The organism is Streptomyces sp. HUAS CB01, from assembly GCF_030406905.1.
In the GTDB taxonomy this organism is placed as follows: domain Bacteria; phylum Actinomycetota; class Actinomycetes; order Streptomycetales; family Streptomycetaceae; genus Streptomyces; species Streptomyces chengbuensis.
The window spans coordinates 3,740,001-3,797,671 of sequence record NZ_CP129137.1; the positions used below are offsets into that span (position 1 = coordinate 3,740,001).

At 72.7% G+C, this 57,671-nt stretch carries 42 protein-coding genes, 6 tRNA genes, 1 pseudogene and 1 riboswitch (2 of these 50 cut by a window edge); of the genes and pseudogenes, 18 read left to right on the top strand and 31 right to left on the bottom strand.

The genetic code is table 11. The features are described 5' to 3' along the window. Window positions 1–113, bottom strand: the 5' portion of a protein-coding gene (locus QRN89_RS16565) for a MarR family winged helix-turn-helix transcriptional regulator (RefSeq protein WP_290353735.1). The gene continues 391 nt to the left of window position 1, outside the view; the window shows 113 of its 504 coding nt (coding positions 1–113); the start codon lies at window positions 111–113; its stop codon lies beyond the left edge, outside the window. A 357-nt stretch (window positions 114–470) separates the two neighbouring features. Here QRN89_RS16565 and QRN89_RS16570 point away from each other — a divergent pair, with 357 nt between their 5' ends. Next, entirely contained in the window at window positions 471–1,760 is a 1,290-nt protein-coding gene (locus QRN89_RS16570) for an MFS transporter (RefSeq protein WP_290353736.1), read from the top strand. A gap of 31 nt (window positions 1,761–1,791) precedes the next feature. Here QRN89_RS16570 and QRN89_RS16575 read toward each other — a convergent pair whose 3' ends face one another. Then, the gene (locus QRN89_RS16575; protein ID WP_290350219.1) at window positions 1,792–3,495 is read right to left on the bottom strand and encodes an ATP-binding SpoIIE family protein phosphatase; all 1,704 of its coding nucleotides are present in this window, start codon (window positions 3,493–3,495) and stop codon (window positions 1,792–1,794) included. A 240-nt stretch (window positions 3,496–3,735) separates the two neighbouring features. Next, window positions 3,736–5,289, bottom strand: a complete 1,554-nt coding sequence (locus tag QRN89_RS16580) for an NAD(P)/FAD-dependent oxidoreductase (protein ID WP_290350220.1) — start codon at window positions 5,287–5,289, stop codon at window positions 3,736–3,738. Window positions 5,290–5,627: 338 nt separating this feature from the next. Here QRN89_RS16580 and QRN89_RS16585 point away from each other — a divergent pair, with 338 nt between their 5' ends. Together QRN89_RS16585 and QRN89_RS16590 are read left to right on the top strand one after the other, a co-directional pair. After that, window positions 5,628–6,392 carry a TetR/AcrR family transcriptional regulator gene (locus QRN89_RS16585; protein ID WP_290350221.1) on the top strand — a complete coding sequence of 255 codons (765 nt, stop codon included), beginning with the start codon at window positions 5,628–5,630 and terminating at the stop codon, window positions 6,390–6,392. 505 nt (window positions 6,393–6,897) lie between these two features. Further along, a complete protein-coding gene (locus QRN89_RS16590) occupies window positions 6,898–8,868 on the top strand; it encodes a sigma-70 family RNA polymerase sigma factor (RefSeq protein WP_290350222.1) in 1,971 nt (656 codons plus the stop codon). A gap of 284 nt (window positions 8,869–9,152) precedes the next feature. On the opposite strand, the gene QRN89_RS16595 is transcribed toward QRN89_RS16590, so the two are convergent. Continuing rightward, window positions 9,153–11,288: an asparagine synthase-related protein gene (locus QRN89_RS16595; RefSeq protein ID WP_290350223.1), complete on the bottom strand. Its 2,136-nt coding sequence runs from the start codon at window positions 11,286–11,288 to the stop codon at window positions 9,153–9,155. Between the two features lie 711 nt (window positions 11,289–11,999). On the opposite strand from QRN89_RS16595, the gene QRN89_RS16600 reads away from it, so the two are divergent. The 4 genes from QRN89_RS16600 to QRN89_RS16615 all read left to right on the top strand — a co-directional run bounded on the left by QRN89_RS16600 (window position 12,000) and on the right by QRN89_RS16615 (window position 17,177). Further along, entirely contained in the window at window positions 12,000–13,445 is a 1,446-nt protein-coding gene (locus QRN89_RS16600) for an NsdA family TPR-like regulatory protein (RefSeq protein ID WP_290350224.1), read from the top strand. A gap of 114 nt (window positions 13,446–13,559) precedes the next feature. Beyond that, on the top strand, window positions 13,560–14,777 hold the full coding sequence (gene lhgO / locus QRN89_RS16605; protein WP_290350225.1) for an L-2-hydroxyglutarate oxidase: 1,218 nt from the start codon (window positions 13,560–13,562) through the stop codon (window positions 14,775–14,777). 190 nt (window positions 14,778–14,967) lie between these two features. Further along, window positions 14,968–15,774, top strand: coding sequence for a tRNA (guanosine(46)-N7)-methyltransferase TrmB (gene trmB / locus QRN89_RS16610; RefSeq protein ID WP_290350226.1), 807 nt, complete (start codon window positions 14,968–14,970; stop codon window positions 15,772–15,774). 74 nt (window positions 15,775–15,848) lie between these two features. Further along, window positions 15,849–17,177, top strand: a complete 1,329-nt coding sequence (locus tag QRN89_RS16615; RefSeq protein WP_290350227.1) for a PrsW family intramembrane metalloprotease — start codon at window positions 15,849–15,851, stop codon at window positions 17,175–17,177. A gap of 296 nt (window positions 17,178–17,473) precedes the next feature. Here the strand turns inward: QRN89_RS16615 and QRN89_RS16620 are convergent, their stop codons facing one another. From QRN89_RS16620 to QRN89_RS16680, 13 genes are all read right to left on the bottom strand, one after another. Next, window positions 17,474–18,508 (bottom strand): M23 family metallopeptidase, encoded by a 1,035-nt coding sequence (locus QRN89_RS16620; RefSeq protein WP_290350228.1) that lies wholly within the window; start codon window positions 18,506–18,508, stop codon window positions 17,474–17,476. A gap of 11 nt (window positions 18,509–18,519) precedes the next feature. After that, window positions 18,520–18,655: riboswitch (cyclic di-AMP (ydaO/yuaA leader) on the bottom strand. A 286-nt stretch (window positions 18,656–18,941) separates the two neighbouring features. Then, complete coding sequence (locus QRN89_RS16625; protein WP_290350229.1) at window positions 18,942–20,081, bottom strand: PP2C family protein-serine/threonine phosphatase; 1,140 nt, start codon at window positions 20,079–20,081, stop codon at window positions 18,942–18,944. Window positions 20,082–20,341: 260 nt separating this feature from the next. Continuing rightward, window positions 20,342–21,094, bottom strand: coding sequence for a MerR family transcriptional regulator (locus tag QRN89_RS16630; RefSeq protein WP_290350230.1), 753 nt, complete (start codon window positions 21,092–21,094; stop codon window positions 20,342–20,344). A 188-nt stretch (window positions 21,095–21,282) separates the two neighbouring features. Continuing rightward, window positions 21,283–21,356: transfer RNA gene (locus QRN89_RS16635), tRNA-Met, on the bottom strand. 152 nt (window positions 21,357–21,508) lie between these two features. Further along, window positions 21,509–21,709, bottom strand: a complete 201-nt coding sequence (locus QRN89_RS16640) for a DUF5988 family protein (RefSeq protein ID WP_290350231.1) — start codon at window positions 21,707–21,709, stop codon at window positions 21,509–21,511. A 334-nt stretch (window positions 21,710–22,043) separates the two neighbouring features. Then, a tRNA-Lys gene (locus QRN89_RS16645) sits at window positions 22,044–22,116 on the bottom strand. Between the two features lie 273 nt (window positions 22,117–22,389). Continuing rightward, window positions 22,390–24,567, bottom strand: a complete 2,178-nt coding sequence (locus tag QRN89_RS16650; protein WP_290350232.1) for an FG-GAP-like repeat-containing protein — start codon at window positions 24,565–24,567, stop codon at window positions 22,390–22,392. A 366-nt stretch (window positions 24,568–24,933) separates the two neighbouring features. Then, the gene (locus tag QRN89_RS16655; protein ID WP_290350233.1) at window positions 24,934–27,996 is read right to left on the bottom strand and encodes an FG-GAP-like repeat-containing protein; all 3,063 of its coding nucleotides are present in this window, start codon (window positions 27,994–27,996) and stop codon (window positions 24,934–24,936) included. Between the two features lie 226 nt (window positions 27,997–28,222). Further along, a complete protein-coding gene (locus tag QRN89_RS16660; protein WP_290350234.1) occupies window positions 28,223–30,391 on the bottom strand; it encodes a DEAD/DEAH box helicase in 2,169 nt (722 codons plus the stop codon). 396 nt (window positions 30,392–30,787) lie between these two features. Then, window positions 30,788–31,375, bottom strand: a complete 588-nt coding sequence (locus QRN89_RS16665; protein ID WP_290350235.1) for a hypothetical protein — start codon at window positions 31,373–31,375, stop codon at window positions 30,788–30,790. Window positions 31,376–31,469: 94 nt separating this feature from the next. Next, a complete protein-coding gene (gene crcB, locus QRN89_RS16670; protein WP_290350236.1) occupies window positions 31,470–31,832 on the bottom strand; it encodes a fluoride efflux transporter CrcB in 363 nt (120 codons plus the stop codon). Next, window positions 31,829–32,323 carry a fluoride efflux transporter FluC gene (locus tag QRN89_RS16675; protein WP_290350237.1) on the bottom strand — a complete coding sequence of 165 codons (495 nt, stop codon included), beginning with the start codon at window positions 32,321–32,323 and terminating at the stop codon, window positions 31,829–31,831. Before QRN89_RS16675 ends, crcB begins: the two co-directional genes overlap by 4 nt. A gap of 202 nt (window positions 32,324–32,525) precedes the next feature. Beyond that, window positions 32,526–32,876, bottom strand: a complete 351-nt coding sequence (locus QRN89_RS16680) for a metallopeptidase family protein (protein ID WP_199800681.1) — start codon at window positions 32,874–32,876, stop codon at window positions 32,526–32,528. 71 nt (window positions 32,877–32,947) lie between these two features. Here QRN89_RS16680 and QRN89_RS16685 point away from each other — a divergent pair, with 71 nt between their 5' ends. The 4 genes from QRN89_RS16685 to QRN89_RS16700 all read left to right on the top strand — a co-directional run bounded on the left by QRN89_RS16685 (window position 32,948) and on the right by QRN89_RS16700 (window position 34,873). Further along, window positions 32,948–34,504, top strand: a complete 1,557-nt coding sequence (locus tag QRN89_RS16685) for a metallophosphoesterase family protein (protein WP_290350238.1) — start codon at window positions 32,948–32,950, stop codon at window positions 34,502–34,504. A gap of 80 nt (window positions 34,505–34,584) precedes the next feature. Then, window positions 34,585–34,657 (top strand) — tRNA-Glu (locus tag QRN89_RS16690). Between the two features lie 46 nt (window positions 34,658–34,703). Next, window positions 34,704–34,778, top strand: a tRNA-Asp gene (locus tag QRN89_RS16695). Between the two features lie 21 nt (window positions 34,779–34,799). Beyond that, window positions 34,800–34,873, top strand: a tRNA-Phe gene (locus QRN89_RS16700). 315 nt (window positions 34,874–35,188) lie between these two features. Here the strand turns inward: QRN89_RS16700 and QRN89_RS16705 are convergent. Further along, window positions 35,189–36,148 carry a D-2-hydroxyacid dehydrogenase family protein gene (locus QRN89_RS16705; protein WP_290350239.1) on the bottom strand — a complete coding sequence of 320 codons (960 nt, stop codon included), beginning with the start codon at window positions 36,146–36,148 and terminating at the stop codon, window positions 35,189–35,191. A 498-nt stretch (window positions 36,149–36,646) separates the two neighbouring features. Between QRN89_RS16705 and QRN89_RS16710 the strand changes: the two genes are divergently transcribed. Next, window positions 36,647–37,120, top strand: coding sequence for a DUF4186 domain-containing protein (locus QRN89_RS16710; RefSeq protein WP_290350240.1), 474 nt, complete (start codon window positions 36,647–36,649; stop codon window positions 37,118–37,120). Between the two features lie 69 nt (window positions 37,121–37,189). Here the strand turns inward: QRN89_RS16710 and QRN89_RS16715 are convergent, their stop codons facing one another. The 3 genes from QRN89_RS16715 to QRN89_RS16725 form a co-directional block, all read right to left on the bottom strand. After that, the gene (locus QRN89_RS16715) at window positions 37,190–38,029 is read right to left on the bottom strand and encodes a cytochrome c biogenesis CcdA family protein (protein WP_290350241.1); all 840 of its coding nucleotides are present in this window, start codon (window positions 38,027–38,029) and stop codon (window positions 37,190–37,192) included. Window positions 38,030–38,036: 7 nt separating this feature from the next. Beyond that, on the bottom strand, window positions 38,037–38,876 hold the full coding sequence (locus QRN89_RS16720) for a DsbA family protein (protein WP_290353737.1): 840 nt from the start codon (window positions 38,874–38,876) through the stop codon (window positions 38,037–38,039). A 61-nt stretch (window positions 38,877–38,937) separates the two neighbouring features. Further along, the gene (locus tag QRN89_RS16725; protein WP_290350242.1) at window positions 38,938–39,369 is read right to left on the bottom strand and encodes a hypothetical protein; all 432 of its coding nucleotides are present in this window, start codon (window positions 39,367–39,369) and stop codon (window positions 38,938–38,940) included. A 329-nt stretch (window positions 39,370–39,698) separates the two neighbouring features. Here QRN89_RS16725 and hrpA point away from each other — a divergent pair, with 329 nt between their 5' ends. The 3 genes from hrpA (at window position 39,699) to QRN89_RS16740 (ending at window position 44,356) form a co-directional block, all read left to right on the top strand. Then, window positions 39,699–43,682, top strand: coding sequence for an ATP-dependent RNA helicase HrpA (gene hrpA / locus QRN89_RS16730; RefSeq protein ID WP_290350243.1), 3,984 nt, complete (start codon window positions 39,699–39,701; stop codon window positions 43,680–43,682). Between the two features lie 91 nt (window positions 43,683–43,773). Beyond that, window positions 43,774–43,848: transfer RNA gene (locus QRN89_RS16735), tRNA-Asp, on the top strand. A 121-nt stretch (window positions 43,849–43,969) separates the two neighbouring features. Then, complete coding sequence (locus QRN89_RS16740) at window positions 43,970–44,356, top strand: DUF6274 family protein (protein WP_290350244.1); 387 nt, start codon at window positions 43,970–43,972, stop codon at window positions 44,354–44,356. Window positions 44,357–44,770: 414 nt separating this feature from the next. Here QRN89_RS16740 and bldC read toward each other — a convergent pair whose 3' ends face one another. Continuing rightward, window positions 44,771–44,977, bottom strand: a complete 207-nt coding sequence (gene bldC, locus QRN89_RS16745) for a developmental transcriptional regulator BldC (protein ID WP_003949541.1) — start codon at window positions 44,975–44,977, stop codon at window positions 44,771–44,773. A gap of 489 nt (window positions 44,978–45,466) precedes the next feature. After that, window positions 45,467–46,312, bottom strand: coding sequence for a DUF8083 family protein (locus QRN89_RS16750; protein WP_290350245.1), 846 nt, complete (start codon window positions 46,310–46,312; stop codon window positions 45,467–45,469). Window positions 46,313–46,467: 155 nt separating this feature from the next. On the opposite strand from QRN89_RS16750, the gene QRN89_RS16755 reads away from it, so the two are divergent. Then, complete coding sequence (locus tag QRN89_RS16755) at window positions 46,468–47,550, top strand: Leu/Phe/Val dehydrogenase (RefSeq protein ID WP_290350246.1); 1,083 nt, start codon at window positions 46,468–46,470, stop codon at window positions 47,548–47,550. Between the two features lie 279 nt (window positions 47,551–47,829). Beyond that, the gene (locus QRN89_RS16760; protein WP_290350247.1) at window positions 47,830–48,081 is read left to right on the top strand and encodes a DUF3073 domain-containing protein; all 252 of its coding nucleotides are present in this window, start codon (window positions 47,830–47,832) and stop codon (window positions 48,079–48,081) included. Window positions 48,082–48,144: 63 nt separating this feature from the next. Here the strand turns inward: QRN89_RS16760 and purM are convergent, their stop codons facing one another. From purM to QRN89_RS16780, 4 genes are all read right to left on the bottom strand, one after another. Beyond that, window positions 48,145–49,209, bottom strand: a complete 1,065-nt coding sequence (gene purM / locus QRN89_RS16765; protein WP_290350248.1) for a phosphoribosylformylglycinamidine cyclo-ligase — start codon at window positions 49,207–49,209, stop codon at window positions 48,145–48,147. 36 nt (window positions 49,210–49,245) lie between these two features. Further along, on the bottom strand, window positions 49,246–50,763 hold the full coding sequence (gene purF, locus QRN89_RS16770; RefSeq protein WP_093655682.1) for an amidophosphoribosyltransferase: 1,518 nt from the start codon (window positions 50,761–50,763) through the stop codon (window positions 49,246–49,248). A 263-nt stretch (window positions 50,764–51,026) separates the two neighbouring features. After that, complete coding sequence (locus QRN89_RS16775; RefSeq protein ID WP_290350249.1) at window positions 51,027–51,869, bottom strand: META domain-containing protein; 843 nt, start codon at window positions 51,867–51,869, stop codon at window positions 51,027–51,029. A gap of 44 nt (window positions 51,870–51,913) precedes the next feature. Continuing rightward, a complete protein-coding gene (locus tag QRN89_RS16780; RefSeq protein ID WP_290350250.1) occupies window positions 51,914–52,708 on the bottom strand; it encodes a maleylpyruvate isomerase family mycothiol-dependent enzyme in 795 nt (264 codons plus the stop codon). A 126-nt stretch (window positions 52,709–52,834) separates the two neighbouring features. Between QRN89_RS16780 and QRN89_RS16785 the strand changes: the two genes are divergently transcribed. Then, complete coding sequence (locus QRN89_RS16785) at window positions 52,835–53,239, top strand: nuclear transport factor 2 family protein (RefSeq protein ID WP_290350251.1); 405 nt, start codon at window positions 52,835–52,837, stop codon at window positions 53,237–53,239. Here the strand turns inward: QRN89_RS16785 and QRN89_RS16790 are convergent. The 4 genes and pseudogenes from QRN89_RS16790 to purQ all read right to left on the bottom strand — a co-directional run. After that, window positions 53,194–54,038, bottom strand: a pseudogene (locus QRN89_RS16790) (M23 family metallopeptidase). The gene QRN89_RS16785 and the pseudogene QRN89_RS16790 sit on opposite strands and share 46 nt — an antisense overlap. Before the next feature lie 17 nt (window positions 54,039–54,055). Continuing rightward, the gene (locus tag QRN89_RS16795) at window positions 54,056–54,559 is read right to left on the bottom strand and encodes an ArsR/SmtB family transcription factor (protein ID WP_290350252.1); all 504 of its coding nucleotides are present in this window, start codon (window positions 54,557–54,559) and stop codon (window positions 54,056–54,058) included. Window positions 54,560–54,669: 110 nt separating this feature from the next. Continuing rightward, window positions 54,670–56,919, bottom strand: coding sequence for a phosphoribosylformylglycinamidine synthase subunit PurL (gene purL / locus QRN89_RS16800; protein ID WP_290350253.1), 2,250 nt, complete (start codon window positions 56,917–56,919; stop codon window positions 54,670–54,672). Between the two features lie 85 nt (window positions 56,920–57,004). After that, window positions 57,005–57,671, bottom strand: partial view of a phosphoribosylformylglycinamidine synthase subunit PurQ gene (purQ, locus tag QRN89_RS16805; RefSeq protein ID WP_290350254.1) — the 3' portion only. The gene runs 14 nt beyond the window's last position; 667 of the gene's 681 nt are visible here — the last part of the coding sequence; its start codon lies beyond the right edge, outside the window; the stop codon is at window positions 57,005–57,007.

Consider the following 57,671-nt stretch of genomic DNA (forward strand, 5'->3'; position numbering starts at 1 on the left):
GCGACCTGACGGCCGTACGCCACGTTCATCCGGCGGTTGAGCCGGCCCAGGGCCGAGACGACCTTCTCCACCTGAGGGTCCAGGTCGCGGAATTCGCGCTGGTAGGCCGCGATCTGCTCGTCGAGGCCCGGCTCCTGCGACGTCCCGGGGTTCGGGGAGGCCCCCGAGGCGGCGGACGAGGAAGGAGAGGGGCGAGAGGACGAGAAAGGGGCGGCCGCGGAGTCCTGCCCCGGCTTGCCGGCCTCTTCGTCGGATGCGCCGATCGGTGCGGTCGCGGATGCCGGCGCGGTCCGCGCCGCGCGACCGGGCCTCTGCTCGGGGGTGTCGGACATGCGCCTCACTATCCCATGCCGCTGGTTTGGTTCTAAGTCCTTCGGTGTGTACTGTTGAGGTTCTAACTTTAGTTTCTAAGTCTTCAAACTTCAGTCCTCCGGACTGGCCGACCGAGGCAGGTGAGTGTGACCAAGGCGATGGGCGCAGCGATGCGCCGGATCCAGGCAGGGAACGTGCTGAGCGCGTTCGGGCTCGGGTTCACCGTTCCGTACCTCTATGTGTATGTGGCGCAGGTGCGGGAGCTGGGGGCGAGCACGGCGGGTGTCGTGCTCGCGGTCTTCGCCATGGCCGCGCTCGTGGTGCTCCCCTTCACCGGGCGGACCATCGACCGGCGCGGCCCGCTGCCCGTGCTCGTCGTGGCCGCGCTGCTGGCCTCCGGCGGTTCGCTGGCCATGGGCCTGGCCGACAGCGTGCCCGCCGCAGTGCTGTCCGCGGCGCTGCTGGGCGCCGGCACGGCCGTGATGCAGCCGGCGCTCGCGACGATGATCGTCTGGTGCTCCACCCCGGCCACCCGGACGAGGGCGTTCGCCACGCAGTTCTTCCTGCAGAACCTGGGCCTGGGCATCGGTGGTCTGGTCGGCGGACAGCTCGTCGACAAGAGCCGGCCGGGCAGCTTCACCCTGCTGTTCTCGATCGAGGCGGCGATGTTCGTCGTCCTGGCCGTGATCGCGGCGACCGTACGGATGCCGAAGGCACCCTCGATCCCCGACGCGATGCCGGAGAACACCGAGGCCAGGGCCAGGGGCGGGATCCGGGCGCTGCTCGGGCACCGCGCCATGGTGCAGCTGTGCGTGCTCGGCTTCGTGCTCTTCTTCGCCTGCTACGGCCAGTTCGAGTCGGGGCTCGCGGCCTACGGCACCGAGGCCGCGGGGATCGACCCGGCGGCACTCGGCTACGCCCTGGCCGCCAACACCGCGGTGATCGTGCTCGCCCAGTTCGTCGTCCTGCGGTTCGTGGAGCGCCGCCGTCGCTCGCGTGTGATCGCCGCCGTCGGCCTGATCTGGGCCGTCGCCTGGCTCGTCGCGGGATACGCGGGGCTCGGGCACGGCAGCCAGGCGATGGCGACCGCCGCGTTCATCGCGACGTACGCGCTGTTCGGGCTCGGGGAGGCGATGCTGTCGCCGACCGTGGCCCCGCTGGTCGCCGATCTCGCGCCGGAGTCGATGGTCGGGCAGTACAACTCGGCGTTCGCGCTGGTCAAGCAGCTGGCGCTGGCCGTCGGTCCGGCGGTGGGCGGACCCATGGGGGCCGCGCTGCACGGTCCTTACATCGTGACGTTCGTCCTCTTCTCGCTGGGCATCAGCGTGCTGGCCGTGCGGCTGGGGCGGAACCTCACGGCCGTACAGAACCAGCCCTCGCTCGCGTCCACCTCGCGGATCGTCGCCCGGCACTCGCCCGAACAGGGCAGGGTCCAGACCGCCGCCTGACGGTGAGGGCCCGGCGCCGGCCGCCCGGCCGCTAACCGGGCGGTTCGGGCAGGGCGAACTCGCACCACACCGCTTTGCCGCCGCCCGGAGTGCGGCGGCTCCCCCAGGACGAGGCGATCGTCGCGACGATGGAGATCCCGCGACCCGCCTCGTCCTCCGTTTCCGCCCGGCGGCGGCGCGGCAGATGGTCGTCGCCGTCCGTGACCTCGATGATCAGCCGGCGGTCGGTGCGCCGCAGCCGCAGCCGCATGGGGGGCGTGCCGTGCTGGAGCGAGTTCGCGACCAGCTCGCTCGCGGCGAGCACGCCGAGGTCGCGCAGCTCCACCGGGAACCGCCACGAGGCCAGCACCCCCGACGCGAACGCGCGCGCACGGGGCGCCGCCTCCACACCGCCGAGCAGCTCCAGCGCGGCGTTGTGGAAGAGCTCCGCGTCGCCGCCCGAGCGGGTCGGGTGCTGGAGCACGAGGACCGCGACATCATCGTCATGGTCCGCGGTGACCCCCAGGGAGCGGATCAGCCGGTCGCACACGACCTGGGGCGTGCCGGTCGCTCCGGCCAGTGCCCGCTCCAGCGCGGCGACGCCCTCGTCGATGTCCTCGCCCCGCCGCTCGACCAGTCCGTCCGTGTAGAGCACGGCGGTGGAGCCCGGCTGCAGCGGGATCGTGCCGGAGGAGTGCAGCCAGCCGCCGGTGCCGAGCGGCGGGCCGGTCGGCTCCTCGGCCCGGTGGATGGTGCCGTCGGCATCGCGCACGAGGATCGGCAGATGGCCGGCGGACGCGTACACGAGCCGTCCCTCGTTCGGGTCGTGCACCGCGTACACGCAGGTGGCGATCTGGCTGGGGTCGATCTCGGAGGCCAGGCCGTCGAGGAGCTGGAGCACTTCGTGCGGGGGCAGGTCGAGGCGGGCGTACGCGCGGACGGCGGTGCGCAGCTGGCCCATGACGGCGGCCGCCCGCACGCCCCGGCCCATGACGTCGCCGATGACGAGCGCGGTGCGGCCGGCGCCGAGCGTGATCACGTCGTACCAGTCGCCGCCGACCGCGGCGTCCGTGCCGCCCGGGCGGTAGTCGGCGGCGATCCGCAGGTCGTCGGGCTGTTCGAGCTCCTGCGGGAGGAGTGAGCGCTGCAGCGTGACGGCGGCCTCGCGGTGACGGCTCTCGCTGGCGCGCAGCCGCTCGGCGGCCTCGGCGTGGGCCGTGACGTCGGCGGCGAAGACGAGCACGCCCTTGACGAGTTCGCCTTCCCGGTGCGGGTCGGGAGCCTCGGCGGGCAGGCACGTGACCGTGTACGAACCGCCGCCCCGGACCCGACGGGACTTCACCGTGCGCGGCTTGCCGCTGCGCAGCACCTGGTCCAGCAGCGGGAGCAGGCCCAGCTCGGCGAGTTCGGGGCAGGCCGCTGCGGCCGCGGCACCCGTGGAGCGGGGGCCGAACGCCGACTCGTACGCCTCGTTGACGTACGAGACGCGGTGCTCGGGGCCGTGGACGAGGGCGACGAGCGCGGGCAGCCCGTCGAGCAGCCCGCGGACGGGGAAGTGCTCAAGCGCCGGAAGGCCGGATTCCGCCGGCGGTTCCTGGGCGCCGGGCGGGTCGGTGACGACGTCGGTGGCGTCGGGCTGCCGGTCCGGCCGCCGGGCGTACTCACCGCGGGCCGCGGGGACGGAACCGCGGTCCGTCCGTGCTGCGGCGCGACGCTGCGTACCGGGGAGCCGGGCGCTCCAACGCGTGAAGTTCACGGATTTTCAAGCCTCGTGGTGTCGTTGCTGTGGTCGTGCGCGGTTGCGCCCGTGTCTCTGACCGTGCCCGGGGCGGGTCCGGTTCCGGTTCGGGGGCCGCTCCTCACGGAGCGGCCAAGTCTGCTGGTCTCGGGGGCGATGGGACGGAGCGGGCGGCCGGGCGCCCGACATCACTCTGCGCTGGCCGTACGTCCACCTATCGTCACACGCCCAGTGTGGCCCACCGCGCCGACAGCGGGGTCAGCCCTCCTCGGTTCCGGGTGCCGGAGCGTCCGGGCCCTTTCTCTCCCGGTCCTCGGGCGCGGCCCCGGACGGTGCCCCGGACGCGCCGGGAGGACGGGCACCGGGAGCCTGGCCCCGCCTTCTCTCCCGGGCGCTCATGGGCGGGTCCTCATGACGTCGGGCGAGCGGCCTGGACGGGACGCCGCCCGCGGCGAGTTCGAACTCGGCACGCGGGTGCTCCAGCGACCCGAGGGAGACGATCTCACGCTTGAACAGCCCGGACAGGGTCCACTCGGCGAGGATGCGGGCCTTCCGGTTGAACGTGGGCATGCGGCTGAGATGGTACGCGCGGTGCATCAGCCAGGCGGGATAGCCCTTCAGCTTGCGGCCGTACACATGCGCCACGCCCTTGTGCAGCCCCAGCGACGCCACGGATCCGACGTACTTGTGGGCGTAGGTCTGCAGGGGCTGCCCGCGCAGGGAGGCGACGAGGTTCTCGGCGAGCACCTTCGTCTGGCGTACCGCGTGCTGGGCGTTCGGCGCGCACTCCGTGCCGGGCTCCTCGGCGGTGACGTCGGGGACGGCGGCGGCGTCGCCGGCCGACCAGGCGTGCTCGGTCCCCTCGACGGTGAGTTCCGCGGTGCACTTGAGGCGGCCGCGCTCGTTCAGCGGCAGGTCCGTGGCCGCCAGGACGGGCGCGGGCTTCACACCCGCGGTCCACACGACCGTGCGGGTCGGCAGCCTGGAGCCGTCGCTGAGAACGGCGACACGGTTCTCGCAGGAGTCGAGGCGGGTGTCGAGCCGGACGTCGATGTTGCGGGCCCGCAACTCCCGGATGGCGTACTTCCCCATCTCCTCGCCGACCTCCGGGAGGATCCGGTTGCTCGCCTCGACGAGGACCCACTTCAGGTCCTCCGGCTTGATGTTGTGGTAGTAGCGCGTGGCGTAGCGGGCCATGTCCTCGAGCTCGGCGAGCGCTTCGACGCCCGCGTAGCCGCCGCCGACGACGACGAAGGTGAGCGCCGCGTCGCGCAGTGCGGGCTCACGGGTGGAGGAGGCGATGTCCATCTGCTCGATGACGTGGTTGCGCAGGCCGATGGCCTCCTCGACGGTCTTGAAGCCGATGGCGTACTCGGCGAGTCCGGGTACGGGCAGCGTGCGCGAGACGGAGCCGGGGGCGAGTACGAGTTCGTCGTACCCGATCTGGATCGCGCCGGCGCCCTCCTCCTCGGTGGCGAGGGTGGTGAAGGTCGCGGTGCGCTTGGCGTGGTCCACGGACCGGATCTCACCGCTGACGACCTTGCATCTGTACAGGACCCGGCGGAGCGGTACGACCACGTGGCGGGGCGAGATGGAGCCAGCGGCCGCCTCGGGGAGGAAGGGCTGGTAGGTCATGTAGGGCTCGGCCGACACGACCACGATCTCGACGTCGCCGCGCTCCAGCTCTCTCTTCAGCTTCTGCTGGAGACGGATCGCGGTGTACATCCCCACGTATCCCCCGCCGGCGACGAGAATGCGCGTGCGCGGCGAGGTGCCGGGGGTCGTGTCCCGGGAGTATGCAGCCTTCACCATCCCATGACGCAACGCTCCTCGGAGTTTGTCCACAGCCCCGGCAAATTGTGTGACCGGAGGTTTTGGCCACGCTTCGGCGGGGCGGTCGCCCCCAACGGGGGAAGGTACGCAGGTCAGCGGGGAGGAAGGGGGTCCGGGGCGGGGGTGGAATCAGGAAGGTTCCGGCCCTTGCTCCGATCGGGGGGCGCACCGGACGGAACTGCCCCTTCTGAATTGACCCCGACTCAACTATGTTCGTACCTCGTCGGGGTGTTCTGGCCGGTGACTCGTCTGATTCACCCCGGCGTCACGGCGGGGAGTCTCCGGGGGGAGACGACATCATTTCCGGGGGAACATTCATGCACATTCAGGATTCGCATTGGCCGGGCGCTGTCGCCACGGAGGCCGGTGGCAACGGGCGCGTGGGAGCGGCTGCGACCAGCCGTTCGGCGCCGCTGCGCGTGGACGCGCAGCGCAATCTGGAGCACGTGCTGAGGGCCGCGCGCGAGGTGTTCGGCGAGCTCGGCTACGGCGCACCGATGGAGGACGTGGCACGTCGGGCGCGGGTGGGCGTGGGCACGGTCTACCGCCGCTTCCCGAGCAAGGACGTGCTGGTACGGCGGATAGCCGAGGAGGAGACGTCCCGGCTGACGGAGCAGGCACGTACCGCGCTCGGCCAGGAGGAGGAGCCCTGGTCCGCGCTCTCCCGCTTCCTCCGCACGTCGGTCGCCTCGGGTGCGGGCCGGCTGCTGCCGCCGCATGTCCTGCGGGTGGGAGTGGCCGACGACTCGACGGTCGTCGAGGACGCGGTCCGGGAGGAGACGCGGGTGCCGCAGCAGCGGATGGGCCTCGCGGGTCAGCCCGAACTGCGGGTGGTCGCACCGCGTCCGGTGCCCGCGGCCGAGCAGGACGACACGGGCGCGGGCGAGCTGCTCGACGTCGTGGGACAGCTGGTCGACCGGGCACGGGAAGCCGGTGAACTGCGCGGCGACGTCACGGTGGCGGACGTGCTGCTGGTGATAGCCACCGCCGCGCCGTCCCTTCCGGACGCGGCGCAGCAGGCGGCCGCCTCGGCCCGGCTGCTGGACATCCTGCTGGAGGGTCTGCGGTCGCGGCCCGTGTGACGTGCGCTCCGGCCGTCGGCTCCTGCGACCGGCCGGAGGTACGCGGTCGCTGACACGCGGGGCTCCCGCGCGTGGTCACGGATGGGCCGGCTCCCGTGCACAGATCGCTGGACCGGCTCCTGTGCCCGGCGTCGCCATGCCGGCGTCGCCATGTCGGCTCCCGTGCGCCGGTCCCTCACGCGCGGGCTCCGGTGCGCGGTCGCCGGTGCGCGGTCGCCGGTGCGCCGTCCCCGTGGCGCCGTCCCCGTGCCGGGCGAAGGCGGGCGGACTCGCGGGCGCGCTCCTCCGGAGGGCTTCGGAAGGTGCGTGGAGTCGCGGGCACGAGGTGCGTGGAGTCGCGGGCGCGGCGGAGGATCCGCGGCCTCTCGTGCAGGCGATGAGTCGTGCTTGGATTCGGATGGTCTCCCGGACGAGTGGTTGCCGTGAAGGGGAGGCTTGACGACCCAACCCCTGTGGCACTCTTGGCCGGTGTTCGGTCACTGGGTGGGTACTGGGGGCTTCCGCGATGAGCGGTGACGGTCGCAACGAGCCGCACGCCGGGGGGACCGGCGAGGAGACCGGCGGGCGGGTTCCGTCGCAGCGCGAGGGCGGCTCGTCGGGGCCCACCGCTGACGCCTCCCCCTCCCTTTCGGCGCCCTCGGACGCCGACCTGGTCGTGCGCATGCGCGGGGGCGACGACAGCGCGTACGAGGAACTCTTCCGGAGGCACGCGGAGGCCGTGCGCCGCTACGCACGCACCTGCTGCCGGGACGCCCACACCGCGGACGACCTGACGGCCGAGGTGTTCGCCAGGACGCTGCAGGCGGTGCGCGGAGGCGCCGGACCGGAGCAGGCGGTACGGGCCTATCTGCTCACCACCGTGCGCCGCGTCGCCGCCTCCTGGACGAGGTCCGCCCGCCGGGAGCAACTGGTCGAGGACTTCGCGGTCTTCGCCGACCAGGCGGCCCGCGCCACCGAGGTGCCGCGCGAGGACACGCTCGAACTCGGTGCGGACGTGCGCGCCATGCACGAGGCCGAGCGGTCCATGGCTCTGCAGGCCTTCCGCTCGCTGCCCGAACGCTGGCAGGCGGTGCTGTGGCACACCACCGTCGAGGAGGAGCCGCCGAGCGCGGTGGCACCGCTGTTCGGACTCACCGCCAACGCCACGGCTGTCCTGGCCAGCCGGGCGCGGGAAGGGCTCAAGCAGGCCTATCTGCAGGCACATGTGAGTTCCGCGCTCACCTCGGGCGGCGACTGCTCCCGCTACGCCGACCGGCTCGGCGCTTACGCCCGGGGCGGGCTCCGGATGCGGGCCGAGCGCGGACTGCGCAAGCATCTGGAGGCGTGCGTCCGGTGCCGGCTGGCCGCTGGCGAGCTGGAACAGGTCAACTCCGGTATCCCCGCGCTGCTGCCGGTCGCCGTCATCGGCTGGTTCGCGGCGGGGTACTCCCTCAAGGCCGCCGGGATCGTGGCGGGCGGTGCGGCGGGAGCGGGCGCCGCCGCGGCCGCGGCCGGGTCCGGTGCGGCGGGCGGTGCGGCGGGATCCTCCGCGGGTGGCGCGGGCGCCGCGGCCGGGTCCGGGTCGGCCTCCGGCGCCTCGGGCGTCTCGGGGGGCGCGGCCGTGGCGGAAGGGCTCGCCGCTCCCGTGAAGGCCGGGATCGCCGCTGCGGTGGCGGCCGCCGTGGGCGTGGGGCTGGTGTGGGCGCTCTCGGCGGACCCGAGCCCGGCGTCGCGGCCCCATGTTCGGCCGCCCGTGGCTCAGCCCGTCGTTCCGGCGCCTCCGGCCACGCCGGCGCCGACACCGGAGCGGCCGGACTCCCCCGCGCCCGTCGCGCCATCCGCGCCGGCGCCGCGTGGACCGGCACCCGCAGCGCCGCCGACGGTCCCGGCTCCCGCTCCGGCCCTTCCGGCGCCCGCGCCGTCGAAGCCGCCGGTACCGGTGCCCGTGCCGCCCCGGCCGCCCGGGGAGACGCCTGCGCCCTCGCCGACACCTCCCCCGCCCACGACCGTCCACCAGCTCAACCAGCTCCAGTACGGGGTGGCCGGCGACCACACGAACCCCGAGGTACGGCTCGGCGCGAGCAGTTGGATCTGGAAGCGCCACGGCATGTCCATCGGCGGAACCCGGTACGAGCACGGGGTCTCCGTCCACGCCCGGTCGTCCGTGACGATCGACCTGAACCGCGAGTGCATCGCGTACGACGCGCTCGTCGGCGTCGACGACATGACGCTGGGGCTGGGATCGGTGCGCTTCTCCGTGTACGCGGACGGGGCGCGGCAGTGGAGGTCCCCGGTGCTGCGGGGCGGTGATCCGGCGGCACCCGTGTCCGTGGACCTCACCGGCCTCGGGACGCTCCGCCTGGTCGTCGAACCGCACGGCCCACGGCCGCTCGCCGCGACGGCGATCGCCGACTGGGCGCGGTCGCGGATCACCTGCGTACAGCTCCCCCCAGGGCGCGGCGCTCCCCGACACGCGCCACGTCACGCGCCGCGCTGACACGCGCACGCGAGGACGCGTGGACGCGTGGACGCGTGGACGCGTGGACGCGCGAATGAGCCACGTGCGGCGCCGTACCACGCAGCACGACGCCGCACGACGCGCGGCACCACACTGCACGCACCGCACGCACCGCACGCACCAAGCCCACCTCGCGCACCCCGCGCACAGCCCCGCCCACGCAAGCCGGGCCACCGACCTCCCACCCACGGACACCGGCCACCCGCCCGGCCACAAGCACCCAGGGCCGCCCGCGGCGCCGCCCGCGCGGCGATCACGCGGTGCTACGCCTGGAGCGTGGGGCGGCGAGGGACGCCCGAGGCGACAGCTCGGCGGCGGGGTGCCTCCGTGCCCGTCCAGCATGTGCCGCGGCGTGCCAGCAGCCGCCGGAGCCAGAGCTCCGTGGCGACCAGGTCCGCGAGCCCGTCCAGCGGGACCGGCTCGCCCTCGGACGCCGCCCGGAGGGCCTTGCGGACGACCCGCGCCTCCACGATGCCCGCGTCGGCGAGCAACGGCGTGTCGAAGAGGTCCAGCAGGTGCGGCAGCGACAGCCGCATGCCCGCCCGTGTCGCCGCGGTCGAAGCGGTCTGGGACGGTGCGCCCCAGCCGGGCGGCAGATCGTGGACACCCGCGCCGGAGAGGACCGTGCGCAGGACGGCGGTGCGGGCGCCGGGCTGGACCCGCAGCGCCTCGGGCAGGTCCCGCGCGGCCCGTACGACCTGGTTGTCCAGGAAGGGTGCGTGCAGCCGCTGACTGCGTACTTCCGAGGCCTGTTCCATGACGCGGTGGTCCGCGGCGTACCGCGCGAGCGCCGCCCGGGCACGGGCCTCGCCGGGGCGCTGCACGGATGTCGGCCGGGTGGCCGCCTCCTGGAGGCGAACCGATACTTCGGCGAGTGCCTCGCCCGTGAGCCAGCGCGCAGCGGGCCCGGGCCGGGACCAGGCGAGGGCAGCGAGGGACGCGCCGAGGGGCCCGTTGACGGCGGGCACCCGGCGGTTGGCCTCGGGAAGGCGGGCGGCCGCCGTCTCCAGGCCCGTGCGATAGGGGGTGCGGGCGAGCCGGCGCGCGGCCCGGTAGACCGTCAGCGGCACGAGCAGCGAGCCGGCGGCGGGGCCGGAGGCACGGGCGAGTGCGGAGACGGGACGGAGCAGGGGCCGTCTCCTGCGGTCCAGCAGCAGGTCCGCCAGGCGGGCCGGGTGGGCGTCCAGGACCTGCCGGGCGCCGTGTCCCGTGAAGTGGTCGGCGCTGCCGGACGCGAGGCGCCGCCGGTTGCGTTCGGCCTCGACGAGCGAGGGACCCGGCTCGTCGGTGAGAGGGCCGTCCAGATCGGCGTAGGGAAGGGCTTCGGCCCCCGCGGCGACGACGACGTGGTGCAGCCGGGGGTTCTCGGCGATCGTCCTGGCCCGTTCCATCTCGGCCTCTCGCCCCTGCGGGGTGGCGAGGTCGTTGAAGGTGACGGCCAGCAGACGCTCCCCGGCGCCGGTGCCGTGGCCCAGGATCGTGCCCGGGGCGCCGGGCAGTCCGGCGGCGAGCAGCGCGAGGGTCCCGGAGGCGCTGCCTCCGGACAGATCGGCGCCGATACCGGGTGCGGGTGCGCCGCGGGCCGCGCGCCGCTCCGCCGGGCCCATGCCGGGCACGGGTCCCGGGTCGGGCGGCAGGGTCTCGGGCGCGTGCCGGGGCGCGGTGAGCCGTGCGCGCACGGCGTCGACGAGCGCGTCCCGCATGGCCTCCATGGCCCTCTCCGGGGCGAGTTGGGGGGCGGCGACGGCGAGGGAGGCGACGGGTTCGTAGCCGGTGATCTCGCGGGATCCCTCGCGCAGGATCAGCGCGTGGCCGGGCGGGATCCGCTTGACCCCGGCATACGGGGTGGAGTCGCGCAGCGCCTCCGGGGATTCTGGGCAGGCGAGGAGCGCGGCGAGGTGCCCGATGTCGAGCTGGGCCTCGATGAGGTCGGCCAGGGGCAGTGCGGCGGTCGCGTAGGCCGTGCCGTTGGCCCAGGGCGTGTAGAAGACGGGGCGTGCGCCTGCCAGGTCACCGGTGACGGTGACGCGGCGGCCGACCTGGACGACGGCCGTGTAGCTGCCGGCCCAGGCGGTGAGATGGCGCAGTGCGCCCCCGCGCGCCGCGAAGAGGCCGACGCGCAGCTCCTCGTCGCTGGCTGCGCAACAGCCCAGCACCGCCAGGCGGATGGTGGGGGTCCCTCCGGTGAAGCCGGGGGGCGGTCCTGCGGTGACGACGCGGACCTCGTCCGGGCGCCAGTCGCCGACGGCCCAGAGCGGATCGGGGTCGCCCCACAGGAGTTGGGCGCCGACGGGGTGGACGGTGCGGTTGTCGTCGCCGGAGGCGGAGGGGCGGGATCCGACCGCTCCCGCCGTACCGAAGCTTGCGGCGACACTGCTCCACCCCACCAGCCACCGCATCGCGCCTCCACAGCCTGTGGACAACTTTCGGCACACCCGATTCGGCACACCCCGATGAGGACATGCTGCCACGACAAGGGCGCACGGGAGGGGCTCCGGGTCGCGTGCGCGAAAAGTGAACGCGCCCCTGGCATGGGCCATATGAGGCCGTCCGGCCGCCCTGCGTCCGCGCACCGGCCACGGCCGACGCCGCGGCAGGCGAAACGCCGCCCAAGGGGCGGCATTCGGCCAATCTCAGGACCACGAAGAGTGGGGCATATCGCAATAATCGGGTGCATGCGCACGGCCCGGGAGGCGGCACTCGCCCCCCGGACCGGTCCGCCGCCCGCGGGGATTGAGGCGGCGGTGTCCCCCAGCCCATCGGATCCCTTGCCGATGGGCCGACCCACGCAGCACTCATGGAAGCGCTCCCCCGACAGCCGGAGGAGAGCGCACGGACAGGCGCACGGCCACACGCCGGGAGCACGGTCCGGGAGGGGAGTCCCACCCGAACACACAACAATCTCGCCATACGGAACACCGCCTCTTAACGGTCGGGATGCGGCGAACTACCCTGTGTGTCACTGCTGTTCTCCTCGGGGGGTGAATATTCCCGGGGGCTCGGACACCTGCTCTTGCGTCCGGCTTCCGCGGAGTTGTCCCCCTGGGGGGAGGGCGGAGCGAACGCCGGACGCGATGCCCGGCGGCCGTCTGTGTGTCGAGGGGTGGCGCATGTCCAGGGAGCAACGCGGGCCGAACGAAAAGCTCGGCACCGTTCTCGCCCTCGCGGGAATCAGCAACGCCGGGCTCGCCCGGCGGGTGAACGACCTCGGGGCGCAGCGCGGTCTGACCCTCCGCTACGACAAGACGTCGGTGGCGCGGTGGGTGTCGAAGGGCATGGTGCCGCAGGGTGCCGCGCCCCATCTCATCGCGGCGGCCATCGGCCAGAAGCTGGGCCGCCCGGTGCCGCTGCACGAGATCGGGCTGGCGGACGCCGACCCGGCGCCGGAGGTGGGGCTGGCCTTCCCGCGGGACGTGGGCGAGGCGGTGAAGGCCGCAACCGAGCTGTACCGGCTGGATCTTGCGGGCCGGCGCGCGGGCGGCGGCGGGATCTGGCAGTCGCTGGCCGGTTCCTTCTCGGTGAGCGCGTACGCCACTCCCGCCTCCCGCTGGCTGATCAACCCGGCCGACTCGTCCGTCGAGCGGATCCTCCGCGGCACGGAGGGCGGCGAGGGCCCGGAGAGCCCCGAGGACGGCCAGGTGCGGGTGGGCCACAGCGATGTGGCCAAGCTGCGCGAGGCCGCCGAGGACGCCCGGCGCTGGGACTCCAAGTACGGCGGCGGGGACTGGCGCTCCTCGATGGTCCCCGAGTGCTTACGGGTCGACGCGGCACCGCTGCTGCTCGGTTCGTACTCGGACGAGGTCGGCCGGGCCCTGTTCGGAGCGACGGCCGAGCTGACCCGGCTGGCGGGCTGGATGGCCTTCGACACCGGCCAGCAGGAGGCGGCCCAGCGCTACTACATCCAGGCGCTGCGGCTGGCCCGCGCGGCGGCCGACGTCCCGCTGGGGGGCTACGTGCTGGCGTCGATGTCGCTGCAGGCGACCTACCGGGGCTTCGCCGACGAGGGCGTGGACCTCGCGCAGGCGGCCGTGGAGCGCAACCGCGGCCTGGCGACGGCCCGCACGATGAGCTTCTTCCGGCTGGTGGAGGCACGGGCCCATGCGAAGGCGAGCGACGCGCTCGCCGCCGGGGCCGCGCTGAAGGCCGCGGAGAGCTGGCTGGAACGCTCCCGCGACGGCGACGCGGACCCGTCCTGGCTGGGGTTCTACTCGTACGACCGGTTCGCGGCGGACGCCGCCGAGTGCTACCGGGACCTCAAGGCGCCCCGCCAGGTGCGCCGCTTCACGGAGCAGGCACTGTCCCGGCCCACGGAGGAGTACGTCCGCTCGCACGGCCTGCGACTGGTGGTGAGCGCGGTGGCCGAGCTGGAGTCCGGCAACCTGGACGCCGCCTGCGCGGCCGGCACCCGAGCGGTGGAGGTCGCGGGCCGGATCTCCTCCGCCCGTACGACGGAGTACGTACGGGACCTGCTGCACCGGCTGGAGCCGTACGGGGACGAGCCGAGGGTGGCGGAGCTGAGGGAGCGGGCCCGGCCGCTGCTGATGGCTCCGGCGTGAGCCGTACGCGTCCCATGACACGTGTCCCACCCGGTTTAACGCGCCTGTCAGTGGGCCAGTGCATCATCGGGGGCGGGACGGTTTCCCGGGAGGCACTGCCGGGCTGGAAGGTGTGTGGTGAAGGCGGCCGCATTCGACTGCGACGTGCTGGTGATCGGCGGCGGGATCATCGGACTGTCGACGGCCTATGCCCTGACGCGTGCCGCGCCGGGCACCTCCGTGGTCGTCCTGGAGAAGGAGGAGGGCCCCGCCCGTCACCAGACCGGGCGGAACAGCGGAGTGATCCACAGCGGGATCTACTACCGCCCGGGCTCCCTGAAGGCACGTTTCGCCGTGCGCGGTGCGGCGGAGACGGTGAAGTTCTGCGCCGAGTACGGCATCCCCCACGAGGTCACCGGCAAGCTGATCGTCGCCACCGGGCGCGAGGAGCTGCCCCGGCTGCACGCGCTCGTCCAGCGCGGCAGGGAGAACGGCATCCCGGTGCGTGAGCTGGGCCCCGCCCAGATCGCGGAGTACGAGCCGGAGGTCGGCGGTGTCGCGGCGATCCGGGTCGGCACGACCGGAGTGTGCGACTTCGGGGCCGTCGCCGCCCAGCTCGCGGAGGCCTCGGCCGCCTCGGGCGCGGAGATCCACTACGGCGAGGAGGTGCGGCTCGTCGACCGGCGGCCGTGGGGGGTCGCGGTCCGTACGTCCACCGGCCGGATCGTCCGCGCCCGCACGCTGGTGAACTGCGCAGGACTGCACTGCGACCGGGTGGCCGAGCTCGCCGGGGACCGGCCCGGCATGCGGATCGTCCCCTTCCGTGGGGAGTACTACGAGCTGGCCCGCCCCGAGCTGGTGCGCGGTCTGGTGTACCCGGTGCCCGACCCCGCCTTCCCCTTCCTCGGGGTCCACCTCACGCGCGGCGTCGAGGGCGCCGTCCATGTGGGGCCGAACGCGGTCCCGGCGCTGGCCCGCGAGGGCTACGGCTGGTCCACGGTCCGTCCGGGCGAGCTGGCGGGCACGCTGACCTGGCCCGGTTCCTGGCGGATCGCCCGGCGCCACTGGCGCTACGGCGCCGGCGAGCTCCACCGCTCCTTCTCCAAGCACGCCTTCACGGCGGCCGTGCGGCGGCTCCTGCCGGCCGTCACGGAGGACGATCTGCGGCCGGTGGCCGCGGGAGTCCGGGCCCAGGCGGTCCTCCGGGACGGCACCCTGGTGGACGACTTCATGATCAAGGAGTCGCCCCGTGCGGTCCACGTCCTGAACGCCCCGTCCCCGGCGGCGACCGCCTCGCTGCCGATCGGCCGGGAAGTGGCGAGACGGGTCCTCGCCCACCTCGCGGAGGCGTGAGGCGGCCGTCCTGGGCCGGGTGCCCGCCCAGGCATGACGCGGGCCGCCCCCGCCCGTACCCGCCCAGGTGTGACACGGGCGTCCCCGAACGGCGCCCGCCGAGGAGTGACGCGGCCGCCCCGCCCGTACCCCGCCCGGTGTGACGCGGGCCGCCCCCCGCTCGTACCCGCCGCCGTACAATCGGGTCATTGTGTCTGAGTTCGAGAACGTCACCACCGAGGGTCCGCGCGGGGGCGCCCCCCGTACCGCCACCGCCGCCCGGCCGAAGGGCGAGCCCCGGTTTCCCGGAGGCCCCGCCGCCGACCCCGCGGGTTCGCACCACGAGCGGCGGATCCGCAGCTTCCAGCCGCGCCGGAGCCGGGTGACGGCCGGGCAGGCCGACGCACTGCAGCGCCTCTGGCCGGTCTGGGGGCTGGACATCGACGGACTGCGCACGCTCGACCTGGACGAGATGTTCGGCGGACTGCCGGTCGTCCTGGAGATCGGCTTCGGCATGGGCGAGGCGACCGCGCGCATGGCCGCTGCCGACCCGGCCACGGGCATTCTCGCCGTGGACGTCCACACCCCCGGCCAGGGCAATCTCCTCGGGCTGGCCGAGCGGGCGGGCCTGAGCAACCTACGGGTGGCCAACGGCGACGCGATCATCCTGCTCCGCGAGATGCTGCCCCCCGCCGCGCTGGACGGCCTGCGGGTGTACTTCCCGGACCCCTGGCCCAAGAAGCGCCACCACAAGCGCCGGCTGATCCAGCCCGAGTTCCTCACCCTGGCGGCGGGCCGGCTGAAGCCTGGCGCGGTCCTGCACTGCGCCACGGACTGGGAGCCGTACGCCGAGCAGATGCTCGAGGTGCTGACCGCCCACCCGGACTTCGAGAACACCCAGGCCGACGGCGGCTACGCGCCCCGGCCGGCCTTCCGCCCGCTGACCCGCTTCGAGGGCCAGGGCCTCGACAAGGGCCACGTGGTGCACGACCTGCTGTTCCGCCGCCGGGGCGCATGACGGGACGAGGGCGGTGCACCCGACGGCACCACACGCCGTCGCGCGTTGTCCGTGGCGCTCGTTAGGGTCGTGTGGTGTCCGACTGGTCCCCGCAGCCGCATCCGGCCGCCCGCCCCGCCGTTCCGGCGTGCGACGAGCGGCCGCTGTTCGACGCCGTACCGGAGCGTGCCCGCTGGCGCTACAAGCCGCGTCGCGACTTCTGGCGCAGCAAGGCCGTGCGCGCCTGGGCACTGATCACTCTGCTGGCGCTCTCGGGCCTGGTGATCCTCGCGCTGGTGCGCGAACAGACCGGGACCGAGGGTTTCCTGGTCGGCCTCGGTCTCGCCGTGCTGCCCGTGCCGCTGCTCATGGGGGCCTTCCGCTGGCTGGACCGGGTCGAGCCGGGCCCCTGGCGGAACCTCGTCTTCGCGTTCGCCTGGGGGGCCTGTGCGGCCGCCCTCGTGGCCATCATCGCCAACTCCTTCGCGACCCAGTGGATAGCCACCGCCACGGCCGACCCGACGCACGCGGACACGATCGGTGCGACCGTCGTCGCGCCCGTGGTGGAGGAGACCGCCAAGGCGGCGGCGTTGCTGCTGCTGTTCCTCTTCCGCAGACGGGACTTCACCGGCCTCGTCGACGGTGTCGTGATCGCCGGTTTCACCGCCGCGGGCTTCGCGTTCACCGAGAACATCCTCTATCTCGGCAACGCCTTCGGCGAGGACCAGGAGTTCGGCACCTCCGGCTTCGCCTCCGTCACGGCGGCGACGTTCTTCGTGCGGATCGTGATGTCGCCGTTCGCCCACCCGCTGTTCACGGTGCTCACGGGCATCGGTTTCGGGCTGGCGGCCGCCACCGCGCGGCACCGGAAGGTCCGCAGGGTCTCACTGCCGGTCCTCGGCCTGCTCCTCGCGATGGGCGTGCACGCGCTGTGGAACGGCTCGGGGATCTTCGGCCCCCTCGGCTTCTACGCGGTGTACGCGGCGTTCATGGTGCCCGCGTTCGGCCTGCTGACGTGGCTGGCCGTGTGGACCCGGCAGCGTGAGCTGCGCACGGTCGCGGCGGAGCTGCCGGCCTACGCCGCGGCCGGCTGGCTGGCCCCCGCCGAACCGCTCGCCCTGTCCTCCATGAAGGCCCGCACGATGGCCCGCGACCTGGCGGGCCGGACGCACGGCCCGGCGGCCGCGCGCGCCGTCTCCGAGTACGAGGTGTTCGCCACCTCCCTGGCCTTCCTCCGGCACCGGGCCGAGCGGGGCACGGCCGGGCCGGACTTCGTCGCCCGGGAGCAGGAACTGCTGCACCATCTGTGGCAGCGCAGGGATCTCGCGGGCCCTGCCCTGACGTACGCCGCCCGCGCCACGGGCCGCGCCTGGCAGCCCCCGCCGCACCTGGACTACAGCGGCTTCAACCCGTACCGGGGCTGACGCACCGCACCGGGAGCCGGCCGAACGGACGGGCCGACGCAACACTGCGCGGGTGCACGCGGGACTCCGGTCGTCCCCGTTGTCCGCGTCCGCGCCTCCCCGCTTCCGCTTTCGGGCTTCCGGGCCGCCAGGCCTCCGGCTCCGGCCGCCAAGCCGTCAGACTTCCGGGACTCCGCGACTCCGGGCACGGGACAACCGACGGCCCGGGCGTCGTGGGGACGTGTGCCGGGCCGTCGGTGGGCGGAGCGCGAGGCTCCGTACGAAGGGGCCGGAGCAGGAGGCTCCATGCGGGTGGGTCAGACGGAGAGGCCCTTGTCGCGCAGCCACGCGGCGGGGTCGATGCCGGCGCCGCCCGAGGTGTGGACCTCGAGGTGCAGATGCGGGCCGGTGACGTTGCCGGTGGCGCCGACCCGGCCGATGGTCTCGGAGGTGGAGACCTTCTGCCCCACACCGACGGTCATCGACGACAGGTGGCAGTACCAGACCTCGGTGCCGTCCTCGAGCTCCAGCACGATGCGGTAGCCGTACGAACCGGACCAGCCGGCCGACTTGATCGTGCCGCCGTGCACGGCCTTGACCGGAGTGCCCGTCGGCGCGGCGAAGTCGAGACCCGTGTGGTAGCCGGAGGACCACATGGATCCGGCCTGCCCGTAGGTGGAGGTGAGCGTGTACGACGAGGTCGGCAGGGAGTAGCTCGCGGCGAGCTTGGCGAGACGCTCGGCCTCCGCCTTGCGCGCGGCCTCCTCGGCTGCCTTGCGCTCGGCCTCCGCGGCCGCTTCGGCGGCCTGGGCCGCCTCGGTCTTCTGCTGCTTCGCCTCGGCGGCTGCCTGCTCCGCGGCGGCCTGCTCGGCGGCCGCCTGCGCCTCGGCCTCGGCCTGGGCCTGCTGCTGCTCGGCCTGCTGGAGGATCCGGGCGCGCAGGGCCTCGCCCGCGTCGCCACCCTGGGCCGCGGTGTCGGCCGTGGTGAGGGGCCCGTCCGCGACTGCCTCGTCGCCGGACTCGTCCGACATCAAGGAGCCCACACCGGGCAGCGATTCGGGGTCGGGGAGTTTGTCCGCGATGACGTCGGGAAGGGAGATGGAGACCGCGGGCTTGTCCTGGGCGGTGGCCATGCCGCCCGCGCCGACCGCGGCGATGACGCCCACACCGAGAACGGTGGAGCTCCGTGCGAGCGCGTTGCGCTGCTTGACGACGCGGTGCCTGCCACGGACGGGACGGACCGATTCCTCGGTCGGGTTCCACTCCTCCGCCCCGGGGGCGGGAGCCCACTGGTCGCTGGGGACCCACTGCGCAGTGGGGGGCTCCTGGAGGGCAGGCTCGTTGGACGCCACGGAGGCGTTCTCCTTTCCTTCCTTCTCGCCTACCGGGTTAGCTGACGGGTTCGGAGCAGGAAGGTCTCCTACGGGCACCACGAAGTGCCCGATTCACCCCAATTGGTGGTTCCCCGGTTCCCTTGCGGGATTCGGCGCGTGCGCACGGTGCCGTCTCTGGCGACGACTGGGACGACCGCGCTGCGTTATCGAACGTTAATAGAGACCGAGGCCGGATTCCAAGCTGTTCCGACTGATCGTTAAGGACGTTGGCCAGAACTTATCTGCAACAACAGGGCCGAATCGGGCAAGTTGATCGCCCCTCGTTCGAGGTTGCACTTCTGACGGTTCATCAAATGTTATGCGGAGGGCTTCCTTTCGGTTACGCTCCGTGGCATCACGCCGCTCAGGCGGCCCCGGCGCCTCGTGCGCCGCATCGGCAACGACCCGTCCCTCAGGGGAGGACGGGCATCGTCCGGCGCCGCAGCGGCTGCCGCTCCCCCTCCCGGGTGACCGCGAGCAGCGCCATGTCGTCCGTCGCCGCGCCTCCCGTGTGCCGCCGCACATCGGCGACGACCGCGTCCAGCAGTTCCTCCGGACCGGAGAAGACCCGGCCTCGGAGCCGCCGGCGCGGGTCGTACATGACCCCGTGCGCGTCCCGCGCCTCGGACAGGCCGTCGGTGTACAGGAGCAGCGTGCCGCCGGGCGGGTAGGGCGTCTGGGACGGCTGGTCCGGCCAAGTCCCCAGGCCCATCCCCAGGGGCAGCGCGCGCTCGGGCGGATCCAGCACGAGCAGCGCGCCGTCCGCCCCGAGCAGCAGGGGTGGCGGATGCCCCCGGTTCACGATCCTGATCTCCCCGCCGGCGTGCGGGATCTCGGCGAGCACGGCGGTGGTGAAGCCCTCGACGGCGTCGAACCCGGAGTCCCGCGCACCCTCCCGTGCCAGCGCCCGCTCCAGCCGCTGCGCCACCCCCGCCAGCGAGTCCTCCTGTTCGGCGGCCTCACGGAACGCACCCAGCACGACGGCCACCGTCGCGACCGCGCCCAGGCCCTTCCCCCGCACGTCCCCCACAATCAGCCGCACCCCGTACGGCGTCCTCTGGACGGCGTAGAGGTCCCCGCCGATGAACGCGTCCTGCTCGGCCGCCTCGTACCGGGCCGCGACCTGGAGGCCGTCGATCCGGTCGTCCGGCGTGGGCAGCACGGCCCGCTGCGCCGCCTCCGCGACGACCCGGGCCGACGCCAGGCGCTCACCGCTGCGGCGCACGATCTGGTTGATGAAGAGGGCCAGCACGGAGACCGTGAACACGGTCAGCAGCTCGGTGACGGCCGGGATCCTCTGGAGTCGGTCGCTGTAGACGTGGAGGCCGGTCACCGCGGCGCAGGCGGCGACGCCGGTGGCCAGCGTGTAGAGCATCGCGAAGAACGGGGCGGCGACCAGCGGCGCGGCGGTGAAGAGGGGCGCGGCAGTGAAGGTGTCGGGCGTTCCCAGGTCGTAGAAGACCCCGCCCACGATCAGCAGCCACGGGAGGACCGCGACGAAGCGGCGGCCACCGTTCTGCCGCTGTCCCTTGCCGCGCTCCCGATGCCGCACCAGTGGTCTCCTGCCGGGTCCGTCCAGGGCCGCGGACGGTACCGCGCCCCATTCAGGCTGGCCGCAGCGGCGCCGCGCCACGACTCGCCATCGGCCAACCGGCCCAGCCGCGCGGGCACCGCCACCCCCCGCGTGAGGGTCACCAGGGGGCCCTCCCGGTGACCGTGCCGCGGAGCGCGGCCGACCTTCGCCGGACTGCCGTGGACCTGCGACCTCGCGGGTCCTCGCCGCCCGTGCCACCGGTCCGGTGCGGGGCGCGGCTACCGGTCGTCACCGAGGTGGCGCTCCGCGTAGACCTTCATCGCGTCCCTCACGAAGACCGCGGTGCCCTCGCCGTGCCGGTCGTAGTTGGCCGTGAACCGCGCGTCGGCGACGTACATCTCACCCAGCCCGATCACGTACGACCTGGTCGGGGTGACCGTCTCCGACAGCCACTCGCAGTGCCGCCGTGCGATGTCCTGGGCCTCGTCGCCGTCCGGGGCGAGGCCGTCCTTGAGAGCCTGCCCGAAGTCACGGGCGATCGCGACCTGGCGGTCCTGGAAGTCCCGCTTCTCCTGCGCGCTCAGCGAGCGCCACCAGCGGTCGCCCTTCTCGTACGCCTCACGGCCCCACCACTCGGTCACCTCCTCCTCGTACCGGGTGTGGTCGAAGCCGTCGAAGACCTCTTCCGCCATCAGTTCCTCCCCTTTCTCGGTCCGGTCGAGAGTGGTCCGCACCGAGGCGATCTGCCGCCCGATGCGCTCCCGCTCCTGCTCCAGCAGCCGAAGATGCGTGCGCAGTGCGGCGGCCGTGTCCCGCTGGCCCTCCAGGGCCTGCGCGATGGCGGGCAGACCGAGGCCCAGCTCCCGCAGCAGCAGGATGCGCTGCAGCCGGACGAGGGCTTCCTGGTCGTAGTAGCGGTAGCCGTTGCTGCCGACCCGGCTCGGTACGAGCAGGCCGAGCTCCCCGTAGTGGCGAAGCGTGCGGCTCGTCGTGCCCGCCTTCCTGGCGATTTCCTGGATGGACCACTCCATGCCGGAAACGCTAGATCTTGACGTTGCGTAAAGGTCAAGGGCCGGATCCGGAAGTCAGGAGAAGGCCGGCTCCCGGACGGGCGGGAGAGGGGGCCGGGGGGCGAGGGCGCGGGGCCCGATCGGAAAGCGCAGCGGCCCGAATGCACCGAGGGCCCGGGACCATGTGGTCCCGGGCCCTCGGCCTTCAGTAGCGGGGACAGGATTTGAACCTGCGACCTCTGGGTTATGAGCCCAGCGAGCTACCGAGCTGCTCCACCCCGCGTCGGTGAACACCACCTTACGCCATGCGGAGCAAGATCAAATCCATTTTCCGCGATCACGGTGGCACCGCGAGCGGGCGAAGCGGCGCGACAGCCACCCGCCCGGCGCGCCAAACCCGCCCGCCCCGGTCCTTCCCGGCCCTCTGACCTGTGGTTACTCCGCGATTTCGGTGCGCTCCCACCACTCGTAGACGGTCAGCCGCCCCTCGGGGGCGTCCTCGTGGCGGGTCGTGGCCTTGAAGTGCTCGTAGCCGCCGCGATGCGGAATCTTCAGCTCCTGCCCCGGAGGGGTGATCGGCACGACCTGCCCTTGCAGATCGTCCGGCCCGCCCTCGAGGCGTGCCTTGCTAGCCATACCTCCAGTTTTCCCCCTCCGGGGACCAGCCCGCACGCCCGGCACCGCCGATCACCGCATACGACGGTCCGCGGAGGCGCCCGGCCGGTCCGGCCGGGCGCGCGCACGTCCCGGGAGCGAGGGGGAGCGGTGCGCCGTACGCGGCGCCGTCCGGCGGGCACGGGCCACGAGACCGGGGCGAAGCCGGGGGCAGCGGACCGGGGGCGGCAGCGCTGACGGTGCCTCACAGGCGGCCGTGCCCGGCGCCGTTCGGCGCCGGGCCCGGGCGCGGAGCCCCAACGCGCCCCGCACGAGCAGTGCCCGGCCGGACGGCGTCCGGTCGGGCACAGGGAGGTAGGCCGTGTGGGACTCGAACCCACAACCAACGGATTAAAAGTCCGCTGCTCTGCCAATTGAGCTAACGGCCCTCGGCGAGTCATCCCCGAGCATAGCCGTACGGCGCCCGGCATCCGATCGGGTATCCGTCGCAGGGTGCCGTCCGAGGCGGAACGGGGAGCAGTCCGAGCCGGGACGGGGTCCCGTCCGAGGCGGAAACCGAGAGTCGGCCGGCGTGTGCGCGCCGGTCGGAACGGTGTGCCGAGCGGGTGTACGCCGGGGCGCACGGTACGGAGCGGGGCGCCGGGGCGAGCCGGCAGCCGGGCACCCCGGTCGGCCGGCCCTCTCCCCGGGCCCAGCGCACCTCAGTACAGCGCCCGGTAGTGCTGCCAGCCCGTTCCCAGCGTCACCGTGGCGCCGAACGACCCCTTGCCGTCGCCCTTGTTGCGCAGCAGCTTGCCGTTCGTGTCGCGGGAGAGGAGGTCCGGGAGGCCGTCACCGGTGATGTCGCCGACGCCGAGGATGTCGCTGCGGCCGGCGCCCCAGTCCTTGAACACCAGGACGCGGGGCTTCAGCGTGCCGGCCCCGGTGCCCCCGTAGCGCCACAGCTCGCCGCCCGGGTCCCGGGCGACCAGGTCGGCGTGGCCGTCCCGGTCGATGTCGCCCGCGCCGACCAGGCGGTAGCCCTTCCACCCCGAACCGATGACGACGCCCGGGTCGAGACCGGCACGCGCGTTGGAGCGGTAGAGATAGAGCTTGCCGGTGGCGCTGTGACGGGACAGCAGGTCGGGGCGGCCGTCGCCGGTCAGGTCGCCGGGCGCGGCGAAGGCGTCCATGCTGTTCCAGCCCGTGCCGATCCGCACATGGGTGCTGCCCCGGCCGGACGGGAAGTACACGCCCTCGCACCGGCCGCCGACACGCCACATCCCGCCGTCCACGGTGCGCAGCAGCATGTCCTCGCAGCCGTCGCCGTCGATGTCGCCGAAGGGGACGAACCGGGTCGCCGGGTGCCAGGGCCCGGTGGCCCAGTACCCGCTCGCGCCGATCCGGTGGGCCGACAGCTTGCCGCCCGTGGTCATCGCGTAGTACTCGCCGAGCCCGTCGCCGTCGGCGTCACGGAACGCGGACGACCCACCGGTCAGCCGCATCGCACCGGAGCCGAAGCCCCGCATGCCCGCGCCGTCGCCCGCGTCGGCGGTGAGCGTCCAGGTGTACGGGCCGCCCGCCGCCGCGCGGCCGTCCTCCCTGCGCCCGTCCCAGCCGACCCGGATCGCCGCGCCGTCCCGCTCGGTGCCGGAGAGCACCCGCGCGACCTTGCCGTACGCGTCGGTGAACGTCAGCTTCCAGGAGGTCACGGGGCGGCTCATCCGCCAGTGCCCCCACCAGCGCGCCGACGCCTCGCCCAGGTCGAGCGCCGCGTCCGTACGGGCGTTCAGCAGCACGAGCGGGGAGCGCGGGACGGTCACCGGCTTGATGCGGACGGCCCCGCCCTCGTCCGTGTACGCCACGTGGCCGCCGTACTTGTCGACGGTCCAGTCCCAGAGGTACCGCCCCTCGGTGAGCAGCCGCTCGGACGTGGGCTGCCCGGCGCCGCGGTGGAAGTCGAGCAGTCGCAGTTCGGTCTTCTCGGGGTTCTCGCGGACGAGGAAGCCGTCGCCGAGTTCGGTCCGGTGCGCCACGGGCACCGGGATGCCTCGGCGGGCGGTGTGGTCCCACACCCCCGCCTTGCCCTGGTCGGTACAGCGCCAGTGGAGCCAGCGCCCGACCGCCTGGAGCACGTCCGGCCGGCATCCGGAACCGAGGTCGAGATCGGGCGAGTTGGCCTTGGTGCGCAGGTCGTACGAGTTGACCGTGCCGACGCGGGTCCCCGGCTTCCACAGCTTGTCGCCCCACACGGCGGACGCGGTGATGGAGCGGCTGTGGACGAGGCCGTCGCCGGCCGGGTCGCGGTCCGCCTTGTCGAAGGAGCCGATGAACTGCTGTGCCCGTCGGGTGTTGTTCACGACGACGTACGGCCCCGCCGCGCCGACGACCAGGTCGGGCGACTCGAACCAGCCGAGCGACGTCTGGCTCCGCGGCACCTGCCCGCCGGCCGCTTCCTGGCCCCCGAGCGGGGTGTTGTAGCCGACGCGGCCGTCGCCGAGCGCCCACAGCCGGGATTCGAAGGCGTCGCAGAGCTCCTCGGTCGAGCCGTGGCAGGGCCACTGCACCCAGAAGGCGGGGTCGGCCAGCCGGCGAGGGCCGGGCGTGGGGGTTCCGGTGGCCGGGAGGTCGTACTCGTACAGTCCCCGCCACTGCTCCGGATCGACCCAGGCCGTGACGCTGAGGCGCCCGCCGCCCAGGGCGAGGGTCTCCGGCCGTGCCGGACGGTCCCCGCGGGTGCCGAGCGTGATCACGATCTCGTCGTCCGCTGCGAGCGGCGCGGCGGGCGGGGAGGCGGGCGGGGAGGCCGCCCTGGCCGGGGAGAGAGCGAGACCGCCGGCGGCCAGCGCGACGGCGGTCCCGATCACGAGAGAGGAGTGTCCGAGCGTGCGGGTGATCATGTCAGCCCCCTGGTGGACGCGACGTCCCATCGTCGCCTCGGAAGCTATGACCCGCGGAACTCCCCCTGGGTTGTGCGCCGGTGAATGATCCCCACGAGTCTTCCAGCACTTCGACGTGATCAGCTTCGAAGGGGCGGACCCGCCCTGGGTGTTCACGTGGTACAGGGGGGCCGCGCCCGCCGCGGTCCCCCCGATGACGTCCTGGCGGCCGTCGTGGTCGAAGTCCCCCGACGTGACGACGGTCCGTTGGGGACATGAGGGACGGGCCGTCCGCCGTGACACGGCACGCGGGGGCGCTTCGTCGAGGGCTCCGGCCCGCGTCCCACCAGGGGACACGGGCCGGGGACAAGGACCTCCGAGCAGGGCTCAGAAGAGGCCCTTGTAGCCCTGCCAGCCCGTCCCGATCTTCACGGTCGAACCGAACGAACCGGCGCCGTTCCCGCTGTTGCGCAGCAGGTCCCCGGCCGCGTTCCGCGAGAGCAGGTCCGCCTTGCCGTCCTTGTTCAGATCACCCACACCGACGAACGCATTGCGGCCGGAGGCCCACTTGTTGCCGAACACCAGCACCCGCGGCTTCACGGTGCCCGCCGCCGTCCCGTCGTACCGCCACAGCGAGTTCGCCCCGTCCACCGCCAGCAGCTCGCCGATGCCGTCGCCGTTCAGATCCCCCGCGCCGAAGATCGCCCGGTACAGCTTCCAGTTCGTACCGATCTTCCCGCGGGCCTTCAGACCGCCGGCGCCGTTGTCGGCGTAGAGGTACATGTCCCCGGTCGACGCCTGCCGCGCCACCAGATCCGGGCGCCCGTCACCGGTCAGGTCCCCCGGCGACGTCAGCACGTTGAACTGCGCCCACACCGCGCCCAGGGACGTGTACGCGGTCGTCGGCGTCGGCGCCTTGCCGCAACCCGGACGGTACGCACGCAACTCACCACCCAGCCGCACCAGCACGTCGTTGCACCGGTCACCGTTCAGATCACCGAACGGAACCACCACGGCCGACGTCGACCAACCGGAGCCCGTCGTCGCCCCCGCGAGCCCGCCCGTCCCGTTGCCGTGCCGGAAGGCGATGGCGCCCGACGAACTCAACGACACCAGGTCCCCCACACCGTCAGGACCGGAGAGCCCCGCATGGTCACGGCGCACCGCACCCGCACCGGTCAGGGTCACCGTGCCGGACGCCGTGGCTGCGGCCCGGCCGTCAGCGGCCTCGGCCGTCAGCGTCCATGTGTAGGCGCCGCTGACGACCAGACGGCCGGAGTCGTCCTTGGCGTCCCAGGCGGCCGCCACCAGACCTCGCGCCGTCCCGCCGCTCAGCGTGCGCACCGCCGTGCCGCTCGTCGCGCTCCTGACGGTCAGCTTCCACGAGGCCGTCGGCGTGGACAGCCACCAGCGGGGCCGCCAGGGCGCGGCTCCGCCGTTGACCGCCTGTGCCACCGGGACGTCGGAATCCAGCACGGCGGACGCGGACGGTGCCACGCCGCTGCCCACCAGGTGGACGGCGTTCCTGGTGTCCGTCCAGGCCACCGCGCCGGTCGCCGGGTCGACGGCCCACGGCTGGTAGGACACCCGGTCGTCGGTGAGGGTCCGCACCGTGCCGCCGTCCCGGAGGTCCTTCAGCTTCAGCGAACCGCCCGCCGGGTAGACGACGAACCCGTCGCCGAGCTGCGCGCCCGCCCCGTAGCCGATTCCCAGCGGGGTGATGGTGCGCGTCTGGAGGTCGAAGATGCCCTCGTCGTTTCGCGAGCCGGCGCAGTTCCAGAGCAGCCAGCGGCCGATCGCCGTGGCCCCGTCGAGCATGCAGCCGGGGAGGTAGGCCGACTGGGTCTCCCCCCCAGTCCTGATGTCGTACCCGACGGCCGAGCTGCCCTCGGTGGTCCAGAGGGTCGTGCCCGACAGGGACAGCCCGTGCACCGGCAGCGTCCTCACCACCTTGCCGGTGTCGAGGTCGACGACCCGCGTGCTCCCCGAGCCGTCCGCCGTGCTCGCGCGGACCACGGCCCAGCGGCCCCAGGCACCCACGAAGCCCGCATAGCCCGTGCCGGTGTCGATCCTGGTGGCCGGAAGCCGGTTTCCTTCGGCCAGCCGGTGCAGCGGTACGACGGGCTCGCCCCAGACGGGGGTCCTCCCGCCGTACGCGACGCGCCCGTCCCCCGTCTCCACGAAGGTGGGGCAGTAACTCTGGAAACAGGCGACGGGCTGCTCGGGCACCCAGCCGCGGTCCTTCCGCTCGCCGGCGGCGGGTACGCCGCCGGACTGCTCGACGGTCCGCGTGTGGAGGCCGGTGAGACCGGCCGCCGCGCTCGCCTCCACGCTCGTCAGCCGGCCCTGCCGGAACGACAGCTGATGGACCGTGTTCGCCACGGCCTTCACCTGGACGGGGATCTCCCGGGACACGGTGGCCCGCCCCGCCGCGTCGGCCCGGAGCGCCTGCACGCCCCACTCGGACATGCTCGCCCCACCGTGCACCAGCAGCCCGCCGTCCGGGGTGAACGTCGCCCTGCCGCTCGACCTGGCCAGCAGTGTGCGCACGGCGCCGCCGTCCAGTGGACGCGCCTCGACCCGCCACACCGGCAGGTACTCGTCGGGTTGTCCGAGGGCGGGATCGTGCCGGGCCACGACGAGCTCGCCGCCCACCATGCCCAGCAGCCGCGCGTCGCCCTCGGGGAGCGGGACGGTCCGCTCCGGTGTGTCGAGGTCGCCGCGCGCGTACACCGACACCTGGCCGCCCGACCAGATCAGCAGCCGGTCCGGAGTCAGGGCGAATCGCCTGGTAGCCAGTTCCTCGTCGTTCCCGATCGGTACGACACGGCCCAGGGTCACGTCCAGCCACACGTTCCCGGCACCGGGCAGGGCCATGACCAGACCGCCGGCGTCACCCAGGCCCGGGAGGACGGCGTAGGAGTGGATCCCCGCGGGCACACCCTCGACGAGCCGGTCGCGCAGCTGCCCCGTCTCCATGTCGAGCACATGGAAGCGCATGCCGTCGCCGAGCGAGTCGCGGGTCAGCACGTGCCGGCCGAAGGCCCCCACATAGCTGTGATCGGCGGGCACCGGCACGGTGACGGTTCCGCCGGCGACCATGTCCCGCAGCTCGACCCGCCGCGGCGACTCCAGGAGGCGGGCGACGACGTCCGAGCCCGTACCCCGCTGGAAGTCGTCCCCCGCGTGGCTCTCGACGCTGTCGAGCTGGACGTCGGTGGCGGCGCCGTAGGCGCGCCAGACGGTGCCGCGCCCCGCCTCGTGGCGCAGATGGCCGTGCGGCCCGGTGTTGAGCAGTGTGCTGCGCACGGGCAGGTCGCTCGTCGCGGCCGGGATCACCACCTCTGCGGTGGGTGCCGCCTGGGCGGTGGACGCCGCCGGGCCTGTGGCGGCCGCGGCCGCCAGCACAGCGGCAGCGGCGATGACACGCAAGGGTCTCTTGCCGTACACGGAACTCCGCACTCTCGATCGGACGGATCGGGACCTGCGGGATGGCGTTCACCCAGGTCACGGCCTACGGCATGCCGAGCACGCGTCGGATGAACATGAGCCCCCCGGCCCCGCCTCCAGTGCCCCCCACTGCGAGGTGGACGGATCGTAACAGCGTCCGCCGACAACGCGTCAGGGCCCGTACCCCTCATCGGGGTACGGGCCCTGCTCAGCGTTCTACGCGGGTTCAGCCGTTGCGCTTCCAGCGCGGCTTGTCGTCACGACGGCCGCCCCCGAAGGAGCCGGAGTTCGAGCCGCCGCGGTGGTCGTCACGGCGGCCGAACGGGCGGTCGTGGCCGGAGCGGAAGCCGCCGCCCGAGGGACGGTCGTCACGGCGGTCACGGTTGAACGGACGGTCGCTGCCGGCGCGGTGGTCGCGGCGCTCGAAGGAACGGCCGCCACGGTCGTCACGACGGTCGTTGTCGCGGCGGAAGCCGCCGCCCGAGGGACGGTCGTCACGGCGGTCGCGGTTGAACGGACGGTCGTTGTCACGGCGCTCGAAGGAACGGCCGCCACGGTCGTCACGACGGTCGTTGTCCCGGCGGAAACCACCACGGTCGTCACGGCGGTCACGGTTGAACGGACGGTCGCTGTCCCGACGCTCGCGGCTGAACGGACGGTCGTTGTCACGGCGCTCGAAGGAACGGCCGCCACGGTCGTCACGACGGTCGTTGTCCCGACGGAAACCACCACGGTCGTCACGGCGCTCGAAGCCACGGTCGTTGTCACGACGGTCACGGCGCTCGAAGTTGCCCCGCTCGTCACGACGGTCGTCGCGGCGCTCGCGGAACTCGCGGACCGGACGCTCCTCGCGGACCTCACGCACCGGCTGCTCCGGGACGGAGACCTCGGCGGCAGCCTCGGCCTCCGCCGCCTGCGCGGCCTCGGCGACCGCGGCCTCCGGGTCCTCGCCCCGCTCGCGCGCCGCACGGGCGACGAGGCGGTCCGCCTCCTCGCGCAGCTCGACGGCACGGCGCTGCAGGCGCTCCAGCTGCTTGCTGAGCTGGTCGACCTCGCGCTCGGCCTGCTTCGCGGCGTTGCTCGCGGAGTCCGCCTGGACCTCGGTCAGCGAACGGGCGCCGGTGATCTCGGCGACCTCCGGGTCGAACGCGCCGGCCCCGCCGACGATGTGGCGCGAGGCGTCGACGCCCGCGTCCTCCATCAGCCGGAAGATCTGGCGGCGCTGGTGCGGCAGCGCCAGCGAGACGACCGTGCCGGACTGTCCGGCGCGGGCGGTGCGGCCCGAGCGGTGCAGGTAGTCCTTGTGGTCACCGGCCGGGTCCACGTTGAGGACCAGGTCGATGCCGTCGACGTGGATGCCGCGGGCGGCGACGTCGGTCGCGACCAGCACGTTCACGTAGCCGTCCTTGAAGTCGGCGAGCGTGCGCGTACGGGCGCCCTGCGTCATGCCGCCGTGCAGCGCGTCGGCGCGCACACCGGCGTCGACGAGCTGCTCGGCGACGCGGTCCGCGCCCAGCTGGGTGCGGACGAAGATGATGGTGCGGCCCTTGCGGGCGGCGATGGCGGCCGTGACCGGGGCCTTGTCCTTCGGCTTCACGACGAGGACGTGGTGGGTCATGGTCGTGACGGCACCCGCGGACGGGTCGACCTCGTGCGTCACCGGGTCGACCAGGTAGCGCTTGACGAGGCTGTCGATCTCGTTCTCCAGCGTCGCGGAGAACAGCAGGCGCTGGCCGCCCCCGGGGATCTGGTCGAGCAGCTCGGTGACCTCGGGCAGGAAGCCCAGGTCGGCCATCTGGTCGGCCTCGTCGAGGACCGCGATCTGAACGGACTCGAGCGAGCAGGCGCCGCGGTTGATGATGTCCCGCAGCCGGCCCGGGGTGGCGACGAGGATGTCGACACCGCGCTCCAGGGCGTAGATCTGGTTGCCCATGGACGTACCGCCGCAGACGACCTTCATCTTCAGGCCGAGGACGTCGCCGTACGGCTGGAGCGCGTCGGCGACCTGCATGGCGAGCTCACGGGTCGGGGTGAGGATGACGCCGCGGGGCTTCTTCTTCTCGGTGTGGCCGCCGGCCAGGGTGGCGAGCAGCGGCAGACCGAAGGAGAGGGTCTTGCCGGAGCCGGTGCGGCCGCGGCCGAGGATGTCCTTGCCGGCCAGGGCGTCCGGGATGGTCGCCGCCTGGATCGGGAACGGGACGGTGACACCGTTCTGGGCGAGCTTGCGGACGACGCCCTCGGGGAGGCCGAGGTCGCCGAAGGTCACCTCGGGCGCGTCGGACGTCTCGACGGCGTCCGCGGCCTCGTCGGTGACGTGGGCGCCGTCGGTGGTCCCGACCTCGACGATCTCGTCGTTCTCGGGCATGACGGCACGGTCAGAACTGGAAATGGACATGCGAAATGCGAAACCTTCCGGAGTCTCGGCACGCGCCCAAACTCCGTGATTCGCAATTCGACCGCCTCGATGCGGTCAGCCACGGCAAGGGAGAGTACGCGCCACACGCGGCGCGCTTCGGTGGTGGCGCCGGGCAAATGGGATCAAACGATCTACCACCATACGCACCTCCCCCCGCTCAAGGCAAACCGCTTCGGTGCGTCGCTCGTCACACCCCCGGGGACCCGGCCGACCGCCGGCGCTCCACCGGCACCCCACCCCGGCGGACCGATCCCGTCACCCACCGGAGGCCGAGGGGCGGGGACCACGTCAGCACCCAGGCTTGAGGACCACCGACCACGTCACCCGCGTGCCCCGACGAACCCGCCACCTCACCGCCGTTCCACGAGCACACCGTCACACGGGCGCCATCTGCGGTGACGCCTCCGGCTCCGCGTCGAACTCCTCCTCCTGCGCGTCGACGGCCTCCCGCATCGCGCCCATCTGGGTCTCCGCGGCCGGTGACTCCGTGGGCGGATCGGTCGGCTCCCCGGTGGGTCCGGGATCGGGATTCGACGGCGTCGGCTCGGCGGGCGGCGTCGTCTCGGCCGGGGGCGTGGGCTCGGCGGGCGGCGTCGGCTCGCCCTGCGGTGGTGTCGGCCTCTGGGGGGACGGCTGATGCGGACCGCCCGCCGCCCTGGGGGGCGAGGCCGGCGGCACCGCGGACACCCCCGGGCTCGCCGACACGTCCGCGCCGCCGCTCCTGGCTCCGGCGCCGCCGGAGGGCCCCGTACCGCCCATGCCCGTACGGCCCGTGCCCCCGGAACCGCCGGGAGCGCCCCCGCCGCCGTCCGGTTCGGCCGCCGCGCCGCGCCGCTGGGGAGACTTCGACGGCGACGGCCCGTCGGCGTCGTCACCCACGCTCACACAGCCGGCGGAGGCCACGACGGCCAGTGCGGCGGCGAACCAGACGGCACAACGGCCGGGGGCGGACAACTGGCGCACGGTGGCACCTCCGGGGCACAGGACGCGGTTTCCCTGCCCAACTCCCCGAGCCCCGCAAGGGACACGCCCCCGCGCGACCGCCCGGACCGGACGGCTAGCGCCCCAGGCCCCCCGCCAGATCCGCCCCGAGGATCACCGCCCCCAGTCCCACCAGCACGGACCCCGCCACATTCGCCAGCGCCAGGAACAGCCAGCCCCGCTCGGCCAGCCGCAGCGTCTCGTAGGAGAAGGTCGAGTACGTCGTCAGGGCGCCGCACAGTCCCGTGCCGAGCAACGCGTAGGTGCCCGACGCGACCGAGGCACCCGCCAGCAGGCCCAGGACGAAACTGCCGGACGCGTTCACCACGAACGTGCCCCACGGGAAGACCGAGTCGTGCCGCAGCTGGACCTCACGATCCATCAGATAGCGCAGCGGAGCGCCCACCATCGCGCCCACGACGACCAGCACCCAGTTCACGGGCCCGCCTCCCGCCGGTCCACCAGCCGGCGGGTCACCGACGCCCCCAGCCACACCGCCGCCACGGCCCCGGCGAGCGTCGCGACGGCGTACAGCAGCGCGGTTCCCGCCCGGTGACGCTCCAGCAGCCGGGCGAAGTCGAGTGCGTACGTCGAGAAGGTGGTGAACCCGCCCAGCACCCCGACGCCGACGAACGGCCGCACGAGCGGGCGCGTGACGACGCCGCGCTCGCTCACCAGCACCATCAGCACGCCGATGAGCAGACAGCCGAACACGTTGACGGCGAACGTCGCCCAGACGGAGGGCCACAGCAGCGAAACCCCGTACCGCGCGGACGCCCCGACCGCCCCGCCGACCGCGATCACCGCGAGGACCTTCCCCTTCCGGGGCCCCTCGACCTCGAGGCGCTGGGCCGGCACATGGAGGTCGACGTCCGGGTCGATCGCCTCCGCACGGGGGCCGTGCGAAGGGGGGTAGGGGTGCGAACTCATCGGCGCCGCGACCTCCTCGGATCCGCCGCCCCCGGCCACGCCCGCGGTCGCCGCGTCGCCCGTGCCACGGCCGCCGGCCCCCGGGCCGCCCACGGCACGACGACCGGGCGGTCCCCGGCCCGCGGCACGACCACCGGGCGTTCCCCGATCCACGGCACGAACACCGCCGTCTCCCCCGTCCGGCGCACGGCTCCCGGCCGCCTCATCCGTAACCCAGCGCGTGCAGCCGCTCGTCGTCGATCCCGAAGTGGTGCGCGATCTCGTGGACGACCGTGATCTCGGTCTCCTCGACCACGTCCTCGCGCGACTCGCACATCCGGAGCGTCGGCCCCCGGTAGATCGTGATCCGGTCCGGCAGCACGCCCGCGTACCACTCCCCGCGGTCCGTGAGCGGAGTCCCCTCGTAGAGCCCGAGCAGCTCGGGGTCGGACGGGTCGGGTTCGTCCTCGACGAACACGGCGACGTTGTCCATCAGGCGTGTCAGCTCGGGCGGGATCCTGTCCAGCGCCTCGGCGACCAGTTCCTCGAACTCCTCGCGCGTCATCTCCAGCACCCGGCCATTGTCACGCACACGCGCCCCCACCGGCGGGCATAGCCCGGCGGGGACGCGGGCATACGCGACCAATGGCCCGCGCCCACGAACTCCTCCATGCCGGCCTCGTCCGCCTCAAACGCCACTACCGATCCCACCGCACGAGCCCCGTCAGCACCCTGGTCCACAGCCCTCACCCGTACGGCCGCGCCTTCGGCCTGCTGGCCGTCGTCCTGCTGGGGGCGTGGCTGGGGCTGCTGATCGTGGGGGCCGTCCGCACCCCGGTGGGTCCCGTGGACACGAACATGGCGCTCCGTCCGTCCCTCTCCGGCGGCACGAAGATCAACGTCTCCCCGCTCGGCGCCCTCGAACTCGACTCGCACACCGCGCCGATCCGGCTCGACGTCGACATCGACCGGCTCGACCCCGTCCGCTCACAGGCGCTCGTCCAGCATCCCGAGCGTCTCGCCGGCCTCCAGGAGGAGATCGGCCAGGACGTCACGGACGGCACACGCGAGCTCGCCCTGCGCTCCTGCGTCGCCGTGGTCTCCGGCGCCACGGCCCTCGGCCTCGCCGTCTACCGCCGCCCGCGCCGCGCCCTCGCGGCGGGCGGCCTGGCCCTCGCCCTGCTGGCCGCCTCCGGAGTGAGCGCATGGGCCACCTGGAACCCGAAATCGGTCCTGGAGCCCAAGTTCTCGGGTCTGCTGAGCAGCGCCCCCTCGGTCGTCGGCAACGCGCGCTCGATCGTCACCGAATTCGACGTCTACCAGAAGGAGTTGGCACGCCTCGTCACCAACGTCACCAAGCTGTACGAGGCGACCTCCACGCTGCCGGTCTACCAGCCGGACCCGGGCACCATGCGCGTGCTCCACGTCTCCGACATCCACCTCAACCCGGCGTCGTGGCACATCGTCGGCTCGCTCGTGGAGCAGTACGACATCGACGTGATCATCGACTCCGGCGACACCATGGACCACGGCACGGCCGCGGAGAACACCTTCCTCGACCCGATCCCGGACCTCGGGGCGCCCTACGTCTGGGTGCGCGGCAACCACGACTCGCTGGTGACCCAGCGCTATCTCCAGCGCCTGAAGAACGTGCACGTCCTCGACGAGGGCCGGGCGGTGACCGTGGGCGGCCTGCGGGTGGCGGGCACCGGCGACCCCCAGTTCACCCCGGACCGCTCGACGGTCCCCGCGGGCGATCCCGCCGAACGGATGGCCGGCATCCGGCTGGCCTCGTCCCTGCGCGACCAGAGCGCGGCCGGCACCCTGGTCGACATCGCGGTCGCCCACAACCCCGTCGCCGCCCGCGAGGCCGACGGGGAGGTGCCGCTGGTCCTGGCGGGGCACGTCCACCGCCGGGACACCGAGATCCTCCCGCTCGGCACCCGTCTCAAGATCGAGGGCTCCACGGGCGGCGGCGGGCTGCGGGCGGTCGAGCGCGAGGAACCGGAGAAGGTCCGGGCCTCCGTGCTCTACCTGGACCGCGACACGCGGACCCTCCAGGCCTGGGACGAGATCACCCTCGGCGGACTGGGCCTCACGACGGCCGAGGTCAGCCGCCACCTGGCCAAGGCGCCTCCGCCGCAGGGTCCGGACGCGCCCCGGACACCGCCGCCGACGGGCCTGCCGTCCCCCGCCTCGTAAACCGTTTTGGCGATAGGTCCTCGCATCCCATATGCTTCTCACGTCCCCGACGCGCTGCGAAGCGCCCAGGCGGGCCCTTAGCCCTCATCGTCTAGTGGCCCAGGACGCCGCCCTTTCAAGGCGGTAGCACGGGTTCGAATCCCGTTGGGGGCACGCACCACCGTGTGCGAGACTGGCTCTCGCGCAATGCATCACCTCTGGTCCTGTGGAGCAGTTTGGAGTGCTCGCCACCCTGTCAAGGTGGAGGCCGCGGGTTCAAATCCCGTCAGGACCGCTGCGACTCCTCGAGTCGCGTGGCTGGGTAGCTCAGTTGGTACGAGCGTCCGCCTGAAAAGCGGAAGGTCGCCGGTTCGACCCCGGCCCCAGCCACCGCAGCCCGTCAGGGCAGAAGCCCCCGTCGAGATCATCGGCGGGGGCTTTCTCGTGCTCGGGCCCACCGACGGCCGTGGGCGTCCTGGACCAGGGCGCCGAGCTGGTTCCACCCCGCGCCGGCCCGGGACGGGTGACCGTACGCGCCCCGGCGGCACGAACGGACGGGGTCCGGTCCGCCCATCACCGCGGGCGCGCATCGTCGTCGCGCAGGGTGACGATTCCGGCACCGTGCGGGCCGGTGCGGCACCAGGGTTCCGGGCCGGCGGCGCCCAGCCCTTCAGGAGGTTGCCGGTCCGTCCCGTTTCGGCGGTGTCAGCCGAGGAGACGCACCGGGCTGCCGGCGAGATACGCCTCGATGTCCTCGACGGCCTCCCCGTAGTAGGTGCGGTAGTTGCCGCGGGAGACGTAGCCGAGGTGTGGCGTCGCGAGGAGCCGGGGTGCCGTGCGCAGCGGGTGGTCCGCGGGCAGCGGTTCGACGTCGAAGACGTCGACGCCCGCTCCCGCGATCCGCCCCTCGTGCAGCGCCGCGAGGAGGGCGTCCTGGTCGACGATGGCGGCGCGGGACGTGTTGATCAGGTACGCGGTCGGTTTGAGCAGAGCCAGCTCCGGGGCACCGAGCAGGCCCCGCGTCCGCTCACCGAGCACGAGGTGCACCAAGACGAAGTCGCTGTCGCGCAGCAGTTCCTCCAGGGAGCCCGCCAGACGGACGCCGGCCTCGTCCGCACGCTCCTGGGTGAGGTGCTCGCTCCAGGCCGTCACCTCCATCCCGAAGGCGAGACCCACCTGGGCGACCCTGCTGCCGATCCTGCCGAGGCCGAGCAGACCGAGCCGCGCGCCGTGCAGGTCCGCACCGACCGTCGACTGCCAGGGCCCTCCCGAGCGCAGGGCGTCGTTCTCGGTGACGATGCCCCGGGCGAGACCGAGGAGCAGCGCCCAGGTCAGCTCGACCGTCGGGGTGGGGGAACTGCCGGTGCCACAGACCGTCACCCCGTTGCGCCCGGCAGCCGCGTAGTCGATGACCGAGTTCCTCATGCCCGACGCGACGAGCAGCTTCAGCCGGGGGAGCCGGTCGAGCAGGGAGGCGGGGAAGCGGACCCGCTCCCGAAGGGTCACCGCGATGTCGAAGTCGGCGAGCGCGGCCGCCAGTTCGTCCTCGGTGGCGAAGTGCTCGGTGAAGCGGACGACCTGCACCCGGTCCTGGACCGGGCTCCAGTCGGCGACGCCGGTGGCGGTGTTCTGGAAGTCGTCGAGCACAGCGCAGCGAAGCCGCATGTCAGTCATCTCCGTCGGTTCTGCGAGTTCTATGAGTTCCGTGAGTTCTGTGAGTTCCGTGAGTTCCGTGAGCTGTGTGGGTGCCTGGGTCGGGTACTGCGAGTTCTGTGAGACGCGTGGGTTGCGTGAGCCCTGTCGGTTCCACGAGCCCCGTGAACGGGGTGACGCCGGTCCCCGGGCTCCGGGGCAGGGTAGGCGGGCACGGCCGGGCGCGTGCGCCGGTGCACGCCCGTCGGGCGGGACGCCCCGCCCGGGGAGTGCCTCGGAAGGGGTGACGCCGCCGGTCCGGCGGGCCCGGCAGCCGGTCACGGCACCGTGACCGTCCCGGCCGCCGCATCGGTGAACGCCACCGTACGCGGCGGGGCGTCACGGAACGTCAGCCGTGGCCGCCGACGGACGGAACGGAGGCAGGCCCGGCGCCGACCGACGACCGGCCGGCGGCCGCGAGCCTGATGACCGTGAGCCTGCGATATCCGGTGTTCTAGCCTGGGGAGTGCGATGTCCGATTCCACGCCTCCCCCGTCGTACCCCCGCGGCCCCGACCTGGACCGGCGGCTCGACGCCGTCGCCCGCCATCCGTTCCGCGGGAAGTTCCATCTGCGCGGCCCTGAACTGGCCAAGGCCCGGCTGACCGGTGCGTCCACGCTGCGATGGCACGCCTACGACCTGATCGGCAAGCGGCTCGCCCCGGCCGCGCCGTACAAGGACGGCAGGCAGACCCCGTACCGCGGCCATCCCGTCTTCGTCGCCCAGCACGCGACCGCGACGTGCTGCCGCACCTGTCTGAAGCGCCTGCACGGGATCCCCGAGGGCCGGGAGCTGAACCGCCGGGAGCGCACCTATGTGGTGGACGTGATCTGCCGGTGGATCGAACGCGAGGTGGCGGGCCCCTCCGGAGGCGGGAGCCCCCGTCCCCCCGGCGGTATCCCCGCCGACACGGAAGGGACGTCACGGGGAGGACGGCGGACCTGAGGCCGCGAGCCCGCGGTCAGCGGGAGCGACAGCCCGCTCGGAACGCGACGGGCCCGGGCACGGACGCCGTCACACCCGGTCGCGGTCCCGGTCCCGCCCTCTCAGCCCGCGTACCGCGAGGACGATCGCCACGGCCGCCACCACCAGGGCGAGCAGCGCCCAGTCGGGAACCGCCCGCCCCGCGGAGGACGCCCACTGCTCCACCGCGAAGGAGTCGTCGACCGACAACAGGCCCGGGAGGGCGGTCGTCCCGTCGAAGACGAGGAAGACGGTGCCGAGGACGATGAAGAACAGACCGGACAGGGCCGAGGTGGTGTGCAGCTCGAACCGGCCGGCGACGCGCAGGGTACGCCCGCGCAGCCAGCGCCGGCGGGACAGGTCGTAGCGCTCCCACAGCAGGGCCAGGACGAACAGCGGCACCGCCATGCCCAGGGCGTAGACGGCGAGGAGGAGCCCTCCGTACGCGGGGCTTCCGCTCAGGGCCGCCACCGTGAGGACGCTGCCGAGGATCGGGCCCGCGCAGAAGCCCGCGAGTCCGTATACCGCGCCGAGGGCGTAGACCGAGAGCGCGGTGGTGGGACGGATCCGCCCGCCGGCCTCGGTGAGACGGCGGGAGGCGAATCCGAGGCCCGCGATCTGGGCGACGCCGAGCGCGACGATCAGCCAGCCGCCGAGCGCGACCAGCAGGTCACGGTGCCCGTAGAAGAGGCGTCCCGCGAAGGAGCCCGCGGCACCGAGTGGCACCAGCGTCGTCGCCAGGCCCGCGTAGAAGACGCAGGTGCGGGCGAGGAGCCGGGACGTGGTGTCGATCGAGTACGCGAAGAAGGCCGGCAGCAGCAGCGCGCTGCACGGGCTGAGCAGGGCGAGCAGACCCCCCAGGAAGGCGGCCAGGTATCCGATGTCGCTCACTCGTCACTCACTCGCCTGCCGTCCCCGGCGCGGGGCTGCCGGGACCGGTTCCGCCGGGTGCCGGGGTCGTGGGCGCCGACTTCGGTCCCGCGGGCTCCGTGGTCACGGCCTTCCGCGCCGCCTCGATCGCGGCGACGAAGGTCGACGCCGGCTGGGCACCCGCGATCGGACGGCCGTTGACCACGAACGAGGGCGTGGACGTGGCGCCCAGCCCGTAGCCCTCCTCCTGGTCCCTCGCCACGGCCTGGCGTGCCTCCTCGCCGGCCGCGTCCCGGGTGAAGCGGGCCAGGTCCTTCACCCCGGCCTCGGCCGCCAGTTCCTCGAGCCGCTGCTCCCCGAAGCCCTTCTCCTTGGCGCCGTCGGCGTACGCGGCCTTGTGGAACTGCCAGAACCGGCCCTGCTGCCCGGCGGCCCAGGCGGCCCGGGCCGCGGCCTCCGACTCCTCGCCGAAGATCGGGAAGTTGCGCCATTCGATCCGCAGGACGCCCTTCTCCACGTACTTCCTGATCAGCGCCGGCTCGGTGTCGCGGGCGAACTTGCCGCAGTAGCCGCACTTGAAGTCGGCGTACTCGACCATCACCACGGGGGCGTCGGCGCGGCCCAGGGCGAGGGGGTCACCGGCAGCGCGCCGGGCGAGCTTCTCCAGCTCCGGGTAGACGCCCGCGTCCGGGGAGGCGGAGACGTCGGCGGAGCGCCCGCCGGTCGCGGAGTCGTCGGGCTTGGTGGCGGTGTACGAGACGAAGCCGAGCAGGACCGCGGCGGCGGCGACCGCGGCGCCGTACGCGTACGGCTTGAGGGAGCGGGCGCGGCGGGTGCCGCTGCGGGCTGGGGTACGGGACGCGGGCATGGCGGTGTTCACTCTCCGGATGGTGCAGGGGTCACGGACAGGGCGGGGCGGTACCGCGGGCCTATACGCGCAGGACGGAGAGGTCTATCGGGCCGGGAGCCGCGAGCGCGGGCGGGGCTCGCCCCGGCGCCGGGTCCAGGAGGGCATCGTCGGCCGCCGGGCAGCCGGCCGTCCCGTGGGCGGTGGTCGGCAGGGCGGGCAGGAGTTCGTGCGCGGCGGATCCGCGCGGCGGCGTGGCGGGGCTCGGCCCGCCGTCGCCGGAACCCTCGCCGCAGCCGGGGACCGGTCGGTCGTCGGCCGGGGCCGCCACCGCGGGCAGCTCCGTCGCAGCGGCACGCGGAGCCGTGCCGGTCTGCGGCCGGCCGTGCTCGGCCGTGCCGCCGGCTTCCGCGGCCGTGCCCGTCCCCGCGCAGAGAAGCGCCCCCGCCAGCACCGCCGTGAGCGCCGCCACGACCGCGAGGAAGCGGTGCCAACGGCTGCTGGGGCTGGGCATGAACGGGGGCTCCTGGAGTCGACGTGCCCGCAATCGTACGGGCCCGCCGCTCACCGGGCCGGTACGCCCTGCCCCGCACCGGCCGCACGGAGCCGTCGCACGGAGCACTCGTACGGAGCCGTCCTCCCCGCCCGGGACACGGCCCGGCGGACCCAACGGCCCTCCGCCCGGGCCCGGAACCCGCCGCCGGACCACCGGGCGATCCCCACCCCGACCGGAGCCTCTCCCCCTCACCCGCCGCACCGTCCGGCATCCACCGGCCCCCTCACCCCGGAACACCGGAAATGGGTTCGCCAGTCCCCTCGCGCGGGTGCGATCCTGGATCCCGTATGTCTACTTCCTTCGCCGATCTCCAGAAGCAGCTGGCCGAGATCTCGCTGCGCGACGCGCACCGGCTCGGGCGGCGCCTCGAGGGCACCCGCCGCATCCGCACACCCGAGGCCCGGCAGGCCGTGCTCGACGAGATCGCGGCCGAAGCCGGCAGGGCCGCCGAGCGGACCGGCCTGCGCGCGGCACGGGTGCCCGAAGTCACGTATCCCGAACAGCTCCCGGTCAGCCAGAAGAAGGACGAGATCCTCGAGGCGATACGGGACCACCAGGTCGTGATCGTCGCGGGCGAGACCGGCTCCGGCAAGACGACGCAGATCCCCAAGATCTGCCTGGAGCTCGGCCGCGGGGTGCGCGGCATGATCGGGCACACCCAGCCCCGCCGGATCGCCGCGCGGACGGTCGCCGAACGTGTGGCCGAGGAGCTGCGGACCCCGCTCGGCGAGGCGGTGGGCTGGAAGGTCCGGTTCACCGACCAGGTGAACCAGGACGAGACCTTCGTCAAGCTCATGACGGACGGCATCCTGCTCGCCGAGATCCAGACGGACCGCGAGCTGCGCGCCTACGACACGATCATCATCGACGAGGCCCACGAGCGGTCCCTCAACATCGACTTCCTGCTCGGGTACCTGGCCCAGCTGCTGCCGAGACGGCCGGACCTCAAGGTCGTGATCACGTCCGCGACGATCGACCCCGAGCGCTTCTCCCGGCACTTCGGCGACGCGCCGATCGTCGAGGTGAGCGGACGTACGTACCCGGTCGAGGTCCGCTACCGGCCCCTGCTCGAGGACGACTCCGACGAGTCCGACCGCGACCAGATCACCGCCATCTGTGACGCCGTCGACGAGCTCCAGCAGGAAGGGCCGGGCGACATCCTGGTCTTCCTCTCCGGCGAGCGGGAGATCCGCGACACCGCGGACGCGCTGAACAAGAAGAACCTCCGCCACACCGAGGTCCTCCCGCTCTACGCCCGGCTCTCGCACGCCGAGCAGCACCGCGTCTTCCAGGCGCACTCGGGCCGCCGGATCGTCCTCGCGACGAACGTGGCCGAGACGTCCCTGACGGTGCCCGGCATCAAGTACGTCATCGACCCGGGCACCGCCCGTGTCTCCCGCTACAGCCACCGCACCAAGGTCCAGCGCCTGCCGATCGAGGCGATCAGCCAGGCCAGCGCCAACCAGCGCAAGGGCCGCTGCGGCCGGACGTCCGACGGCATCTGCATCCGGCTGTACAGCGAGGACGACTTCCTGTCCCGGCCGGAGTTCACGGACGCCGAGATCCTGCGCACGAACCTCGCCTCGGTCATCCTCCAGATGACCGCGGCCGGCCTCGGCGACATCGAGAAGTTCCCCTTCATCGACCCGCCGGACCACCGGAACATCCGCGACGGTGTGCAGTTGCTCCAGGAGCTGGGCGCCCTCGACCTGGCGCAGAAGTCCCCCCAGGACGGCAGGAAGGGGCCGCGGCTCACCCAGATGGGCCGCAAGCTCGCCCAGCTGCCCGTCGACCCGCGCCTGGCCCGGATGGTGATCGAGGCCGACAAGAACGGCTGCGTCCGCGAGGTCATGGTCATCGCCGCCGCACTGTCCATCCAGGACCCGCGGGAGCGCCCCGCCGACAAGCAGGCCCAGGCCGACCAGCAGCACGCCCGCTTCAAGGACGAGACGAGCGACTTCCTCGCCTTCCTCAACCTCTGGCGCTACATCCGCGAGCAGCAGAAGGAGCGCGGCTCGTCCAGCTTCCGCCGGATGTGCAAGCAGGAGTACCTGAACTTCCTGCGCATCCGCGAATGGCAGGACATCTACGCCCAGCTGCGCACGGTCGCCAAGCAGATGGGGCTCCACCTCGAGGAGCCCGCTGCGGACGGCGGTGTGCCCGAGCAGTCCGTCCACGTCTCCCTCCTCGCCGGGCTCCTGTCGCACATCGGCATGAAGGACGTCAAGGACTCCGGGCGGGAGGGCGGGAAGGCCACGGGGAAGAACGAGTACCTGGGCGCCCGCAACGCCAGGTTCGCGGTCTTCCCCGGCTCGGCGCTCTTCAGGAAGCCGCCGCGCTTCGTCATGTCCGCCGAGCTGGTGGAGACGTCCCGGCTGTGGGCGCGGGTCAACGCGAAGATCGAACCCGAGTGGATCGAGCCGCTCGCCGAGCACCTGGTCAAGCGCACCTACAGCGAACCGCACTGGGAGAAGGACCAGGCGGCGGTGATGGCGTACGAGAAGGTCACCCTGTACGGCGTGCCGATCGTCGCCCAGCGCAAGGTGAACTACGGCCGCATCGACCCCGGGACGAGCCGTGAGCTCTTCATCCGCAACGCCCTGGTCGAGGGCGACTGGCGTACGCACCACAAGTTCTTCGCGGACAACCGCAGGCTCCTCACCGAGGTGGAGGAGCTGGAGCACCGGGCCCGCCGCCGCGACATCCTCGTCGACGACGAGACCCTGTTCGACTTCTACGACCAGCGGGTGCCCGAGCACGTGGTGTCCGGCGCCCACTTCGACTCGTGGTGGAAGCACAAGCGCCGTGAGCAGCCCGAGCTGCTCGACTTCGAGCGCGAGATGCTCATCAACGAGAAGGCCGGGACCGTCACCAAGGACGACTACCCGGACTCGTGGCGGCAGGGCCGGCTGAAGTTCCGGGTCACCTACCAGTTCGAGCCGGGCGCCGACGCCGACGGTGTCACCGTCCACATCCCGCTCCAGGTGCTCAACCAGGTCACGGACGAGGGCTTCGACTGGCAGATCCCGGGGCTGCGCGCAGAGGTCGTCACGGAGCTGATCCGCTCCCTGCCGAAGCCGATCCGCCGGAACTACGTGCCCGCGCCGGACTTCGCGAAGGCCTTCCTGGAGCGGGCCGTCCCGCTCCAGGAGCCGCTGCCGGTCACGCTGGCGCGGGAACTCCACCGCATGGTCGGGGTGCCCGTCTCGGCGGAGGACTTCGACCTGGCCCGGGTCCCGGACCATCTGAAGATCACGTTCCGGATCGTTGACGAGCGGCGCCGCAAGCTGGCCGAGGACAAGGACCTGGAGTCGCTGCGCCTGCGGCTGAAGCCGAAGGCGCGCAAGGCGCTGTCGGAGGCCGCCGCGGCCACGGCCGGGCGGACCGGCGGCGACGCCGTCGAGCGGACGGGGCTCAAGGACTGGACGATCGGCACCCTGACGCGGGTCTTCGAGACCCGCCGTGCGGGCCAGCCGGTCAAGGCCTATCCCGCGCTGGTGGACGATGGCGCGTCGGTCTCCGTACGCCTCTTCGACACCGAGGCCGAGCAGGCGGAGGCGATGTGGCGCGGCACCCGCCGGCTGATCATGCTGAACATCCCGGTGAACCCGGCGAAGTTCGCCTCCGACCGGATGTCCAACCAGCAGAAGCTGGCCCTGTCCGCGAACCCGCACGGTTCGGTGCAGGCGCTCTTCGACGACTGCGCGACGGCCGCCGCGGACAAGCTGATCGCGGACCACGGCGGACCGGCCTGGGACGAGGAATCGTTCCGGAAGCTGTACGACAAGGTCCGCGCGGACCTCGTGGACGCGACCGTACGGACCGTCGACCAGGTGGGGCAGATCCTGGCCGCCTGGCAGGCCTGTGAGCGCCGTCTCAAGGGGACGACCAGCGCGGCGCTCGCCGGCAACGTCCGGGACGTGCGCGAGCAGCTGGCGTGGCTCGTACCGGCGGGCTTCGTGACCCGGACCGGCCTGCGGCGGCTGCCCGACCTGATGCGCTACCTGGTCGCGGTGGACCGACGGCTGCAGCAGATGCCGACCTCCGTCCAGCGCGACACGACGCGCATGGAGAAGGTCCACGAGATGCAGGACGAGTACGCCTGGCTGCTGGAGCAGCTGCCCAAGGGCAGGCCGGTGCCGCAGGAGGTGCGCGACATCCGCTGGATGATCGAGGAGTTGCGGGTGAGCTATTTCGCCCATGCGCTGGGCACCGCGTACCCCGTCTCCGACAAGCGGATCGTCAAGGCGATCGACGCGGCGGCACCGTGACGCGGCCGTTGCCTTGAGTGAGTTCGACCGGACCCTCTGACCTGCTGTACAGTCTCTCTCGCAGCCAACGAGAGATCCGGCTGCGAAACCTGGTCCTGTGGAGCAGTTTGGAGTGCTCGCCACCCTGTCAAGGTGGAGGCCGCGGGTTCAAATCCCGTCAGGACCGCAGCAGAACGGAAGGCCCGCACCGAATGGTGCGGGCCTTCCGGCGTCTTGACGGGGGCTTCCGCCGCCGGTACCCAGTCAGGACAGGGGTTGCGGGGCCCCCGATCCGCGGAGGTGGCGCGATGGCGGCATCCACAGCGAGGCACGAGACCAGGGCGCTGCTGCGCGCCCATCTGGCGGCCGTCTCCGGCTATCGGCACCTCACCCGGCACTGTCCGGTCTGCCATCGGCTGCTGCGCCTCGCCATGGACCCGTCGGAGGCCGTCCCGGAGGAATCCGTTCCGCCGTCCTCCGCGCCTCTGGGGGGCCGTCAGGAGCCGGTCCCCGCCCCGGCCGTGGTGAGCCCCGAGAGCCGGGACAGCCGTGAGGGCACGCCGCACGCCCTGGACGTGGCGGACGCCGCGGGCACGGGTGTCACGGGAGAGGCGAGTGACACGGGTGACCCGGGTGACATGCCGGACACCGGGCGCCGCGCCCGCTCCGGTGACGAAGGTCCCGCCCGTGCATGACCATTGGCGCCTTCCTCCGCCCCCGGCGAGTGGCAGGCTCGTAGAGGGAGTGTTCGCCGTGCCCGGCAAGCCCCACGCCATGTGACGGGAGTCACCGAACGAGTTTGGAGAGCAGTCGACTTTACGCCCTCCCTACAAACGAAAAATCAAATACGTGCAATTGCACCCCCGTCTGAGCAGCCCCGGACGCCTCCGCAGGGGCTCCCGGGGCCCCCTACGGGACACGCGCTCGCCCCCTCCCCGGGAAGCGCCCGCGCACACCGCCCGAACCCGCCGGCGCACAAAAAAGATCGCGCTGGACCCGGCGGAGTCCAGCGCGATCGACGACGAAACCTGTTGGGGCAGGCGCCCGCCGTGTCGAGCTCAGTGCAGGGCTACCGGATTGGGGGTCCGGAGATGCCCTTGATCGGGGTGTCAGGCCTCGCTGCGCTGCTGCGGAATACCCGCCAGCAGTGCGCGGACCTCTGCCTCGCGGTACCGGCGGTGTCCACCGAGGGTACGGATGGACGTGAGCTTGCCTGCCTTGGCCCAGCGCGTGACCGTCTTCGGGTCCACGCGGAACATCGTGGCAACCTCAGCCGGGGTCAGCAGCGGCTCGGCATCAGGGGTGCGAGCGGTCATGAGCGGCCTCCTCGGGAGAACCGAACCTTCTCGGTTCTTTCCTCTAAATTCTGCACCTTGACCCGCGTTGCCCGAAATGGCGGACGCGGGCCGAGTCGGTTATAGGACGAACGGCTTGTCCTCGGCACTACAACTACACCATCTGTCCAGCCACGTCGGCCAAACCGATGGAATTGCCCTCTCAGGTGTTCATCAGCGGCGGAAGCCGATGGTTCATGCCATAACGGACAGTCACGTCACAGTGACGATCAGTCACAGAGCGATCAGGAGTCATCAGACCCCCCATAGAGTGCAATGCTGAGATTTCCGCCCTTAGGTAGGCGGAAGGAACCCTCCCCGGACTCCTTGTCCTATTTTGGCATGAGGGTGGGCGAGGGTTGCAAGAGACGACTTAGTGCTGTCCGTCACGCTTGAACCAAAGGCCCGGATCGGGACCTACGTCCCCTACATGCCCGGTTCGGTTCCGGGAAGGGTACGCGAACCCGAGCGTCAGTTCGCGAACTGGCGGTCCCGGACCGCACGCCAGCGGTCCGTGAGCCGGCCGTAGGCCGCACCGGCGCCCTCGCCGTCGCCGTCCCGCAGCGCCGCGATCCCGGCCGCCACATCGGCCGCCGACCGGTCCTCGGCCAACCGGTCCGCGGACAGGGCGTGAACGAGCCCGCCGTAGTCGAGCTCGACCAGGGAGCGCGGGTGGAACTCTTCCAGCCATCGCCCCACATCCACCAGCCCCTCCGTGAGCGGCCCCTCCTCGGTCGTGTCCCGCAGCGTCTTCAGGGCCCGTGCGAGTCTGCGCCTGGCCTGGACCATCGGCGTGCGGTAGCGCAGCACGGGCGGCACTCCGGGCACCTCGCCCGGCTCGTACTCGCGCTCGTCGTCCGCGAACAGCACGAACCAGCGCACCGGCACCTGCCAGACCGCGCTCCTGATCCACGGACGGGCGTCCGGGTTGCGCTCCCGCCACGCCTCGTAGTCGGCGGCGGCCTGGCCGCGCACCACCGGCGGCAGCACCGCGTCGAGCACGGCGGGCGGGAAGAGCCCGCTCAGCTCCTCGAGGGCCAGCCAGCCGCGCAGCCGGGTCCGCCAGGGGCAGACGCGGACGACGCCGTCGTCCTCGGTGACGAAGGCGTCGGCGCTCTCGTGGACCCGCACCGGCACGGGAGGGGTGGGCAGCAGGTCCGCCAGGGAGCGCCGGAGCTCGTCCTGGGCGGTGGGGGTCCGCCCCGACCGGGCATAACGGGACCAGTGGCTCCGCTCGGGCTCCGGGAAAGCCGCCAGCGGCTCGTACACCCGCAGGTAGGACGCGTACGGGACGAGCACAGAAGTGGCGGCCGTCATGTCACAGATCCTTCCACGCGCGTACTCCGGGAGAGGGTGATCCTGAGCACTGGGACCGACCTACCCCTCCGTAGGACTTACTCTCTTGCCCATCAGGTCCCTCCCCACCCGCAGGAGGGCCCTCAATCGCCGCTTCGTACTTGGGAGTCACCACCGTGACCGATGTGACCGACGGCGTCCTGCACACCCTGTTCCACTCGGACCAGGGCGGACATGAGCAAGTCGTGCTCTGCCAGGACCGCGCCAGTGGTTTGAAGGCCGTCATCGCCATCCACTCGACCGCCCTGGGCCCTGCCCTCGGCGGCACCCGCTTCTACCCGTACGCCTCCGAGGAAGCCGCCGTCGCCGACGCGCTGAACCTCTCCCGGGGAATGTCGTACAAGAACGCCATGGCCGGCCTCGACCACGGCGGGGGCAAGGCCGTGATCATCGGGGACCCCGAGCGCGTCAAGTCCGAGGAGCTGCTGCTGGCCTACGGCCGGTTCGTGGCGTCCCTCGGCGGCCGTTACGTCACGGCCTGCGACGTCGGCACGTACGTGGCCGACATGGACGTCGTCGCCCGCGAGTGCCGCTGGACGACAGGCCGCTCCCCCGAGAACGGCGGCGCCGGCGACTCCTCCGTCCTGACCGCCTACGGCGTCTTCCAGGGCATGCGCGCCTCCGCCCAGCACGAGTGGGGCGACCCCACGCTGCGCGGCCGCACGGTCGGCGTCGCGGGTGTCGGCAAGGTCGGCCACTACCTGGTCGAGCACCTGCTGGAGGACGGGGCCGAGGTCGTCGTCACCGACGTGCGCGAGGAGTCGGTGCGGCGGGTCACGGACAAGTTCCCGCAGGTGCGGGTGGCCCGCGACACGGACGAGCTGATCCGCGTGGAGGGCCTGGACATCTACGCCCCCTGTGCCCTCGGCGGCGCGCTGAACGACGAGACCGTGCCCGTGCTGACCGCCCGCATCGTGTGCGGCGCGGCCAACAACCAGCTCGCGCACCCCGGCGTCGAGAAGGACCTCGCCGACCGCCGCATCCTCTACGCGCCCGACTACGTCGTGAACGCGGGCGGGGTGATCCAGGTCGCCGACGAGCTGCACGGCTTCGACTTCGACCGGTGCAAGGCGAAGGCGTCGAAGATCTTCGACACCACGCTGGCAATATTCGCACGTGCGAAGGATGACGGTATTCCGCCGGCCGCGGCCGCGGACCGTATCGCCGAGCAGCGGATGGCGGAGGCCCGTCGCCGGTAGCACCCCGCGGGTGTTCCTCGCCGACCGGGGGAGACAAGACTCACGCCGGTCGGCGAGCCGCCCGCCGAGAAGAGGTAAAATCGCGGTTGACCAGCGAGGACGGGGCGCCTCGCGGGTCCTGCGAGGTGGCACGTGATGCGGGCGGCGTACCGTATGGCCGCGGAAGCAGGTACCGTTGAAGCCCTACGGACCGGTCTCTCCACGGAGAGCCCGCTCCGAACCATGAACGCGTGTCAAGACTCTGGGGCCGTCGAGCCCCGTCACCGAGGGGGTCGAGCCATGGGGCGCGGCCGGGCCAAGGCCAAGCAGACGAAGGTCGCCCGCCAGCTGAAGTACAACAGCGGTGGGACGGATCTCTCACGTCTGGCCAGCGAGCTGGGCGCATCGACTTCGAGTCAGCCGCCGAACGCGGAGCCGTTCGAGGACGAGGACGAGGACGACGACCCGTACGCCCGCTACGCGGAGATGTACAACGACGACGAGGACGAGGACGACGAGTCCGGTCCGTCGTCGCAGCGTCGCGGCGCTTGACGCCCGCACCTGCATTCTTCAGACCCGGTCCGGGGCCCCGCCCCGGACCGGGTTCTGTGCTGTTCAGCTCGCGTAGTCGCCGACCATCTCCGCGCCGGTGGTGTGCTCACCGCGCTCGATGACCTCACCGGCGACCCAGGCGTCCACGCCGCGGTCGGCGAGCGTCGTCAGGGCGACGTCGACCGACTCCCGCGGAACGACGGCCATCATGCCCACGCCCATGTTGAGCGTCTTCTCCAGCTCCGCGCGTTCGACCTTGCCGGCGCTGCCGACGAGGTCGAAGACCGCGCCCGGCGCCCACGTCGACCGGTCGACGACCGCGTGCAGCCCGTCCGGGACCACACGGGCCAGGTTGGCCGCGAGTCCTCCCCCGGTGATGTGGCTGAACGCGTGCACCTCGGTGGTGCGGGTCAGCGCCAGGCAGTCCAGCGAGTAGATCTTGGTGGGCTCGAGCAGTTCCTCGCCGAGGGTGCGGCCGAACTCCGGGATCTCCCGGTCGAGTGTCCAGCCCGCCCGGTCGAAGACCACGTGCCGCACGAGCGAGTACCCGTTCGAGTGAAGGCCCGAGGACGCCATCGCGATCACCGCGTCCCCCGTACGGATGCGATCGGCACCCAGTAGCCGGTCGGCCTCCACGACGCCCGTACCGGCACCGGCGACGTCGAAGTCGTCCGGACCCAGCAGACCGGGGTGTTCGGCCGTCTCGCCGCCGACCAGGGCGCAGCCGGCGAGGACACAGCCCTCGGCGATGCCCTTGACGATGGCGGCCACGCGCTCGGGGTGGACCTTGCCGACACAGATGTAGTCGGTCATGAAGAGCGGCTCGGCGCCGCACACGACGATGTCGTCCATGACCATCGCGACGAGGTCGTGGCCGATCGTGTCGTACACGCCCATCTGGCGGGCGAGGTCGACCTTGGTGCCGACGCCGTCGGTGGCGGAGGCGAGCAGGGGGCGCTCGTAGCGCTTGAGGGCGGAGGCGTCGAAGAGGCCGGCGAAGCCGCCGATGCCGCCGAGGACCTCGGGGCGGCGGGTCTTCTTCACCCACTCCTTCATCAGCTCGACGGCGCGGTCGCCCGCCTCGATGTCGACGCCCGCGGCAGCGTAGGAAGCACCTGTCTCAGACATTGCCTGGGATCTTTCGGTTGGAATGACGGGACCTGGTCAGGGGCGACGGAGCGCGTCGGCGGCGTCCGCGCCGCCCGCAAGCTCGGTCTCCAGCAGCTGCTTGCCGAGCAGCTCGGGGTCGGGCAGTTCCATCGGGTACTCGCCGTCGAAGCAGGCGCGGCACAGGTTCGGCTTGTCGATGGTCGTGGCCTCGATCATGCCGTCGATGGAGATGTACGAGAGCGAGTCGGCGCCCAGCGAGGTGCCGATCTCGTCGATCGTCATGCCGTTGGCGATCAGCTCGGCGCGGGTCGCGAAGTCGATGCCGAAGAAGCACGGCCACTTCACGGGCGGGGACGAGATCCGGATGTGGACCTCGGCGGCGCCGGCCTCGCGGAGCATCCTGACCAGGGCGCGCTGGGTGTTGCCACGGACGATCGAGTCGTCGACCACCACGAGGCGCTTGCCCTTGATGACTTCCTTGAGGGGGTTCAGCTTGAGGCGGATGCCGAGCTGGCGGATCGTCTGGGAGGGCTGGATGAAGGTCCGGCCCACATAGGCGTTCTTGACCAGGCCCGAGCCGTAGGGGATGCCCGAGGCCTCCGCGTAGCCGATGGCCGCGGGGGTGCCGGACTCCGGCGTCGCTATGACGAGATCGGCCTCGACGGGCGCCTCCTTCGCCAGGCGGCGGCCCATCTCCACGCGGGAGAGGTACACGTTCCGGCCGGCGATGTCGGTGTCGGGGCGGGCGAGGTAGACGTACTCGAAGACACAGCCCTTGGGCTTCGCTTCTGCGAAGCGGGAGGTGCGGATGCCGTTCTCGTCGATCGCGATGAGTTCGCCCGGCTCGATCTCGCGGACGAAGCTCGCGCCGCAGATGTCCAGTGCGGCGGACTCGGAGGCGACCACCCAGCCGCGCTCGAGCCGGCCGAGGACCAGCGGGCGGATGCCCTGCGGGTCGCGCGCGGCGTAGAGCGTGTCCTCGTCCATGAAGACGAGCGAGAAGGCGCCCCGGACGTCGGGGAGGACCTTGGCGGCCGCCTCCTCGACGGTGAGCGGCTTGCCGTCGTCGTCGGTCTGCCCGGCGAGCAGGGCGGTGACGAGGTCCGTGTCGTTGGTGGCGGCGACCTGGGTGGCGCGGCCGTCCTGGCGGGGCAGGTCGGCGACCATCTCGGCCAGCTGGGCCGTGTTGACCAGGTTGCCGTTGTGGCCGAGCGCGATGGAGCCGTGGGCGGTCGCCCGGAAGGTCGGCTGCGCGTTCTCCCACACGGAGGCGCCCGTGGTCGAGTAGCGGGCGTGACCGACCGCGATATGCCCCTGGAGGGAGCCGAGGGAGGTCTCGTCGAAGACCTGGGACACGAGGCCCATGTCCTTGAAGACGAGGATCTGGGAGCCGTTGCTGACCGCGATGCCCGCGGATTCCTGGCCCCGGTGTTGGAGGGCGTAGAGCCCGAAGTACGTGAGCTTGGCGACCTCTTCGCCCGGAGCCCAGACACCGAAGACGCCGCAAGCGTCCTGGGGGCCCTTCTCGCCGGGGAGCAGGTCGTGGTTGAGTCGTCCGTCACCACGTGGCACGGCACCGAGTGTAGGCGAGATCGACCACTGGTCCGAATTGGGGATGCGGCGCAGAACCGCCTCCACGGGGTCGGAGGTTCACACAAAAGCCGCGTAATGAAGCCTTTGGGGGGTCCTACGGGCGAGTAGATGGGGCGGAAGGGCGTGCCGCACATCACTCTCCGCACTCTCGGGACGGGCCGACTCGCACCCTCGGAACGGGCCGGGCCGGCGCGTCCGCCGCCGTGCGGCGGCGTCCCGCCGGCCCGCTCGTCCCGGCCCTCTCAGCCGGCCGTGGCCGCCACGCCCTTGCCGGTGTCCGCGGAGTGGAGGGTCAGGCTGCGGTGGTTCAGCTCGTACGTCACCTTGCCGGTGAGTGCGTCGGTGACGGCCTTCTCCACCATCCCGGCGGTACCGGCGCACATCTTGCGTGTGCTGGACAGCCGGCCGACGGTCAGCGTCGAGCCGGACGTCTTCGCCTCGGCCCGGAAGTCGTTGCAGCCGAGGTTGCCGCTGAGGGAGCCGTCCTTGCCGATGACGAAGTGGGCCTTGCCCTCGGTGCCGGCCGGCAGCGAGGCGGCCGTCTCCCCCTTCAGCAGGGAGGTGACGGTCCACTTGGTGCCGGCGAGCGGGGCCGCGGGCTGCGCGGTCAGCGCGATGGAGTCGCCCTCGGCGGTGGCCAGGGTCAGGTTCTTCTCCGACACCTTCGCCTTCAGCGCGCCGGAGAAGGCGGCACGCAGCGCTTCCTCGAAGCCCGCGACGCCCTGCGGGCAGCCCATCTCCGTCATCTGGCCGGGCCCGACGGTGATGATGTCGCCCTTGATCGTCACGTCCGCGCCGAAGTGGTTGCAGCCGTAGTTGCCCTCGGCGCGGCCCTTCGCGCCGTCCTTGCCCGCCTCCCCGGTCGTGAACTCGACGTGGGCTCCGGCCGGGGCTGCGGTCCTCTTGCCGTCGACGGTCACGTTCTGGACGGTCCAGTGCACGCCGGTGACGGGGGCCGCGGGCCGCACGGAGCCGCCCGCTTCGTCCCCCGCACCCTGGCCGGGGCCCTTCTCGGAGCCGCAGGCCGTGAGCGTGATCGCGGCCGTCAGCGCGGCCGCCGCGGGAACGATCAGTTGAGTACGCATGTCGTTCTGACGGGACGGGCGGGGCTGCGGTTCCCCGGGAGTCGTCAGGACATCACGGGCAGCAGCGCCGAGAGGTCCGAGCGCTCGCCGCTCGCGCTCACCCTCGCCGCGTCCCGCGCCGCCGCCCAGTCCTCGCGGCCCGTGGCCAGCCGGACCCAGGTCAGCGCGTCGGTCTCCACGACGTTCGGGGGCGTGCCGCGGGTGTGCCGCGGCCCCTCGACGCACTGCACCACGGCGTACGGCGGGATCCTCAGCTCCACCGACCCGCCGGGGGCCTTCACGGCGAGCGCGTCCGCGAGCAGCCGGACGCAGGCGGCGAGGGCCTGCCGCTCGTAGGGGATGTCGAGCCCGGTCGCCCCGGCCAGGTCGTCGGTGCGGACGACCAGTTCGACGGCGCGGGTGACGAGGAGGTCGGCGAGGCGCATCGCACCGGACCGGGCGCGGACCAGCCGCTCGCCGGAGACGCCCTCCAGCGCGCCCCCGACCTCCTCCGCCGTCCGGGCGAGCAGGGCCGGGAGGTCCTGGGGCGGGCGCGCCGCCGCGCCCGTGCCCGCGTCGACGGCGCCCGCCCGCTCGGCGGTCGAGAAGGGCCAGTCCAGGAGTGCGACCTCCGCCTTCGCCGGCTCGGGGAGGGCGAGGGCCTCGGCGACGGCACCGAACGTCTGCGCGATGTGCGCCACGAGTTCGCGGACGGTCCCGTCCCCGGACCGGGTCGGCAGCGCCAGCTGCTCGGGAGTCAGTCCTTCCACCGCCTCCCGGAGATGCCCGAACTGCGCGAGGACGGCGGCGCGGATCCTGGCGGGGTCGTAACTGCGGGTGCGCTTCCTGGCCGGTGGCATGCGGCCGAGACTAACCCGCGCCTCGGACACCGCACCGGGCCGCGGCGGCTGTCTGGCGGCCCTCCGGTGCCCGGCGGACGATGAGATGAAGGGGGGCCGTACCGGCGAGGAAGGAGAGTGGCGGACATGTCCGAGCACCCGCACAGCGCCCTGGTCCGCCGGGGCTACGAGGCGTTCGGCAGAGGCGACACGGAGACCCTCCGCTCCCTGCTGACGGCGGACTGTGTGCACCACGTACCCGGTGGCAGCCGGATCTCGGGGCACTACAAGGGCCAGGACAACATCCTGGACCTGTACCGGGAACTCGGCGAACTCACGGGCGGGACCCTGCGGGTCGAGCTCAGGGGCGCCTACCCCGACGGCCGCGGGCACGTGATGGCCGTGCACACGTACCACGCCGATCGCGGGGACCGCGGGATCGAGATGCCCGGCGGGCTCTGGTTCACGATCGTCGGCGGCAAGATCTCCGACATCGACGAGTGCGTTCAGGACATCGACGAGGCGGACGCGTTCTGGGGCGTGGCCGGCTGAGCCGTGAACGACTCCTTGTTGCGCGGTACGCCGACCCCGCGCCAGTGAACGGGATGCCGTGCGCCGCTTCGGGGTCGGGTCCGTCCATCAGCTGGAAGTGCAGATGCGGCTCGGTGGAGTTGCCCGAGTTCCCGCAGCGGGCGAGGAGCTGCCCGGCGCTCACCCGCTCGCCCTCGCGGACGGCGAGCGAGCCCCGCCGCAGATGGGCGTAGACCGCCCAGGTGCCGTCCCCGAGGTCGAGCACGAGGTGGTTGCCGAGGATCCGGCCCGTGCCCCCGAGCATCCGGACGACGCCCTCCGCGAGGAACCAGGGCAGCGCCGGCAGGGAGTTCCGGCTCATGTGATCGCGCTGCCGGTCGGTGGCGCGGACGACCGTGGCGTCCGCGACCGCGTACAGCGGGGCGTCGAAGGCGGGGAAGTCCCGGTTCCGCCGGGTCGGCGGCCACAGCGGGGCGAAACGCGGACGCGGGTGCTCCGCGGACTCGGCGACGATGTCGATCGCGAAGCTCTGGGCGCCCTCGTGGGTGCCGTGGCTGGGCACCCTGTCGGCCGGGCTGTTCAGCGCGGTCCAGCGGCCGGCGACCGGGGAGGCGGTCTCGACGGGACCGGTGTCCCGGGCGTCGATGCGGCGCCGGGCGGCCCGCCCCAGGGCGACGGTGAGCGCGATCGCTGCGGCCGCCGGCACGAAGCGCAACCAGTCGGGGTACCTCAGGTCCAGGACGCGGGTCAGGACGACCAGGGCGAAGAAGACCGCCCACAGCACGCGGACGCCGACCGTCGCCGTCTTCCGTACGGACATGACCGTTCCTCCCCCGGCTAGGGACGCGCCGCGGCGAGTGCCACCAGCAGCGGGACCACGCGGACGCCCGGCACCTCGTACCGGCCGCGGCCCGCGGTGTGCAACCAGCCCGCAGCGGTCAGCTGGCGCAGATGGTGGTAGATCTGGCCGGTCGTGCCGAGCCCTTCGAGCTCGGCGAGTCCGGCCGCGGTGCGGCGGCCGCCGACGATCTCGCGCAGCAGGCGCAGCCGCACCGGATTCCCCAGGGCGGCGAAGGCGTCGGCCAGGCCCGACCAGTCGTCCTCCAGCAGTTCCTCGGTGAGCGCGCCGACCTGCCACTCGTACCGCTCCCGCGTCGGCAGGCGCACGGCACCGGTGAAGAGCACCCCGCCCGACTCGGCGTCCGCCCGCACGAGCTGGTCCTTCAGCCCTTCGAGTGCCCAGAAGTCGGCGTCGGTGACCGCGGGCGGCGCGGGGCGGTCACCGCTCTCCAGCGCCGCCATCCGCCGTTCCAGCTCGGCGACCCGCTCCTCCAGATCCATGACTCACAGATTACGTAGTTACGTAATGCACGACAAGAGAGTCCCGCGGCCGGACACGGAGAGGCCCCCGCCCGGACCGCGTCCGGACGGGGGCCCCTGTCGTCGCCGACTCAGGCGAACAGTGCCGGCACCGTCTCCTCGTGCGCGGCGCGCAGCTCGCTCAGCGGGAGCGTGAACTCGCCCTGGACCTCCACCGCGTCTCCGTCGACCACACCGATCCGGGTGGCCGGCAGACCCCGCGCACCGCACATGTCGGTGAAGCGGAGCTCCTCGCTGCGCGGCACCGCGACGACGGCGCGGCCCGCGGACTCGGAGAGGAGGAAGGTGAAGGCGTCCAGGCCGTCCGGCACGACCAGCCGGGCACCCTTCCCGCCGCGCAGGCAGGACTCGGTGACCGCCTGGATCAGACCGCCGTCGCTCAGGTCGTGCGCCGCGTCGATCATGCCGTCGCGGGAGCCCGAGATCAGGATCTCCGCGAGCAGCTTCTCGCGGTCCAGATCGACCTTCGGCGGCAGACCGCCGAGGTGGTCGTGGACCACCTGCGACCAGGCCGACCCGCCGAACTCCTCACGGGTGTCGCCCAGCAGGTAGAGCAGCTGGCCCTCCTCGGCGAACGCGACCGGGGTACGGCGCGTCACGTCGTCGATCACACCGAGCACGGCCACGACCGGCGTCGGGTGGATCGCCGTCTCGCCCGTCTGGTTGTAGAGCGAGACGTTGCCGCCGGTCACCGGCGTACCCAGCTGGAGACAGCCGTCCGCCAGACCGCGGGTGGCCTCGGCGAACTGCCACATGACGGCCGGGTCCTCGGGCGAGCCGAAGTTCAGGCAGTCGGAGATGGCGAGCGGCTTGGCACCCGACGCGGCGACGTTGCGGTACGCCTCGGCCAGCGCGAGCTGCGCGCCCGTGTACGGGTCGAGCTTCGCGTACCGGCCGTTGCCGTCCGTCGCGACCGCGACACCGAGGTTGGTGTCCGGGTCGATCCGGACCATGCCCGCGTCCTCGGGCTGGGCGAGCACGGTGTTGCCCTGCACGAAGCGGTCGTACTGGTCCGTGATCCACGCCTTCGAGGCCTGGTTCGGGGAGCCGACCAGCTTCAGGACCTGCTCGCGCAGCTCCTCGGACGTCGCCGGGCGGGGCAGCCTGCCCGCGTCGTCCGCCTGCAGCGCGTCCTGCCACTCGGGACGGGCGTACGGGCGCTGGTACGTCGGGCCCTCGTGCGCGACGGTGCCCGGCGGCACGTCCACGATCTGCTCGCCGTGCCAGAAGATCTCCAGCCGCTCGCCCTCCGTCACCTCACCGATGACGGTGGCGATGACGTCCCACTTCTCGCAGATCTCCATGAAGCGGTCGACGTGCTGCGGCTCGACGATCGCGCACATGCGCTCCTGCGACTCGCTCATGAGGATCTCCTCGGGCGAGAGGGTCGCGTCGCGCAGCGGCACGGTGTCGAGCTCGACGCGCATACCGCCGGAGCCCGCGGAGGCCAGCTCGGAGGTGGCGCAGGAGAGGCCGGCGCCGCCGAGGTCCTGGATGCCGGCGACCAGCTTCTCCTGGAAGACCTCCAGGGTGCACTCGATGAGGAGCTTCTCCTGGAACGGGTCGCCGACCTGGACGGCGGGGCGCTTCGTGGGCTTCGTGTCGTCGAACGTCTCGGAGGCGAGCACGGACACGCCGCCGATGCCGTCGCCGCCGGTGCGGGCCCCGTACAGGATGACCTTGTTGCCCGCGCCGGACGCCTTGGCCAGGTGGATGTCCTCGTGCTTCATGACACCCACGCACAGCGCGTTGACCAGTGGGTTGCCCTGGTAGCAGGAGTCGAAGACGACCTCGCCGCCGATGTTGGGCAGACCCAGGCAGTTGCCGTAGCCGCCGATGCCCGCCACGACACCGGGCAGCACGCGCTTGGTGTCGGGGTGGTCCGCGGCACCGAAGCGCAGCGGGTCCATGACCGCGACCGGCCGGGCACCCATGGCGAGGATGTCCCGGACGATGCCGCCGACGCCGGTGGCCGCGCCCTGGTAGGGCTCGATGTAGCTGGGGTGGTTGTGCGACTCGACCTTGAAGGTGACCGCGTACCCCTGACCGACGTCCACGACGCCCGCGTTCTCGCCGATGCCGACGAGCAGCGCGTCGTTCTCCGGGGCCTTCTCGCCGAACTGCTTCAGATGGACCTTGCTGCTCTTGTACGAGCAGTGCTCGGACCACATCACCGAGTACATGGCGAGCTCGGCGCCGGTCGGGCGGCGGCCGAGGATCTCGCGGATGCGCGCGTACTCGTCCTCCTTGAGGCCGAGCTCCTTCCAGGGCTGCTCGGCCTCGGGGGTCTCGGTGGCGTGCTTGACGGTGTCGAGGGTCACGCTCGGTCGCTCCTTCGCGTGCGGATGGTGCTGCAGAGGCGGGCGAAGCGCTCAGTGGCTCCCTCGGCTGCTCCGGTGTCGAGGGTCATGCGGCGACCAGCCTCTTGATGATCGAGGTGAAGAACCCGAGGCCGTCCGTGCCGCCGGTGCCGATGAGGGGCTCCACGGCGTGCTCGGGGTGGGGCATCAGGCCGACGACGTTGCCCGCGGCGTTGGTGATGCCCGCGATGTCGCGCAGCGAGCCGTTCGGGTTCAGGTCCAGATAGCGGAAGGCGACCCGGCCCTCGGCCTCGAGCTCGTCGAGGACGCGCTCGTCGGCGACGTAGCGGCCGTCCATGTTCTTCAGCGGAACGGAGATCTCCTGGCCCTGCTCGTAGTCGGCGGTCCAGGCGGTCCCCGCGTTCTCCACCCGCAGCCTCTGGTCGCGGCAGATGAAGTGCAGATGGTTGTTGCGGAGCATCGCACCCGGCAGCAGATGGGCCTCGGTGAGGATCTGGAAGCCGTTGCAGATACCGAGGACCGGCATCCCCGACTTCGCCTGGTCGATGATCGTTTCCATCACCGGCGAGAAGCGCGAGATGGCACCCGCCCGGAGATAGTCGCCGTAGGAGAAGCCGCCCGCGAGGACGACCGCGTCGACCTGCTTGAGGTCCTTGTCGCGGTGCCACAGCGAAACGGGCTCGGCGCCCGCGAGGCGGACGGCGCGCAGTGCGTCCTGGTCGTCGAGCGTCCCAGGAAATGTGACGACACCG

Coding starts and splice junctions, on each gene's coding strand:
- QRN89_RS16570 (WP_290353736.1), top strand. CDS start 471: ATGGGCGCAGCGATGCGCCGGATCCAGGCAGGGAACGTGCTGAGCGCG.
- QRN89_RS16580 (WP_290350220.1), bottom strand. CDS start 5,289: ATGGTGAAGGCTGCATACTCCCGGGACACGACCCCCGGCACCTCGCCG.
- QRN89_RS16585 (WP_290350221.1), top strand. CDS start 5,628: ATGCACATTCAGGATTCGCATTGGCCGGGCGCTGTCGCCACGGAGGCC.
- QRN89_RS16590 (WP_290350222.1), top strand. CDS start 6,898: ATGAGCGGTGACGGTCGCAACGAGCCGCACGCCGGGGGGACCGGCGAG.
- QRN89_RS16595 (WP_290350223.1), bottom strand. CDS start 11,288: ATGCGGTGGCTGGTGGGGTGGAGCAGTGTCGCCGCAAGCTTCGGTACG.
- QRN89_RS16600 (WP_290350224.1), top strand. CDS start 12,000: ATGTCCAGGGAGCAACGCGGGCCGAACGAAAAGCTCGGCACCGTTCTC.
- QRN89_RS16630 (WP_290350230.1), bottom strand. CDS start 21,094: ATGGAGTGGTCCATCCAGGAAATCGCCAGGAAGGCGGGCACGACGAGC.
- QRN89_RS16640 (WP_290350231.1), bottom strand. CDS start 21,709: ATGGCTAGCAAGGCACGCCTCGAGGGCGGGCCGGACGATCTGCAAGGG.
- QRN89_RS16650 (WP_290350232.1), bottom strand. CDS start 24,567: ATGATCACCCGCACGCTCGGACACTCCTCTCTCGTGATCGGGACCGCC.
- QRN89_RS16660 (WP_290350234.1), bottom strand. CDS start 30,391: ATGTCCATTTCCAGTTCTGACCGTGCCGTCATGCCCGAGAACGACGAG.
- QRN89_RS16675 (WP_290350237.1), bottom strand. CDS start 32,323: ATGAGTTCGCACCCCTACCCCCCTTCGCACGGCCCCCGTGCGGAGGCG.
- QRN89_RS16685 (WP_290350238.1), top strand. CDS start 32,948: ATGGCCCGCGCCCACGAACTCCTCCATGCCGGCCTCGTCCGCCTCAAA.
- QRN89_RS16705 (WP_290350239.1), bottom strand. CDS start 36,148: ATGCGGCTTCGCTGCGCTGTGCTCGACGACTTCCAGAACACCGCCACC.
- QRN89_RS16710 (WP_290350240.1), top strand. CDS start 36,647: ATGTCCGATTCCACGCCTCCCCCGTCGTACCCCCGCGGCCCCGACCTG.
- QRN89_RS16720 (WP_290353737.1), bottom strand. CDS start 38,876: ATGCCCGCGTCCCGTACCCCAGCCCGCAGCGGCACCCGCCGCGCCCGC.
- QRN89_RS16725 (WP_290350242.1), bottom strand. CDS start 39,369: ATGCCCAGCCCCAGCAGCCGTTGGCACCGCTTCCTCGCGGTCGTGGCG.
- hrpA (WP_290350243.1), top strand. CDS start 39,699: ATGTCTACTTCCTTCGCCGATCTCCAGAAGCAGCTGGCCGAGATCTCG.
- QRN89_RS16740 (WP_290350244.1), top strand. CDS start 43,970: ATGGCGGCATCCACAGCGAGGCACGAGACCAGGGCGCTGCTGCGCGCC.
- bldC (WP_003949541.1), bottom strand. CDS start 44,977: ATGACCGCTCGCACCCCTGATGCCGAGCCGCTGCTGACCCCGGCTGAG.
- QRN89_RS16750 (WP_290350245.1), bottom strand. CDS start 46,312: ATGACGGCCGCCACTTCTGTGCTCGTCCCGTACGCGTCCTACCTGCGG.
- QRN89_RS16760 (WP_290350247.1), top strand. CDS start 47,830: ATGGGGCGCGGCCGGGCCAAGGCCAAGCAGACGAAGGTCGCCCGCCAG.
- purM (WP_290350248.1), bottom strand. CDS start 49,209: ATGTCTGAGACAGGTGCTTCCTACGCTGCCGCGGGCGTCGACATCGAG.
- QRN89_RS16775 (WP_290350249.1), bottom strand. CDS start 51,869: ATGCGTACTCAACTGATCGTTCCCGCGGCGGCCGCGCTGACGGCCGCG.
- QRN89_RS16780 (WP_290350250.1), bottom strand. CDS start 52,708: ATGCCACCGGCCAGGAAGCGCACCCGCAGTTACGACCCCGCCAGGATC.
- QRN89_RS16785 (WP_290350251.1), top strand. CDS start 52,835: ATGTCCGAGCACCCGCACAGCGCCCTGGTCCGCCGGGGCTACGAGGCG.
- QRN89_RS16795 (WP_290350252.1), bottom strand. CDS start 54,559: ATGGATCTGGAGGAGCGGGTCGCCGAGCTGGAACGGCGGATGGCGGCG.